The 53,718-nt window shown below is 62.6% G+C and carries 62 protein-coding genes and 3 tRNA genes (2 of these 65 only partly in view); 31 read left to right on the top strand and 34 right to left on the bottom strand.

The features are described 5' to 3' along the window. The 10 genes from IAE33_RS04160 to IAE33_RS04115 form a co-directional block, all read right to left on the bottom strand. Positions 1-79: the beginning of a FecR domain-containing protein gene (locus tag IAE33_RS04160; RefSeq protein ID WP_201162378.1), read on the bottom strand. 851 nt of this gene lie to the left of the window's left edge; only the first 79 of its 930 coding nucleotides appear in the window; the start codon lies at positions 77-79; its stop codon lies beyond the left edge, outside the window. Positions 80-82: 3 nt separating this feature from the next. Then, the gene (locus IAE33_RS04155) at positions 83-586 is read right to left on the bottom strand and encodes a sigma-70 family RNA polymerase sigma factor (protein WP_201162376.1); all 504 of its coding nucleotides are present in this window, start codon (positions 584-586) and stop codon (positions 83-85) included. Positions 587-644: 58 nt separating this feature from the next. After that, a complete protein-coding gene (locus IAE33_RS04150) occupies positions 645-1,580 on the bottom strand; it encodes a LysR family transcriptional regulator (RefSeq protein WP_201162374.1) in 936 nt (311 codons plus the stop codon). A gap of 8 nt (positions 1,581-1,588) precedes the next feature. Next, entirely contained in the window at positions 1,589-2,629 is a 1,041-nt protein-coding gene (locus IAE33_RS04145) for a methionine synthase (protein ID WP_201162372.1), read from the bottom strand. Between the two features lie 27 nt (positions 2,630-2,656). Next, complete coding sequence (locus IAE33_RS04140; protein WP_201162370.1) at positions 2,657-3,643, bottom strand: DUF1852 domain-containing protein; 987 nt, start codon at positions 3,641-3,643, stop codon at positions 2,657-2,659. Between the two features lie 131 nt (positions 3,644-3,774). After that, positions 3,775-5,013, bottom strand: a complete 1,239-nt coding sequence (gene hcnC / locus IAE33_RS04135) for a cyanide-forming glycine dehydrogenase subunit HcnC (RefSeq protein ID WP_201162368.1) — start codon at positions 5,011-5,013, stop codon at positions 3,775-3,777. A 1-nt stretch (position 5,014) separates the two neighbouring features. Beyond that, entirely contained in the window at positions 5,015-6,409 is a 1,395-nt protein-coding gene (gene hcnB, locus IAE33_RS04130; RefSeq protein WP_201162367.1) for a cyanide-forming glycine dehydrogenase subunit HcnB, read from the bottom strand. Then, positions 6,406-6,711, bottom strand: coding sequence for a (2Fe-2S)-binding protein (locus IAE33_RS04125; protein WP_201162366.1), 306 nt, complete (start codon positions 6,709-6,711; stop codon positions 6,406-6,408). Before IAE33_RS04125 ends, hcnB begins: the two co-directional genes overlap by 4 nt. Before the next feature lie 149 nt (positions 6,712-6,860). Further along, entirely contained in the window at positions 6,861-7,097 is a 237-nt protein-coding gene (locus IAE33_RS04120) for a hypothetical protein (protein WP_201162365.1), read from the bottom strand. A gap of 25 nt (positions 7,098-7,122) precedes the next feature. Beyond that, entirely contained in the window at positions 7,123-7,353 is a 231-nt protein-coding gene (locus IAE33_RS04115; protein WP_033728001.1) for a hypothetical protein, read from the bottom strand. Positions 7,354-7,555: 202 nt separating this feature from the next. On the opposite strand from IAE33_RS04115, the gene IAE33_RS04110 reads away from it, so the two are divergent. Further along, positions 7,556-8,332, top strand: coding sequence for an alpha/beta fold hydrolase (locus IAE33_RS04110; RefSeq protein ID WP_201162364.1), 777 nt, complete (start codon positions 7,556-7,558; stop codon positions 8,330-8,332). Continuing rightward, entirely contained in the window at positions 8,332-9,129 is a 798-nt protein-coding gene (locus IAE33_RS04105; RefSeq protein WP_201162363.1) for an SDR family NAD(P)-dependent oxidoreductase, read from the top strand. Before IAE33_RS04110 ends, IAE33_RS04105 begins: the two co-directional genes overlap by 1 nt. A 62-nt stretch (positions 9,130-9,191) precedes the next feature. Here the strand turns inward: IAE33_RS04105 and IAE33_RS04100 are convergent, their stop codons facing one another. Then, positions 9,192-9,872, bottom strand: coding sequence for an SOS response-associated peptidase family protein (locus IAE33_RS04100; RefSeq protein WP_201162362.1), 681 nt, complete (start codon positions 9,870-9,872; stop codon positions 9,192-9,194). A gap of 346 nt (positions 9,873-10,218) precedes the next feature. On the opposite strand from IAE33_RS04100, the gene IAE33_RS04095 reads away from it, so the two are divergent. Beyond that, on the top strand, positions 10,219-10,437 hold the full coding sequence (locus IAE33_RS04095) for a hypothetical protein (protein WP_201162360.1): 219 nt from the start codon (positions 10,219-10,221) through the stop codon (positions 10,435-10,437). A gap of 28 nt (positions 10,438-10,465) precedes the next feature. Here IAE33_RS04095 and adhP read toward each other — a convergent pair whose 3' ends face one another. Next, positions 10,466-11,476 carry an alcohol dehydrogenase AdhP gene (gene adhP, locus IAE33_RS04090; protein WP_201162358.1) on the bottom strand — a complete coding sequence of 337 codons (1,011 nt, stop codon included), beginning with the start codon at positions 11,474-11,476 and terminating at the stop codon, positions 10,466-10,468. A gap of 431 nt (positions 11,477-11,907) precedes the next feature. Here adhP and IAE33_RS04085 point away from each other — a divergent pair, with 431 nt between their 5' ends. Beyond that, complete coding sequence (locus IAE33_RS04085; RefSeq protein WP_028633402.1) at positions 11,908-12,099, top strand: hypothetical protein; 192 nt, start codon at positions 11,908-11,910, stop codon at positions 12,097-12,099. 1 nt (position 12,100) lies between these two features. On the opposite strand, the gene IAE33_RS04080 is transcribed toward IAE33_RS04085, so the two are convergent. Beyond that, on the bottom strand, positions 12,101-12,514 hold the full coding sequence (locus IAE33_RS04080) for a DoxX family protein (protein ID WP_028633401.1): 414 nt from the start codon (positions 12,512-12,514) through the stop codon (positions 12,101-12,103). Between the two features lie 104 nt (positions 12,515-12,618). Further along, a tRNA-Leu gene (locus IAE33_RS04075) sits at positions 12,619-12,703 on the bottom strand. A 294-nt stretch (positions 12,704-12,997) separates the two neighbouring features. Between IAE33_RS04075 and IAE33_RS04070 the strand changes: the two genes are divergently transcribed. From IAE33_RS04070 to IAE33_RS04060, 3 genes are read left to right on the top strand one after another with little or no spacing between them, the layout of a single operon-like run. Continuing rightward, positions 12,998-14,158 carry a two-component system sensor histidine kinase NtrB gene (locus IAE33_RS04070; RefSeq protein WP_201162356.1) on the top strand — a complete coding sequence of 387 codons (1,161 nt, stop codon included), beginning with the start codon at positions 12,998-13,000 and terminating at the stop codon, positions 14,156-14,158. Between the two features lie 5 nt (positions 14,159-14,163). Further along, positions 14,164-15,609 carry an ATPase domain-containing protein gene (locus IAE33_RS04065; RefSeq protein ID WP_201162354.1) on the top strand — a complete coding sequence of 482 codons (1,446 nt, stop codon included), beginning with the start codon at positions 14,164-14,166 and terminating at the stop codon, positions 15,607-15,609. A gap of 10 nt (positions 15,610-15,619) precedes the next feature. After that, positions 15,620-15,973: a response regulator gene (locus IAE33_RS04060; RefSeq protein ID WP_028633399.1), complete on the top strand. Its 354-nt coding sequence runs from the start codon at positions 15,620-15,622 to the stop codon at positions 15,971-15,973. Positions 15,974-16,018: 45 nt separating this feature from the next. Here the strand turns inward: IAE33_RS04060 and csrA are convergent, their stop codons facing one another. From csrA to IAE33_RS04020, 8 genes are all read right to left on the bottom strand, one after another. Continuing rightward, the gene (gene csrA / locus IAE33_RS04055; RefSeq protein WP_028633398.1) at positions 16,019-16,210 is read right to left on the bottom strand and encodes a carbon storage regulator CsrA; all 192 of its coding nucleotides are present in this window, start codon (positions 16,208-16,210) and stop codon (positions 16,019-16,021) included. Positions 16,211-16,549: 339 nt separating this feature from the next. Beyond that, a complete protein-coding gene (locus IAE33_RS04050) occupies positions 16,550-17,572 on the bottom strand; it encodes a DNA topoisomerase IB (RefSeq protein ID WP_201162352.1) in 1,023 nt (340 codons plus the stop codon). 70 nt (positions 17,573-17,642) lie between these two features. Beyond that, entirely contained in the window at positions 17,643-18,734 is a 1,092-nt protein-coding gene (modC, locus tag IAE33_RS04045; RefSeq protein ID WP_201162350.1) for a molybdenum ABC transporter ATP-binding protein, read from the bottom strand. Between the two features lies 1 nt (position 18,735). After that, the gene (gene modB / locus IAE33_RS04040) at positions 18,736-19,416 is read right to left on the bottom strand and encodes a molybdate ABC transporter permease subunit (protein WP_028633395.1); all 681 of its coding nucleotides are present in this window, start codon (positions 19,414-19,416) and stop codon (positions 18,736-18,738) included. Beyond that, on the bottom strand, positions 19,416-20,171 hold the full coding sequence (gene modA / locus IAE33_RS04035; RefSeq protein ID WP_201162348.1) for a molybdate ABC transporter substrate-binding protein: 756 nt from the start codon (positions 20,169-20,171) through the stop codon (positions 19,416-19,418). The genes modB and modA overlap by 1 nt, the downstream gene beginning before the upstream one ends. Positions 20,172-20,256: 85 nt before the next feature. After that, positions 20,257-21,333, bottom strand: coding sequence for an NAD(P)H-dependent flavin oxidoreductase (locus IAE33_RS04030; RefSeq protein WP_201162346.1), 1,077 nt, complete (start codon positions 21,331-21,333; stop codon positions 20,257-20,259). A 45-nt stretch (positions 21,334-21,378) separates the two neighbouring features. Then, the gene (locus IAE33_RS04025) at positions 21,379-21,549 is read right to left on the bottom strand and encodes a hypothetical protein (protein WP_169338813.1); all 171 of its coding nucleotides are present in this window, start codon (positions 21,547-21,549) and stop codon (positions 21,379-21,381) included. Between the two features lie 7 nt (positions 21,550-21,556). Beyond that, positions 21,557-21,859 (bottom strand): DUF1883 domain-containing protein, encoded by a 303-nt coding sequence (locus IAE33_RS04020; RefSeq protein WP_028633392.1) that lies wholly within the window; start codon positions 21,857-21,859, stop codon positions 21,557-21,559. A gap of 159 nt (positions 21,860-22,018) precedes the next feature. Between IAE33_RS04020 and IAE33_RS04015 the strand changes: the two genes are divergently transcribed. The 8 genes from IAE33_RS04015 to IAE33_RS03980 all read left to right on the top strand — a co-directional run bounded on the left by IAE33_RS04015 (position 22,019) and on the right by IAE33_RS03980 (position 29,287). After that, the gene (locus IAE33_RS04015) at positions 22,019-22,384 is read left to right on the top strand and encodes a hypothetical protein (protein WP_201162344.1); all 366 of its coding nucleotides are present in this window, start codon (positions 22,019-22,021) and stop codon (positions 22,382-22,384) included. Positions 22,385-22,461: 77 nt separating this feature from the next. After that, positions 22,462-23,112, top strand: coding sequence for a c-type cytochrome (locus tag IAE33_RS04010; RefSeq protein WP_201162342.1), 651 nt, complete (start codon positions 22,462-22,464; stop codon positions 23,110-23,112). Beyond that, positions 23,109-24,023, top strand: coding sequence for a c-type cytochrome (locus tag IAE33_RS04005; RefSeq protein ID WP_028633389.1), 915 nt, complete (start codon positions 23,109-23,111; stop codon positions 24,021-24,023). The genes IAE33_RS04010 and IAE33_RS04005 overlap by 4 nt, the downstream gene beginning before the upstream one ends. A gap of 220 nt (positions 24,024-24,243) precedes the next feature. Further along, positions 24,244-25,083: a UTP--glucose-1-phosphate uridylyltransferase GalU gene (gene galU / locus IAE33_RS04000; RefSeq protein WP_028633388.1), complete on the top strand. Its 840-nt coding sequence runs from the start codon at positions 24,244-24,246 to the stop codon at positions 25,081-25,083. 93 nt (positions 25,084-25,176) lie between these two features. After that, complete coding sequence (gene gorA / locus IAE33_RS03995) at positions 25,177-26,532, top strand: glutathione-disulfide reductase (RefSeq protein ID WP_201162340.1); 1,356 nt, start codon at positions 25,177-25,179, stop codon at positions 26,530-26,532. Between the two features lie 214 nt (positions 26,533-26,746). After that, the gene (ahpC, locus tag IAE33_RS03990) at positions 26,747-27,310 is read left to right on the top strand and encodes an alkyl hydroperoxide reductase subunit C (protein WP_004375926.1); all 564 of its coding nucleotides are present in this window, start codon (positions 26,747-26,749) and stop codon (positions 27,308-27,310) included. 124 nt (positions 27,311-27,434) lie between these two features. Further along, entirely contained in the window at positions 27,435-28,997 is a 1,563-nt protein-coding gene (ahpF, locus tag IAE33_RS03985) for an alkyl hydroperoxide reductase subunit F (RefSeq protein ID WP_201162338.1), read from the top strand. A 101-nt stretch (positions 28,998-29,098) separates the two neighbouring features. After that, on the top strand, positions 29,099-29,287 hold the full coding sequence (locus IAE33_RS03980) for a hypothetical protein (RefSeq protein WP_201162336.1): 189 nt from the start codon (positions 29,099-29,101) through the stop codon (positions 29,285-29,287). A 5-nt stretch (positions 29,288-29,292) separates the two neighbouring features. On the opposite strand, the gene IAE33_RS03975 is transcribed toward IAE33_RS03980, so the two are convergent. From IAE33_RS03975 to nhaR, 3 genes are all read right to left on the bottom strand, one after another. After that, the gene (locus tag IAE33_RS03975) at positions 29,293-29,940 is read right to left on the bottom strand and encodes a YceH family protein (RefSeq protein WP_201162334.1); all 648 of its coding nucleotides are present in this window, start codon (positions 29,938-29,940) and stop codon (positions 29,293-29,295) included. Positions 29,941-30,014: 74 nt separating this feature from the next. Further along, positions 30,015-31,226, bottom strand: a complete 1,212-nt coding sequence (gene sstT, locus IAE33_RS03970; protein WP_060483198.1) for a serine/threonine transporter SstT — start codon at positions 31,224-31,226, stop codon at positions 30,015-30,017. A 71-nt stretch (positions 31,227-31,297) separates the two neighbouring features. Continuing rightward, complete coding sequence (nhaR, locus tag IAE33_RS03965; RefSeq protein WP_028633382.1) at positions 31,298-32,191, bottom strand: transcriptional activator NhaR; 894 nt, start codon at positions 32,189-32,191, stop codon at positions 31,298-31,300. A gap of 135 nt (positions 32,192-32,326) precedes the next feature. Between nhaR and IAE33_RS03960 the strand changes: the two genes are divergently transcribed. Together IAE33_RS03960 and IAE33_RS03955 are read left to right on the top strand one after the other, a co-directional pair. Then, the gene (locus IAE33_RS03960) at positions 32,327-32,566 is read left to right on the top strand and encodes a hypothetical protein (RefSeq protein WP_201162332.1); all 240 of its coding nucleotides are present in this window, start codon (positions 32,327-32,329) and stop codon (positions 32,564-32,566) included. Positions 32,567-32,594: 28 nt separating this feature from the next. Next, positions 32,595-33,347, top strand: coding sequence for a TerC family protein (locus IAE33_RS03955; protein WP_028633380.1), 753 nt, complete (start codon positions 32,595-32,597; stop codon positions 33,345-33,347). Positions 33,348-33,410: 63 nt separating this feature from the next. Here the strand turns inward: IAE33_RS03955 and IAE33_RS03950 are convergent, their stop codons facing one another. Then, positions 33,411-33,587 carry a hypothetical protein gene (locus IAE33_RS03950; protein ID WP_201162330.1) on the bottom strand — a complete coding sequence of 59 codons (177 nt, stop codon included), beginning with the start codon at positions 33,585-33,587 and terminating at the stop codon, positions 33,411-33,413. Between the two features lie 224 nt (positions 33,588-33,811). On the opposite strand from IAE33_RS03950, the gene IAE33_RS03945 reads away from it, so the two are divergent. Continuing rightward, complete coding sequence (locus IAE33_RS03945; protein ID WP_201162328.1) at positions 33,812-34,495, top strand: peptidase C39 family protein; 684 nt, start codon at positions 33,812-33,814, stop codon at positions 34,493-34,495. Between the two features lie 55 nt (positions 34,496-34,550). On the opposite strand, the gene IAE33_RS03940 is transcribed toward IAE33_RS03945, so the two are convergent. After that, positions 34,551-35,834, bottom strand: a complete 1,284-nt coding sequence (locus IAE33_RS03940; RefSeq protein WP_201162326.1) for an NAD(P)/FAD-dependent oxidoreductase — start codon at positions 35,832-35,834, stop codon at positions 34,551-34,553. Positions 35,835-36,035: 201 nt separating this feature from the next. Between IAE33_RS03940 and IAE33_RS03935 the strand changes: the two genes are divergently transcribed. The 3 genes from IAE33_RS03935 (at position 36,036) to IAE33_RS03925 (ending at position 37,057) form a co-directional block, all read left to right on the top strand. Beyond that, positions 36,036-36,112: transfer RNA gene (locus IAE33_RS03935), tRNA-Val, on the top strand. A 166-nt stretch (positions 36,113-36,278) separates the two neighbouring features. Further along, positions 36,279-36,355 (top strand) — tRNA-Val (locus tag IAE33_RS03930). A gap of 132 nt (positions 36,356-36,487) precedes the next feature. After that, on the top strand, positions 36,488-37,057 hold the full coding sequence (locus tag IAE33_RS03925; RefSeq protein ID WP_201162324.1) for an SPOR domain-containing protein: 570 nt from the start codon (positions 36,488-36,490) through the stop codon (positions 37,055-37,057). Positions 37,058-37,072: 15 nt separating this feature from the next. Here the strand turns inward: IAE33_RS03925 and IAE33_RS03920 are convergent, their stop codons facing one another. Continuing rightward, complete coding sequence (locus IAE33_RS03920) at positions 37,073-37,789, bottom strand: endonuclease (RefSeq protein WP_201162322.1); 717 nt, start codon at positions 37,787-37,789, stop codon at positions 37,073-37,075. Between the two features lie 6 nt (positions 37,790-37,795). Further along, positions 37,796-38,038: a DUF1654 domain-containing protein gene (locus tag IAE33_RS03915; protein WP_201162320.1), complete on the bottom strand. Its 243-nt coding sequence runs from the start codon at positions 38,036-38,038 to the stop codon at positions 37,796-37,798. A gap of 161 nt (positions 38,039-38,199) precedes the next feature. Here IAE33_RS03915 and IAE33_RS03910 point away from each other — a divergent pair, with 161 nt between their 5' ends. After that, positions 38,200-40,308, top strand: coding sequence for a TonB-dependent receptor (locus IAE33_RS03910; protein WP_201162469.1), 2,109 nt, complete (start codon positions 38,200-38,202; stop codon positions 40,306-40,308). 9 nt (positions 40,309-40,317) lie between these two features. Here the strand turns inward: IAE33_RS03910 and IAE33_RS03905 are convergent, their stop codons facing one another. Both IAE33_RS03905 and IAE33_RS03900 read right to left on the bottom strand, forming a co-directional pair. Continuing rightward, the gene (locus tag IAE33_RS03905; RefSeq protein ID WP_201162318.1) at positions 40,318-41,628 is read right to left on the bottom strand and encodes a hypothetical protein; all 1,311 of its coding nucleotides are present in this window, start codon (positions 41,626-41,628) and stop codon (positions 40,318-40,320) included. Positions 41,629-41,836: 208 nt separating this feature from the next. Continuing rightward, positions 41,837-42,925 (bottom strand): asparaginase, encoded by a 1,089-nt coding sequence (locus IAE33_RS03900; protein ID WP_201162316.1) that lies wholly within the window; start codon positions 42,923-42,925, stop codon positions 41,837-41,839. A gap of 349 nt (positions 42,926-43,274) precedes the next feature. Between IAE33_RS03900 and IAE33_RS03895 the strand changes: the two genes are divergently transcribed. Genes IAE33_RS03895 through IAE33_RS03865 form a run of 7 tightly spaced genes read left to right on the top strand, consistent with a single transcriptional unit; the run spans position 43,275 to position 50,183 of the window. Further along, positions 43,275-44,231, top strand: a complete 957-nt coding sequence (locus IAE33_RS03895) for a sugar ABC transporter substrate-binding protein (RefSeq protein WP_201162314.1) — start codon at positions 43,275-43,277, stop codon at positions 44,229-44,231. Positions 44,232-44,251: 20 nt separating this feature from the next. Continuing rightward, entirely contained in the window at positions 44,252-45,805 is a 1,554-nt protein-coding gene (locus IAE33_RS03890; RefSeq protein WP_201162312.1) for a sugar ABC transporter ATP-binding protein, read from the top strand. Then, positions 45,802-46,797: an ABC transporter permease gene (locus tag IAE33_RS03885; RefSeq protein WP_060483210.1), complete on the top strand. Its 996-nt coding sequence runs from the start codon at positions 45,802-45,804 to the stop codon at positions 46,795-46,797. Before IAE33_RS03890 ends, IAE33_RS03885 begins: the two co-directional genes overlap by 4 nt. Positions 46,798-46,801: 4 nt before the next feature. Then, entirely contained in the window at positions 46,802-47,824 is a 1,023-nt protein-coding gene (locus tag IAE33_RS03880) for a LacI family DNA-binding transcriptional regulator (protein ID WP_201162310.1), read from the top strand. Positions 47,825-47,833: 9 nt separating this feature from the next. Further along, positions 47,834-48,742, top strand: a complete 909-nt coding sequence (rbsK, locus tag IAE33_RS03875; RefSeq protein WP_201162308.1) for a ribokinase — start codon at positions 47,834-47,836, stop codon at positions 48,740-48,742. After that, positions 48,739-49,137 (top strand): D-ribose pyranase, encoded by a 399-nt coding sequence (gene rbsD / locus IAE33_RS03870; protein ID WP_201162306.1) that lies wholly within the window; start codon positions 48,739-48,741, stop codon positions 49,135-49,137. The genes rbsK and rbsD overlap by 4 nt, the downstream gene beginning before the upstream one ends. 44 nt (positions 49,138-49,181) lie before the next feature. Further along, a complete protein-coding gene (locus IAE33_RS03865) occupies positions 49,182-50,183 on the top strand; it encodes a nucleoside hydrolase (protein WP_201162304.1) in 1,002 nt (333 codons plus the stop codon). Here IAE33_RS03865 and IAE33_RS03860 read toward each other — a convergent pair. Beyond that, positions 50,176-50,367, bottom strand: coding sequence for a hypothetical protein (locus IAE33_RS03860; protein WP_201162302.1), 192 nt, complete (start codon positions 50,365-50,367; stop codon positions 50,176-50,178). The genes IAE33_RS03865 and IAE33_RS03860 overlap by 8 nt on opposite strands. A gap of 257 nt (positions 50,368-50,624) precedes the next feature. Between IAE33_RS03860 and IAE33_RS03855 the strand changes: the two genes are divergently transcribed. After that, entirely contained in the window at positions 50,625-50,945 is a 321-nt protein-coding gene (locus tag IAE33_RS03855; RefSeq protein WP_201162300.1) for an I78 family peptidase inhibitor, read from the top strand. A gap of 92 nt (positions 50,946-51,037) precedes the next feature. Here the strand turns inward: IAE33_RS03855 and IAE33_RS03850 are convergent, their stop codons facing one another. After that, positions 51,038-51,250 (bottom strand): cold-shock protein, encoded by a 213-nt coding sequence (locus tag IAE33_RS03850; protein WP_028633362.1) that lies wholly within the window; start codon positions 51,248-51,250, stop codon positions 51,038-51,040. A 158-nt stretch (positions 51,251-51,408) separates the two neighbouring features. Beyond that, positions 51,409-51,711: a hypothetical protein gene (locus tag IAE33_RS03845; protein ID WP_201162298.1), complete on the bottom strand. Its 303-nt coding sequence runs from the start codon at positions 51,709-51,711 to the stop codon at positions 51,409-51,411. A gap of 331 nt (positions 51,712-52,042) precedes the next feature. Here IAE33_RS03845 and thrS point away from each other — a divergent pair, with 331 nt between their 5' ends. Beyond that, positions 52,043-53,718, top strand: the 5' portion of a protein-coding gene (thrS, locus tag IAE33_RS03840) for a threonine--tRNA ligase (protein ID WP_201162296.1). The gene runs 247 nt beyond the window's last position; only the first 1,676 of its 1,923 coding nucleotides appear in the window; its start codon is at positions 52,043-52,045; its stop codon lies off the right edge, out of view.

Raw genomic sequence — 53,718 nt, 5'->3', positions numbered from 1 at the left:
CCTGTTCATCGCCCTGGTTGAGGGCAACGTACCAGGTGGCAGCTGCCTCCAGCGTTTTGATGTCCAGCGTATCGTTCAAGGCTCAGTCATCCATCAGCAGCAGGCAATGGGTCATGGCCCGTACGAAATGCTTGCTCACGGTATTGGTCGACAACCCCAGCTGGCGTGCGATTTCCACGTGCTTCAACCCGTCGAGCTGTGCCAGCAAAAACACCTCGCGGGTGCGTGTACCCAGGCCGTCCAACAGTTTGTCGATCTGCACAAGGGCTTGCATGATCATCTCGCGCTGCTCGGCGCAGATCGAAACAGGCGTGGGCGCAGCTGCCAGGCTGTCCAGATAGGCTTGCTCCAGTAGCCGACGCCGGTACTGGTCGATCATCAGGCTGCGGGCGATGCGGCTCAGGTAGCCGCGAGGGAAGCTCAGGCGAACCTGCTGGCGCTGCGCGAGCAGGCGCACGAATGTGTCCTGTGCGATGTCGGCAGCCTGTTCACGGCACCCCAACTTGCGTCTTAGCCAGTGGCGCAGCCATTCGCTGTGTTCAGCATACAGGGCGTGAAACGATTGAGGTTCGGAGGTGTGGGACATCAACAGCAAACCCGTAGGCAGTTTTACTGATAATGTATCTCATTAGTATATTGCCTGCCTACAGGGTGCCCGCCGCCCCTCCCACCGCATTCACGCCCTCCAGGGTGGTAAACGAAATATCTTTGGCGGTGAGCAGAAAGTCGCTCATGTAAGCCATCTCCAGCATGTCGCTTCGTACCCCGGCGTACAACGTTGCCTGCACGCCTTCAGCGCCCAGGCGCCTGGCGAGCACGTAGCCACGGGTGGTGTATTCATGCACCGCCCAGTTTGGCAGGCAGCAGACACCCCGGCCGCTGGCCACCAGTTGCATCATCATGATGGTCATTTCTGCCGTGCGTACCTGTGCGGGTTCAAGGTCGGCCGGGTCCAGGAAGCGGGTGAAGATGTCCAGCCGGTCGCGCTCGATGGGGTAGGTGATCAAGGTTTGCCCGGTGAGGTCGGCAGGTTCCACGTAGGCTTTTGCACGCAGCGCATGGTGTTTGTCGATGGCCAGCACGGCCTCGTACCCGAACAGCGGCACGTAGGTGATGCCGGGCAGAGGAATGGGGTCGGAGGTGACCACCAGGTCCAGGTCGCCGCGTGCCAAGGCCGGCAGTGGCGCAAACGACAGCCCCGACGCGAGGTCCAGTTCCACCTCTGGCCAGGCGCTGCGAAACTCGTCCAGCGAGGGCATCAGCCACTGGTAGCAACTGTGGCATTCGATAGCGATGTGCAACCGGTCCGCCGCACCGCCTGCCAGTTTGGCCAGGTTACGCTCGGTGCTGCGGATAAGCGGCAGCACCTGGTCCGCCAACTGCAACAGCTTCAAGCCTGCAGTGGTGAAACGCACCGGTTTGGACTTGCGCACGAACACCGGCATGCCCACCCGGCTTTCCAGCTCGCGAAACTGATGCGACAGCGCCGACTGGGTCAGGTGCAGGCGTTCGGCAGCGTCGGGCAGGCTATCGGCCTCGCGCAGGGCACGCAGGGTGCGCAGGTGTCTGAGGTCGATCACGGGCAGCGCTAAGGCAGTTGCTGCGCAGCGAGCTCACGGCGCACGATGTCGGCACCTGCACTCAGCGCCCGCAACTTGCCATTGGCCACCTGGCGGGGCAGAGGTGCCATGCCGCAGTTGGTGCACGGGTACAGCTTGTCGGCATCGACAAACGCCAGTGCCTTGCGCAGCGTATTGGCCACTTCCTCGGGCGTTTCGACGGCGTGGGTTGCCACGTCGATGGCACCTACCATCACCTTCTTGCCACGGATCAGTTCGATGAGGTCCATGGGCACGCGCGAGTTGTGGCACTCCAGCGAAACGATGTCGATGCTGGACTGCTGCAGTTTCGGGAACGCTTCCTCGTACTGGCGCCACTCCGAACCCAGTGTCTTTTTCCAGTCGGTGTTGGCCTTGATGCCGTAGCCGTAACAGATATGCACGGCGGTTTCGCATTTCAGGCCTTCGATAGCCCGCTCTAACGTTGCCACACCCCAGTCGTTCACCTCGTCGAAGAACACATTGAACGCGGGTTCGTCGAACTGGATGATGTCCACGCCAGCCGCTTCCAGCTCGCGGGCTTCCTGGTTGAGAATCTTGGCGAATTCCCAGGCCAGCTTTTCGCGGCTCTTGTAGTGGCTGTCGTAGAGCGTGTCGATCATGGTCATCGGGCCAGGCAATGCCCACTTGATAGGCTGGCGGGTTTGCTGGCGCAGGAACCGCGCATCCTCTACGAACACCGGCTTGAGGCGGGCTACCTCGCCGACCACCGTGGGCACGCTGGCATCGTAGCGGTCACGGATTCGGACGGTTTCGCGCTTTTCGAAATCAACGCCGCTGAGGTGTTCGATGAACGTGGTAACGAAGTGCTGACGGGTCTGTTCGCCGTCGCTGACAATATCGATGCCGGCGTGCTGTTGTTCTTGGAGCGCCAGGCGCAATGCATCCTGCTTGCCTTCGCGCAGGCCTGCGTCTTGCAGCTTCCACGGTGACCACAGGGTTTCAGGCTCTGCGAGCCAGGAGGGTTTCGGCAAGCTGCCGGCGGTGGAAGTGGGCAATAACGTTTTCATGGACAGTAGCCTTGCATGCAGGGGCGGTCAGGCCGCGTAGTTCGCGGACCATTGCTCGAGAATCGTGTGGTAGGGCGTGATGAAGTGCGCTTCGGCAAATCGCCCTTGTTCAATGGCCAGCCGGCTGCGCTCTTCGCGGTCGTACACGATGCGCGTCAGCGAGTAATCACCGTGCTCGAGGCTGGGCTGGTAAGTGGCGCCTGCCACGGCATTGGCATTGTAGATTTCAGGCCGGTAGATCTTCTGGAAGGTGTCCATCGTGCTGACAATGCTGATCAGTTCCAGGGCGGTGTAATCGTTAAGCAGGTCCCCGGCGAAATAGAAGGCCAGCGGCGCGACACTGTTGGGCGGCATGAAGTAGCGAACGCGCAACCCCATCTTTGCAAAATAGTCATCGGTCAGGGAGTACGCGTCCTGCTGGTACTCGTAACCCAATACCGGGTGCTGGTTCTCGGTACGACGGTAGGTGCGGCTGCTGGAGACACTCAGGCAAATAACCGGCTGTTTTTCAAAGTGCGCCCGGTAGGCGTCCGATTGCAGGAAATGTTTGAACAGCTTGCCATGCAACTCGCCGAAGTGCGCAGGGGTGCTGAATGCCTTGCGGTCGCGGTTGTGCTCCAGCAGCACGACACTGAAATCATAATCGCGCACGTAGGACGAAAAGTTATTACCGACGACGCCTGGCAGGCGGGCCCCTGTTTGCTGGTCGACAACGGTGGTTTTAAGAATTTCGATCAGGGGCAGGGCGGTGCCGCTGCGCCCGCTGCCGATCGCCATTTCGACAGAAATGATATCCAGTTCTACGCGGTAACGGTCGGCGTTTGGGTTGTCCCAATGGGCCAGGGCATTGAAGCGGTTATTGATCATGCCCAAGGTATTGCGCAGGTTTTCCTGGCGCTGCTCACCCCTCGCCAAGTTGGCAAAGTTGGTGGTGATGCGGGTGTTTTCGCAGGGGCGATAATGTTCGTCAAAACTGACGCTTTTAAGGCTGAATGTAAACGGGGAAGTTGTCATGATCGCGAGGTCCACTCAGATGCCAAGGCCTTCAAATTGAGGGGCATCTTAAAGTGGCGCATTGGCCAGGCGGAACTGAAACGATTTCAGCCCGCCTTCAATCCTGTTCATGACGTGACCGGCGCACTGTTTCAGGCCGGGGTGGCTACCTTGTGGAACCGCCGCGCCAGAAACGGCGTGATATCCAGCGGCAGGGCCTCGTCGTGGATCACTTTGTCCAGCATGACCCCTGTGATGGCCGAGGTCAGGATGCCGGTGCGGAAATGCCCGCAGGCATTGAAGTACCCCGGCATGTCGTCCACGGGGCCCAGAATCGGCAGTTCATCTGGCGAGCCTGGCCGCAGGCCGGCCCAGGTGCGCTTCAGGTTGACGTCGGCCAGTGCCGGCACGCAACGGGTTGCACCCTGCACCAGGCTGCTGATCTCCGGGAATGTGGTGGTGACGTCATAGCCCTTTTCCTCGGTGGTACTGCCTATCAGGATTTCGCCGTTATCCTTCTGTGCCATGTAGCAATCGCTGGTGGTGATGCAGCCGTTCAGCAGCTTGGGCAGGCGCTCGGTCAATACGATCTGGCCTTTCACCGGCTTCACCGGAATGGACAGCCCCGTGGCCCATTCACTCAGCTCAGCGGCCCAGGCACCGGCTGCGTTGATCAGGGTGTTGCAATGGAAATCCCCCGCCTGCGCCGTGCGCACGCCCTTGACCCGCCCACCTTGGTGCAACACGCCTGTGACCGGGGTGTTGAGGTACAGGTCGACACCGTTCTGCCGCGCCGCTTCCATATACGCATCGCCCAGGCGATAAGGGCTCACCTGGTGGTCGCAGAGAAACTCCAGGGCGCCATTGGCCTGGTCGGTGACGGCGGGCTCCGTTTCGCGCAAGGCCTTGCGGTCCAGCCAGCGCACCTGCGCCTGCAGGTGCGGGATGTGCCGCACGATGTGCTCGGCGTACAGCTGGTCCTCGTCGTCTTGGATCACGTACTTGAGGCCAGTGCGCTCGAACTTGAAGTCCATGCCATGGCGTTCGATCAGTTCCTGGTGTAGCTGGGGGTACAGCGCATTGGACTGTAAGGCCAGGTCGAAAAAACACTGGGGCAGGATGTGCGGTGTACTCGAATCCACCGCCACTGCCGCGCCATGGGCCTGGCGCTTGGCCTGGGACGAGAGCATGCGAAAGAAGATTACCCCGCAGCCCAGGCCCACCGATTCGCCGATGGCCCACAGCCCCCCGGCCGAGGCGCGGGTGGCGTTGCCAGGGCGCTTGTCGTCGATCAGCGCGATGCGCAGGTTACCGCGCTTTGACAGCTGGTACGCACACGAAGCGCCAATTACCCCGGCGCCGGCGATTACGATGTCGTAGGTCTTGTTCATGTCAGGCCTCCGTGCCCAGGTGCTTGAATGCGGAGAACGGGACGGGGTCCACCGGGAACCTCGGTCTTAACCAGCCCACGTCGGAGCGGCCGGTGGCGGCGCGCAGCCGGTCGCTGCAATAGCCCACGCACATGCGCCCCTGGCAGTCGCCCATGCTGACCCGGGTGCGCATTTTCAGCCCGGCCATGTCCTGCACGCCCTGCTGCAGGGCGAGGTCGATGGCATCCCGGGTGACCTGTTCGCAGCGGCAGATCACCGTGTCGGCCTGTGGCAGTTCCACTTGCGCGGGGCCCCGTGCGGTGTAGCGCTCCACCCCGGAGCGAAAGCGGCCAATGCCCGCCAGTTGCCCCAGGTAACGCTCGCGCCGCTCGATGGCCTGCTCGGTGTTGAGCACGCCGCGCTGGTGCAGAATAGACACCGCCGCTATACGCCCGGTCAGCATCGCTGCCTCACCCCCGCGGATGCCGGCCATGTCCCCGGCCAGGTGTATGTGCGGCAGGTTGCTCTGCTGCCACGCGTTGTATTCAGCACGCAGGTAACCGTCTGCGCTATAGCCATGGGCCAGCCCCAACTGCTGGCTTAGCTGTGTGCGTGGAATGAAGCCATAACCCACCGCCAGGGTTTGCACCGACTCGCGCTGCACCCGTTTCAGGTCGGCCTGCCAGGCCTGGTCGTAGGGCGCAACGCTGACCTCGCTCAACTCCCCCTCGCCACGCGCCGCCACCACGCCCCAGCCGTAGTGCATGGGGATGCCATGCAATTTGAGATAGCCCAGCATGCTCAGGCCATCGAGAAACAGCTGCGGCTTGTTCATCAGCGCCAGGGTCTCCCGGGCAATGCGGGAGAAGGCACAGGCCTCATATACACCTGCTACTTTGGCGCCGGCCGCATGCAGTTGGCAGGCAACCAGTGGCAGCAACGGGCCGGTACCGGCAATCAAGGTACGGCCCAGCGGCTTCACCACGTTGCTCTTGATCTGCAACTGCAACCCGCCCAGCAGCATCACCCCGGGCAAGGTCCAGCCCGGAAATGGCACATTGCGTTCGTGGCAGCCTGCCGCCAGTACCAGTTGTTCATAGCCCACCGGCTGCAGCTGCTCCAGCTCGTCGAGCACCATCAGGTTCTGGTTGTCGGCACCTACTACGCGGCTGTTGAGGCGCAGGTCGATGTGCCTGGCGCAGGTGGCGAAGTCTGCATGCAGCTTGCCCAGCGCCTTGCTGTAGCGGGCGCCCAGGTAACCCACGTCTACACCGCTTCTCAGTGGCCCGCGAAACACCACGCCGCCGGGGCGCGACGCTTCGTCGATGAGCACACTGCCCACCCCTTCATTGGCCAGCTCGATGGCGGCAGCCATGCCGGCCGAGCCACCGCCGACAATTACTGGGCGCATGCTCATGCCGACACCCCGCTGCAGATCGGGTTGACCAGCGTTTCGACACGCATGCCCGGGCGTACCACGGTCTGGCAGGCGCGACGCTTGGCGCGCCCGTCGATGGCCACCAGGCAGCAATGGCACACCCCCATGCCGCAGAACGCGCCACTGACCTGGCCGTGGTCGTTGCGCGCCAGCTGGCGCAAGCCCACAGCGTTGAGCACGCTGAGCACCGTTTCGCCCGGGGCTGCGTTGACGGGAGATCCATTGATATGGAGGGTGATGGGGTCAGCCGCAAGCGGCTGGATATCGAGGGTTCGTTCCATGAAGTATTCCTGCAATCCGTGTGCATGGGGTGGCACAGAGTACGGAAGATAGTTGCAGGAAAAATTGACCTGGAGCGGTGAATTAGGTGGATTTTGTTGTAGGTAAAAACATGAGATGACAGCCGGTCAAGCCGCATGCGAGGTCAGCATCAGCCTTCGGGAAGGCCGATGCCACAAACGAACTCATCAGAACCTAACCGGTGTGATCCGTACTCCACAACGTAATCTGCACCGCGTCGGCGGGCTTCCACGGTTGCGGTAGCGTGGTCGGCATACACATCCACCAAATGCCACGGATGGCGATCACGCAATACACCCCACCCAAACACCCAGCCTTCTTTGAAAGGGTCTTTGGGCAGGTTTTTCGCAAGGCTGCGAATGGTCATGCAAGGCTCCTGATAACACCCGAACTCAGGGCAGGTACAGGATGGTGTAGGACGCGTCACACTTGGGGCCGAGCACTACAGGTTTCTCGAACAGCGTAGTACCGGTCAGCCCGACGCCGTAATGTGCACCGCTGGCTTTTTCCAGGCGAGCCCACAAACCCAGGTCATGGATCTCGATGCGCGTCGCCACGCGGGCATGGTGGCCGAGTTCGTACTCGATGCGCTCTACAACATCTTTGGCTTCTTCTTCTGTCATGCTGTGTGCTCCTCGCCAAACCAAGTACCGCCCACACCCAGGTGGATACCTGGCATGAGCCCTCACAATTAATTAGAGCCCAAGACAGTCGGGTTGGTTCTTTTACCCGACGGACGTGAGGTGCGCGTGCCACCCACCTGAATTTCTGAACTCTTCAAACTAGCGCCGCCTCAATTGAGAAATATCTTGAGGCAATATTTCGATGCTCCCACACAGCCAGCAAGGTCAAGGCCCCATCACGTTTGTGTTGATGCATTTTCTGGGTGGATCCCACCGCACGTGGGGCCCCACGTTGCCGTTTCTTGACCGCGAACACACCTGTGTGGCGCTGAATACGCCGGGCTACGGCGATGCTCGTGACGTTACGGGTTATACGGTCGAGCAGATGGCAGACCATGTAGACCTCAGCATTCGTGAGCTCGGGCTGCAGCGTTGCATTCTTGTGGGCCATTCCATGACCGGCAAGGTAGCCGTGGTGCTGGCTTCGCGCCGGCCGGCCTACCTGCAAGGGCTGGTGCTGGTAGCGCCATCGCCACCCGGCCCACAACCGATGAGCGACAGCGACCGTGATAGGCAGCGTGCCTACGGCGCTTCCAGGGAAGAGGCGGAGGCGTTTGTTGATGAATCCAGTTGCCACCGTTTGCCCGAAGCCCTGCGCGAAGTCGCGATTGCCGATGCCCAGTCGGTAAACCTGGAAGCCTGGCGCGCCTGGGTTGATCACGGCAGCCGCGAGGACTGGGAATACCGCATCGGCACCTTGCCTTACCCTGCGCTGCTGATATGCGGCAGTGATGACGTACAGGTCCCCGGCCCAGATGAGCAGCAGCGCACCACCTTGTCCCATTTCCCGGACCACCTGCTGCTGACGCTCCCCGGTGCAGGTCACCTGATGCCCTTGCAAACCCCGCAGGCGTTGGCCCACCCCATGCTCAAATTTGCTGAACGTATCGCTGCATCTACCCCTGAAGGAGAACGTTGATGGACTTAGGCTTGAGTAACCGTGTAGCTCTCATCAGCGGCGCCGCTGGCGGGATAGGCCTGGCAACCGCACACCTGTTGGCGGGTGAGGGTGTAAAGCTGGTATTGACGGACATGGACCCGGACAAGCTGAAAAAGGCTACAGCTGACCTGCAGGGCGAGCCCCTGTTGATTGCCGCAGACATGACTGACCAAGGGGAAGTCGATGGGCTTGTGCGCCAAGCAGAAGCCCACTTTGGCCAGGTGGATATCGTCGTGCACACCGCAGGGGTCACCGGTGCCAAGGGCGACCCGCTCGAGCTGGCGGATGCCGACTACCAGGAGGCCTGGGACACTGACTTCTTCAGCGCTGTGCGCATTGCCCGGGCGGCCATCCCGGCCATGCGCAAACGGGGTTGGGGCCGCCTGGTGTGCATCACCTCGGAAAACGCGGTGCAGCCGTATTGGGAAGAGGCCGTGTACAACGTGGCCAAGGCCGCGCTGGCAGCTTTCATCAAGAACCTGTCATACAAGGAAGCAGCCCACGGTGTGCTGTGCAACACCGTATCCCCGGCCTTTATCGAAACAGGCATGACCGACGGCATGATGAAAAAGCGTGCCGAGGAAAAGGGCGTCAGTTTCGACGAGGCGGTGAAGAGCTTCCTGGAAGAAGAGCGCCCGGGCATCGTGCAACAGCGGCGTGGCCAGCCAGAAGAGGTGGCGGCAGCCATCGCCTTGCTGGTATCCGAGCGGGCGTCCTTCATCAATGGCAGCAACCTGCGGGTTGACGGCGGGTCGGTGCAGAGCGTTCAGAACTGACCGGTGCCATGCAGCGGGCTGCAATGCGGCCCGCTGCGCCGCCATGGCACAGTTTCAAGGCCTCAGCCGGAAACAGGCTCGATTAAATGGGCGCCTTCGCAGCGCACGTTACCCACACTGGCATCCACCTTGTGCCAGGTAAAGGCTGAGGCTGGGCGGCCGCCGCTGTACACGATGGCCTCTGCCCGTTGCACCGTCGTGCGCGGATCCAGCCATTCCCTAGCCAGGGCTGGTGTAAGCACCAGCGGCTTGCGGGCGTGAATAGCCGCAAGTTTTCCATCCGCAGCCGTAGTAAGCACCACGAAACCACCACCCTGTTCAGGCCTTGCATCTGCCAGGGCGGCGAAGAACAGCGCCTCCCCGTTGGCCGCCTGTATATGGTAAGGCTGCTTGCCTTTTAGCGCGCCAGGGTCGCTGATCCACTCGAACCAACCATTTGCCGGCGCCAAGGCGCGCCCACCGGGCCACAGCGCTTTGAAGAAAGGCGATTGCGTGACCGTTTCGGCCCGTGCATTGATGGGCACCGGGCCCTTGCCAGTGGCCCAGGGTGGCGCCCAACCCCACGGCACCTTGCCCACGCTCAAGCCACCTGGCGCTTCACGTATAAGCGCCGCCTGGCTACGCGGCGCTACGTTGTAGCGGTTGATCGGCGCTTCGTCATAGCCGCTGATGACCACCAGGTCCAGGCCCAGCTGGCGCAGGTAGAAGTCCATGCTCTCGTAGAGCGAATAGCGCCCGCACATGGTTTACCTCCCGTCGCTGCTGCTGGCTCGCCAGCACTGCAGGGTATTTGATCTGTATGTTTATACAGTTTGTTCTGCCTGCGCAGTAAAGGCCAGCGGCCGTGCAGCGATACCGACGGGCGGGTTTGCGCAACGTAGCAGAGAAGGGGGTTTGCCGTGTGCGCCTACCCTGGGTGACTGCTAGGCTGATACTACCTGTCGGTGTTTTTGGCTGAACCTCGCGCAGCAGAGCGGGTCATTATTGAAAGGGTTCGCCAGTTGTCGTGTTTTGCGTTGCCAGTTTCTGAAGGTTGGCTCGCTCAGGTCAGGCTCTTCAGGTGAATCACTGCGGCAATGGAGGCAGGCTATGGATTATTCCAGCATGGTTGAATCGTTGAACAAGATGCTCAAGGCAACAGCGGATGCGCGTGAGCGTCGCGGTGAGAGTGTCGAGGTAAAGGTTGTTGCCGAGGAACAGGCTGATAGCTGTGAAACGGAGCAACTGGAACAACTGTCATGGAAAGCCGACAGTCGCCCCAGAATGAACCGCTTGGTAGTCGCTCGCGACGGCCGTTGTACGCCGTGAGCGCTCTGCCGCACCGGCGTTCTATCAGTTACTCATTGAACTGGATGACCATGCGGCCTTTTATCTTCCCTCCGATCATTTCTTCGAAAATCTGATTGATGTCTTCTACCGGTCGCAAGGTGACCTTCGGTACGACCTTGCCTTCTGCAGCAAACTGGAAGGCTTCTTCCAAGTCCTGACGCGTACCGACCAGCGAACCGATTACCTGGATGCCGTCCAGTACCAAGCGTGGAATATTCAGGTTCATGGACTCTGTAGGCAAGCCCACCGCCACCAACCGCCCGCCTGCGCGCAGGGCGTCCACTGCTGAGTTGAATGCAGCCTTGGCTACAGCGGTTACAACCGCAGCGTGAGCCCCACCGGTTTTGGCCTGGATGACCTTGGCGGCGTCCTCTTCAAGCGGGTTGATCACCAGGTCTGCGCCCATTTCGCTGGCGAAGCGCAGTTGCTCCGGGTTCACGTCGATGGCGATCACCTTGGCGTTGAATACGTTCTTCGCGTACTGCAGGGCCAGGTTGCCCAGCCCACCGAGGCCATAGATGGCGATCCATTGGCCGGGGCGGATGTTGGAGGTTTTCACGGCTTTGTAGGTGGTAACGCCGGCGCAGGTAATGCTGCTGGCAGCGCCAGAATCCAGCCCGTCTGGCACCTTGACCGAGTAGTCGGCCTGCACGATGCAGGCTTCAGCCATGCCGCCGTCCACGGTGTAGCCAGCGTTCTTCACATCGCGGCACAGGGTTTCATTACCGCTGGTGCAGTACTCGCAGTGGCCACAGCCTTGGTAGAACCAGGCCACACTGGCGCGGTCACCCGGTTTGAGCGAGGTCACGCCCGGGCCCACTTCCTGAACCACGCCGATGCCTTCGTGACCCAGCACTACGCCGGTCTTGTCACCGAAGTCGCCATTTTTCACGTGCAGGTCGGTGTGGCACACGCCACAGCACTGCATTTTCAGCAACGCTTCGCCGTGCTCGAGCGGGCGCAGTTTTTTTTCCACTACTTCCACGCGACGGCCTGGTGCAACAACAGCAGCTTTCATATGAACCTCCGTGTTTATCCGGTTTGGCTTGCATAACAGCCGGCTAAGCATAGCCCCTGTGTGCGGCGGTAAAACTGCTACAGGTCATGGAAGCGTATGAGGGCGGCTGGTAAATCGCGCGCAAAGAAAAGCCCGCGGCAAGTAGGCGGCGGGCTGCAAGAACGTACGGAGCAGGGTCAGAATGCCAATGCAGATGTCAGTATTTCGTGAACGGCAGGTGATGGGAGCGTTCAGGCCAGCACTTGATTTGGGCGTGTGCGCCAGCAGGGTCGCACGTATAAAAAGAGCCCGCCACAGTGGGCGGGCAAGATGCGCTTGAAGGGAACACGCACAGGTTGCAAGTGGCGGGTTAAGCCTGCATTAAGCGCGGTATATTTGACCCGTCAGCAGCATCAGCCTATATAGGCGTGCCCATCTACCCAGGAGCCCCCATGCGCGACGACGATGACCTGCACGAACCTGAGCACGATCACTTACTCGACCACGAGTTTCTCTATGAGGGCTATGAGCCGGAGGCCGATGCCCAAGGTGCTGAGGATGAACTGGATGCGCAAGCTGCGGATGACCTGGACGCTGACGAGCGCGATCACCCGGCCTGGTTTGATGATTGTGACGACGACTGACTCAACGCCCGTCTACGGAGAACCGCCCAGGGCCGCTGACAGCCAGCGATAACAGGCCGCCCATGATGGCGAGGTTTTTCAGGAACTGGGTCATGTTGGCGCTGCGTGCCGGCTCGATCATCGTCCAGAACGGGTGGCCCAGCAGTGCAGTGCCCAGTACGAACAGCGCGAACAGCAACGCCAGCGGGCGGGTATAGAAGCCCAGGATCAACAGGATGCCAACCGCAAACTCCATGCAGACGGCAATGCCTGCTGCCAGGGTAGGGGCCGGGGCCCCCAGCGAAGCCATGTAGCTGACTGTGCCGTCAAAACCGGTCAGTTTGGCCCAGCCGGAAAACACGAAAAGAGTCATGAGCAAAACGCGGGCGAGCAGCAGGACGAGGTCGCGTTGACCTTCAAGCATCGAATAGCGCATGGCGAGCTTCCAGTGGGCAGGGACAAAAACCACTGTAGCAGGTGCGCGAAACATTGCTGCGCCCAGCAAAAAGGCGCCCGTTGGGGCGCCTTTTTAATAGTGAGTGGTGCGAGTGGCGGGACTCGAACCCGCAAGGCTCACGCCGACAGATTTTAAGTCTGCTGTGTATACCAATTCCACCACACTCGCACGCTTGAAAGGGTCGCAGTGACCAGCTCGCTTCCTGGCAGAAGGGCTTCGCAATCAAGCGCGCTTTATAACCCATCGTTATAGTTGAGTCAACTCTAGCACCTATGCTCAACACAGGAGCGTTCGGTCAAATGGAGAATTGACAGGCTGTTGTCGATGGCCCACTGTAGCCCGATCACTGGATCCAAACAGTAGGGCCAGGTGTTGCGGGGCCAGGCTTCAGCGCTTGGTATGTCGTCCAGGGCGACGCCCGATTTTTCATTTTGTCCCTCCCGCTGTGCCAGTGGAGTTCTCATGGTTTCAGCCGATTGCCCGGTTACCCCGGTGATACCCGCCTCGCGATATGAACAGTTGGTTCAGTCGGTGGTGGATTACGCCATCTATATGCTCGACCCTGCTGGCCATGTGGTGTCGTGGAACGCCGGCGCCGAGCGCATCAAGGGCTACACCGCCGACGAGGTGGTTGGGCGGCATTTTTCGATCTTCTTCCCCCCGCAGGATTGCGCTGACGGCCGGCCCGAGCAGCTATTGCGCCAGGCGCTGGAAAGCGGACGGGCGCAGGATGAGGGCTGGCGGGTGCGCAAGGACGGTACGCAGTTCTGGGCGCTGGCGGCCCTGGATGTGATCAGGGACGACGAAGGGCAGGTTGTGGGCCTGGCCAAGGTCACCCGGGATGTAACAGACCGTCGCGAGGCTGCGCTGCAGCTCGATAACGTTCGGGCGCAATTGTTCGAGGCGCAGAAGCTCGAAGCGCTCGGCCAGCTGACGGGTGGCCTGGCCCACGACTTCAACAACCTGCTGACCATCATCATCAGCTCTGCGCGCATGGCGCTGACTTCGGACGACCCGGAGCGCCCCAGGCGCATGTTGCAGAACATCCTGGAGGCCGGGCAGCGTGGTACCGACCTGACCCGCCAGTTGCTCAGCTTTGCTCGCCATCGCAAACTCGATGTGGCCAGTATCGACCCCAGCAGCTTGCTGGATGCTACCCGCGGCCTGCTGGAGCATGCGCTGCCTGATGCCATTCGGCTTGAGGTGCAGGTACAACCCGACCTGCCGCTCATTGAGGTGGATGCCGGGCAGTTGCAGATGGTGCTGCTCAACCTGCTGTTCAATGCGCGGGACGCCATCGCAGGGCCGGGGCGCATCGGCTTGACGGTTGGGGTGGTGGGCCTGTCGGGGGAAGTGGAGGGCCTGCACGGCCGCTTTGTCTGCTTCCAGGTTCAGGACAGCGGTGAGGGTATCGCGGCGGACGTACTGCCGCGCATCTTCGAGCCGTTTTTCACCACCAAGGCGTTCGGCAAAGGTACTGGGTTGGGCCTTAGCCAGGTGTACGGCTTCGCCAGGCAGAGCGGCGGGGCCATCAGCGTGCACAGCGTGGCCGGGGAGGGCACGTGCATGCAGCTTTATCTGCCAACCTCTCATGGCCATACACACAGCCTTGCGCACAGGTAGCGAGCATGACACACGAACTCAAGCGGCTGGTGACGGGGATAGAAGGGCTTGATGCACTGCTCAGGGGCGGGCTGGTGGCCGGCGCAGCCTACATCGTTCAGGGGCCACCGGGCGCGGGCAAAACCATACTGGCCAACCAGCTAGCCTGCGGCCATGTGCGCAGCGGCGGGCGGGTGTTGGTAGCCACCTTGCTCAGCGAGTCTCACGAACGGCTGTTTCAGTATTTGGGCACGCTGGATTTCTTCGACCCGGCGCTGGTAGGTGACCAGATGCAGTTCGTCAGTGCGTTCGATACCCTGGAGCAAGAAGGGCTGGACGCGGTAGTGCGGCTGCTGCGTCAGGAGATTGCCCGGCAGAAGGCCACGCTATTGGTTGTGGACGGGGTGCTCAACGCCCGCGCACGTGCCGAAAATGCACTCGACACCAAGAAGTTCGTGTCCGCCCTCCAGGGCCATGCCGCTTTCGCAGGCTGTACGGTACTTTTGCTGACCAGCGCGCGGATGGAAGAGGGCAGCCCGGAGCACACCATGGTCGACGGCGTGATCGAACTGGGCGAGCAACTGGTGGGTAGCCGCGCCGTGCGCAGCATTCAACTGCGCAAGACGCGCGGCAGTGCTGCATTGTCCGGGCGCCATGAGTGTCTGATCGATGGCACTGGCATGCGGGTATTCCCACGGCTTGAGTCGTTGTTCAGCCACCCCAGCCAGCACGGCAGTTGTGCCCCAGGGCGGGTCAGCAGTGGTGTGCCCAGCCTGGATGACATGCTTGATGGCGGCTTGGCAGCAGCCTCTGTGACCCTGCTGATGGGCCCATCCGGCATTGGCAAGACTTCGCTGGGCCTGGCATTTCTCAGTGCCAGCACGAAGCAGGTGCCAGGGTTGCATTTCGGTTTCTACGAACCGCCCGAACGCCTGCGCAACAAGGCGGCCTCGTTAGGCTTCGATTTTCGTTCGATGGAGCAGGAGGGTAGCCTGCGTTTGTGCTGGCAGCCTACTACTGAAGGCCTGCTGGACCAATTGGGCGCACACCTGATCGAGCAGGTGGATGCCATGGGCGCCAAGCGGGTGGTGATCGACAGCCTGGGTGCTTTCAGCCGGCTGGCCATGGAGCCCACCCGCCTCAACGCGTTTTTCCGGGCATTGACCGGCGAGCTCAGGGCGCGCGATGTGAGTGTGATGCTCACGTGGGAGATGCGCGATATTTTCGGGGCAGAAATCAGCGCCCCGGCGCCCGACCTTTCCAGCATTGTCGACAACCTCATGCTGATGCGCTTCGTTGAGCTCGACTCAACCCTGCGGCGCATGCTCTCCATACTCAAGGTACGCGATGGGCAGCACCATACGTCCCCACACGAGCTGATGATAGGCACGCGGGGCATAAGCCTGCACAAGGCCTTCGAAGGGGCCAGCGGCATGCTTTCGGGCACGGCTGTGGCGAACCCCAGCGGATGATGGCCAGCCCATGAAAACCATCCTCATCGTCGATGACGAGTACCTGATCGCCGAGATTCTGGGCTATGCCCTGGAGGATGAAGGGTTTCAGGTGAGAAAGGCCAGCAACGGGGTCAAGGCGCTTGCAGCGTTGAAGGATGCACCGGTGCAGCTGATCATTACCGATTACATGATGCCGCTGCTCAATGGTGAGGAACTGGCCCGTGCTCTGCGCAAGGACCCGGCGTGGCGCACGCTGCCGATCATTCTCATGAGCGGTGCCCAGGCCAACCAGGGTTGCCCTGACTTGTTCGCAGCCGTGTTTGACAAGCCTTTCGACATGGACCGCATGATCGCGACGGTTCGCGACCTGCTGGGCAACTGATCGGCAAGCAGGCGCTTCCATGCTGCCTGGCGTGTGCCTTGGACGTTAGTCTTCGTGCTTTTCCGGGGCTGGGCTGCCGGCCTGAATGCGCTTGAAGATCTCTTCGCGGTGAACCTGGACATCTTTGGGGGCATCGATGCCTATCCTCACCTGCATCCCCTTCACGCCCAAAATGGTGACTTTGATGTCATCGTTGATGACGATGCTCTCGCCAACCTTGCGGGTGAGTATCAGCATGTAGTTCTCCTTGGTGATAAAAAAGTCCGCTGAGCCAGTGCCCTGGCGGTGGGAGCGTGTCCCTCTTCCTTCTCATTAAAGACGCTTTCGGCGGCTAGTAATTCCCCTGGGGAGACAAAAACTGTCGCTTGTTCAGGAGGCAGGCGCCGAGGCAAACCCCTGCGGGTCTGTCGGCCAAGGTGCTCGGTGGCAAGAATAGGGGGGTTGCTGGCCAATGGGAAATTTCTTTGCATGATGGTGGGGATAGACGGGGTTAATGCTAAACCCCGAGTACCACCGGACACCTGTAGGAGCGAGCAGAGCTCGCGATGCGCTGCGCAAGCGGCGCCCAACACAGCCTCACCCCGCCTGCTGTTCCTCCAACGCCTGCAAAAACAGCAGCAGGGCAACCTCTTCCGGGTCCAGCCCCTTGCGCACCCGGTTTTTGGGCAGCGCAGCCAGGCGGCCGAGTGCGTAATGTTCAAGCACAGCCGGGTGGATATAACAGCGCCGGCAAACGGCCGGTGTATTGCCCAGGCGCGCGGCCACCTCGCGCACGATCGACGCCACCTGGCGCTTGGCCTCGGTTTCCGGCTCCCAGGCAAGCGGTTTGAGCAGGTCAAGGGCCAGGCTGCTGCCTGCCCAGGTGCGGTAGTCCTTGGCCGTAAAGTCGGCGCCGGTGAGCGTTTGCAGAAACTGGTTAACGTCGCTTGAGCCAATGCTGTGCCGTTGGCCCTCTTCATCGAGGTACTGGAACAACGCCTGGCCCGGCAGCTCCATGCAGCGTTTGAGCAGGCTGGCCAAGCGCCGGTCGCGCAGGGTGACGTCGTGTTCCACACCGCGCTTGCCGCGGAACTGAAAACGAATGGTGCTGCCTTTCACCTCCACGTGGCGGTTGCGCAGGGTGGTCAGGCCGTAGGAGCGGTTGTCGCGCATGTAGCGCTGGTTGCCGATACGGATCAAGGTGTGGTCCAACAGGCTCACGACCAACGCCATCACCTTTTCCCGGTCCAGCCCCGGGCGGGCCAGGTGGGTTTCCAGTTGTGCCCGCAGTTTTGGCAGCACCTGGGCAAAAGCGAGCATACGCCCGTACTTGTGCTGGTCCCGGGTTTCGCGCCACTGCGCATGGTAGCGGTACTGCTTGCGGCCACGGGCGTCGCGGCCAGTGGCTTGCAGGTGGCCCTGCGGGTCGGCGCATATCCACACATCGGTGTACGCAGGCGGTATGACCAGTGCCGCGATGCGCGCGAGTACCTCAGGGTCGCGCACGCGCTCGCCGTCAGCGTCCTGGTAGATGAAGCGGTCCCGCCAGCGGCGGCGGGTCAGGCCAGGCTGGCTGTCGTCTACATAATGCAGGGATGCGGGAAGCGGGCAGTCAAGCATGGGCGGCAGGCCTCGATCAGGTCACTGATCAATGGACATCAGCCGCTTGACCGTTGCTCCATTCAAATGCTCAGCCCAGCAGCGCCACCGACTTGATCTGCGCGAACAGCAGCTGGCCGGGGTGCAGGCCGAGCTGGTGCGCCGAGTAACGGGTAACGCGAGCCAGCAGGGCATTGCCTCCGGCGTCCAGGCTGACCAGCACATGCGCCGGGTTGTCGGCAGGGCGGGTTTCGCACACCCGTACCGGCACGCGGTTGAGGATGCTGGACGCACTGTCGGCATCCAGCGCCAGGCTGACGTCCCGGGCCTGCACTTTCACCCTCAGGGTGCTACCCATCACGTGGGCCGGGTGGGCGAAGCGCAGCAATGGGCCGCTGCTGCCAGGCAGGCGCAGGTCGAGCAGGTCGTACTGCGGGTCATGGCCAACCACCAGCCCTTCGAACACCACGCCTGCGTCTTCGCTCTGGGCCAGCGACAGGTCAAGGCGGGCGAGGGTTTCGCCGATGGGGCCACTGGCAACCGCCTGGCCTTGTTCCAGCAGCACCAGGTGGTCTGCCAGGCGCGCCACTTCGTCCTGGGCATGGCTGACATACACCAACGGGATGTCCAGTTCGTCGTGCAGGCGCTCCAGGTACGGCAGGATCTCGCGCTTGCGTGGCCCGTCGAGCGCGGCCAGCGGCTCGTCCATCAGCAGCAGCCTTGGGCTGCTGAGCAGGGCGCGGGCGATACCTACCCGCTGCGCTTCGCCGCCGGACAGGGTCGCCGGGCGGCGCGCCAGCAGGTGGCCTATGCCCAGCAGCGCGCTGGCCTGTTCAAGGCTGACCTTGCGCTGCGCGGGTGCGACGCGGCGCCAGCCAAACTCCAGGTTGCCGCGTACGCTAAGGTGTGGGAACAGGCTGGCTTCCTGGAACACATAGCCCACTGGCCGCAGGTGCGGTGCCACGAAGTGGCCCCGGGCGCTGTCCTCCCAGACTTCGCCATTCACCTCCACGTACGCGCTGGTAGCGCGTTCAAGGCCGGCAAGGCAGCGCAAGCAACTGGTCTTGCCCGAGCCGGAGTGGCCGAACAACGCGCTGATACCGCGCCCGGGCAGTTGCAGGTTTACGTCCAGGGTAAAGTCGTCACGTGCCAGTTTCAGGCGCGCCACAATCGCTTGGGTCATGTCAGCTCCAGCCAGCCTTGCCGCGTCGCCCGGCATACAGCAGGAGCAGCACCAGGAAAGAGAACACCAGCATGGCGCCAGCCAGCCAGTGGGCTTGTGCGTAGGCCATGCCTTCGACGTGATCGAAGATCTGCACCGAGACCACGCGCGTCTTGTCGGGGATGTTGCCGCCAATCATCAGCACCACGCCAAACTCCCCCACGGTATGGGCAAAGCCCAGGATGCTGGCCGTGACGAAGCCTGGGCGCGCCAGTGGCAGTACCACATGCACGAATGTGTCCCATGGGCTGGCCCGCAGTGTGGCGGCCACTTCCAGCGGGCGCTGGCCAATGGCGCCGAAGGCGTTCTGCAGGGGCTGCACCACGAACGGCATGGAATAGATCACCGAGCCGATGACCAGGCCGCTAAAGCTGAACACCACGCTGCCCAGGCCCAGTGCCGCCGTGGCCTGGCCGAGCCAGCCGTGGGGGCCCAGGGCAATTAGCAGGTAGAAGCCGATGACCGTAGGGGGCAGCACCAGTGGCAACGCCACCACCGCGCCCACGGGCCCGCGCAGCCATGACCGCGTGCGGGCCAGCCACCAGGCGATCGGCGTGCCAACCACCAGCAGAATCAGGGTGGTCAGGCTGGCCAGTTTCAAGGTCAGCCAGATTGCACCCAGGTCACTGGCGTCCAGTGGCATCAGATTTCATAACCGTAAGACTTGATCACCGCCGCGGCCTTGGGGCCTTTGAGGTAATCCACCAGCGCTTTGGCGGCCGGGTTGTCCTTGCCCTTTTCCAGAATCACCGCGTCTTGGCGGATAGGGTCGTGCATCGACGCCGGAACGATCCAGGCCGAGCCGCTTTGTACCTTGCCGTCCTTGTAGATTTGCGACAGGGCCACGAAGCCCAGTTCGGCATTACCGGTAGAGACAAACTGGAACGCCTGGGTGATGTTCTGACCTTCCACCAGTTTAGGCTTGGTGGCCTCGGTCAGGTTCAGCTTCGCCAATACCTGAGTGGCGGCGAGGCCGTAGGGGGCGGTTTTCGGGTTGGCAATGGACAGGTGCTTGAACTGGTTTTTTTGTAGCACCTCGCCTTTTGCGTCGACGTACCCAGATTGCGCAGACCACAGGGCCAGGGTGCCGATCGCATAGGTGAAGCGCGACCCTGGCACGATGGCTTTTTCTTCTTCGAGCTTGGCCGGGGTGCTGTCGTCAGCCGACAGGAAGACTTCGAACGGCGCGCCGTTCTTGATTTGTGCGTAGAACTGCCCGGTGGCGCCGTAGGCGGCTACCAGCTTGTGGCCGGTGTCTTTTTCGAAGTCCTGGGCAATGGCCTGAATGGGGGCGGTGAAGTTGGCTGCAACTGCAACCTGGACTTCGTCTGCCCAGGCAGCATTGAGGGCGAACAGGCCGGCCAGTGCAGTGACCAGGTGAGACGGGCGAATAGGCATCGATACAGCTCCTTGGGGTTATCGTTATAACCTCAACTATATAGCGATAGGCCATGAAGCGGGAAGAGGGTAGATAAAGCGCTGTTTAAACGCCCACCACCGCCAAGGCGCGTTCGGCGATTTCACGCGTCAGCACAGCGGCCGCTTCGTGCCGGCCCAGCCGCAATGCCTGGCCGGCCCAGAGGTTGCTGAAAGCGCTGTCGCCCTGCGGGTCGGTGATTGCCCGCAAGGGCATCAATGCGCCGCCGGCCAACGGGAAGCGGGGTGCCAATGCGCTCATGGGCCCCAGCTCGCGCATGATGCGGTTGTTGATGCCGCGCGCCGGGCGGCCCGTGAACAGGTTGGTCATTGCCGTGTCGCTGGCCGGGGCGGTGTCCAGCGCCTGGCGATGCGCTGGCGACACCTTGGCTTCGGGGCTGAACAGGTAGGCAGTGCCGATTTGTACCGCACACGCACCCAACGCCAGCGCCGCCACCAGGCCGCGGTGGTCGGCAATGCCACCTGCGGCGATCACCGGCAGGTCGACCGCATCAACCACCTGCGGCACCAGCGCGAAGGTACCGATCTGGGTGGTGATGTCCTCGCTGAGGAACATGCCCCGGTGGCCACCCGCTTCGGCGCCCATGGCAATGATGGCATCGCAACCGTGGCCCTGCAGCCACACGGCCTCTTCAACGGTGGTTGCGCTGGACAGCACCTTGGCACCCGTGGCCTTCACCCTCTGCAGGTGGGCGGCAGAGGGCAGGCCGAAGTGGAAGCTGACCACCTCTGGGCGCACCTGCTCCACCAGCTGGCAGCTCTGCTCGTCAAACGGTGCACGGTTGGACACCGGCGTTGGCGCATCGAAGTCAGCGCCCAGCTCACGGTAGTAAGGTTCGAGCGCCTGCTTCCAGCGTTGACCTGCCGCGGCATCCGGGGCGGGCGGGGTGTGGCAGAAGAAGTTGAGGTTCAACGGGCGGCCCGGGCAGGCTTGGCGAAAAGTGGACACTTCTTGCCGTACCTGCTCGCCAGTGAGCATTGCACACGGCAAAGCCCCCAGCCCGCCTGCCTCAGCCACGGCGATCGCCATGGCCGAACCTGTCGCCCCCGCCATCGGCGCCTGCAAGATGGGCACTTCGATGCCCAGCAAATCGAGGATACGGCGATCGGGCCAACGGCTCATGCAATGCTCCTTGTGGGGCGGGGGGCAGGGGGGCGGCAGCGGTTGTTAGAGGGCCTTGCTGACCTGGATGTCGCTGATCTTGTCGGCGTCCTCGCCATGGATCTTGCGCAAGGCGTCCAGGGCCTGAGCCTGCGAGTCATCCTGCATCAATGCGAAATCCCAGCGGCGCTGGCCGTCGAGTTTGTATTTGATCACGTACTTGATGGTCTGGGTCATGGTGGCCTTAGCTGAGTTTCGACGATGAACGGCGGATGATCTTGATCTTGTGGGTCAGGCTGGGCTTGCGCGTGACCGAGATCGGGCGCGTGGTCACCGTGTCGAGGGTGATGTTCCAGAAGCCGGTGCTGGGCACGGTGATCTTGGCTGGAAACTTGTCGAAATGCCCGCCGTGGTAAGTGTGACGGCCGCCGTTCTTGAAACTGCGGAAGTTGGCGTCGTTCATCAGGCGGATATTGCAGCGCTGGGAACACTCGACGACGACGATGTCGTCCTCGTTGAGGTGCTCGCGCTGGTGTACGAATTTCATGTGGGGCTCCGCAAAGTCTGGTTCTGCAAATGCGCAAGATACCACGATGTGCACGCACGCCGCCGCCCCGCGCAACGGGCGCGGATAAATCTGCCAAAGCAGGGAGCAAATGCGCCCGGGCACGGTCGAACAGGGCTGGTAATGGTTGAGGTGCAACAGATGAAGTGGATGGTGGCAGCGCTGACCCTGGCGTTGGCAGGTTGTGCCAGCGTGTCGGACATTGAACAGTCGCACGAGACGATGGACGTTATCTCGGGCAAGACACCCCGCGAATTCGCCGATTGCGTGAAGGCCGGGCTTGCGGATTCTCGCGGGCCGCTGGTGGAAGAAAAACGGGGTGATGGCCTGCGGCTGATCGTGCCGCAAAAATTCTCGCCAGGCGCTGGCCCGGCCGCGGTGCTGGATATCGCTGAGCGGGGCAGTGGCAATGGCAGCAGCGTGAAGCTGCACGAGCGCCTGAGCAACTTCCCGTTGCGCCCAGGTGATGTGCGCAAGGCAACCACCCAGTGCATTTCAGGAAGTTGATCTAGCGCAACGGGTCGCGCTCCTTTTGCTTATATGTTTTAGGTCTAAGCATATAACAATAGAAAAGGAGATTCGCGATGACACCCTTCAAACGCGCGGTGCTCGGCAGCCTGCTGGCGCTGAGTTGGCCGGCCGCCCAGGCGGCGGATGGCCAGAAGGTATTTACCCAGGGCGGTGCCGACCCTGCCGCACTGGCGTGCATCGCCTGCCATGGTGCAGACGGCGGTGGCGTGGCGGCAGCCGGCTTCCCGCGCTTGGCGGGGTTGCCGGCCGCATACCTGAGCAAGCAATTGCGCGACTGGCGCACCGGTAGCCGCCGTCAGGCGGTGATGGAGCCAGTGGCCAAGGCCTTGACCGAGGATGAAATCAAGGCAGTCAGCACCTACCTGGCCAGCCTTCCTCAAGCACCAGCCGGCCACCTGCGGCGCCAGCAAATTGCCAATGACCCAACCGAACGGCTGGCCCTGTACGGCGACTGGAGCCGCCAGATCCCGGGGTGTGTGCAATGCCACGGGCCGGGTGGCGCAGGGCTCGGCGAGCACTTCCCGCCACTGACCGGCCAGCCTGCCAGTTACCTGGTGGCGCAACTGGACGCCTGGCGCGACGGCAGCCGCAGCAATGACCCCAACCAACTGATGGTAGGCGTGGCCAAGGCCATGACCGCTGACGAGATCAAGGCCGTGGCCGAGTTCTTCGCCCGTTCTGCCAGCCAGGAGGTCAACCCATGAAGCTGCTGATACCCGCCACGCTCCTGCTTGCCGCCGCTACCAGCCAGGCCAGCCCCGTCACCATGGAAGACCAGACCCAGCTCAACGTGCCCGATGCCCAGCGCGCGCCGCAGTTCGTACCGCCCGCCGAGGGCGAGCTGCCCGACAATGCTTTCGGCAAGATGGTGCGCGACGGGCATGCCCTGTTCGTCGACACCCGCCGCCTGATGCCCGATGCGGTGGGTAATGGCATGAACTGCAGCAACTGCCATCTGGACCAGGGGCGCATGCCCCATTCGGCGCCGCTGTGGGGTGCCTACCCGATGTACCCGGCCTATCGCAAGAAAAACAACAAGGTGAACACCTATGCCGAGCGCATACAGGGCTGCTTCCAGTTCAGCATGAACGGCAGGCCGCCCGCGGCCGACAGCCCGCAGATGACCGCTTTGGCGGTGTACTCGTACTGGCTGTCGACCCAGGCGCCCACGGGGGTGGAACTGGCCGGGCGCGGTTACCCTGAGGTGCCACAACCCACGGGTGGCTACGACTTCGCCCGTGGCCAGCAGGTGTACCAGGCGCAGTGCGCGATTTGCCACGGTGACCAGGGCGAAGGGCAAAAAGTGGCTGGCGAGTACGTGATGCCGCCGCTGTGGGGCAAGGACTCCTACAACTGGGGCGCCGGCATGCACCGCATCAACACCGCAGCGTCGTTCATCAAGTACAACATGCCACTGGGCAAGCCCGGCAGCCTCACCGACCAGCAGGCCTGGGACGTGGCGGCATGGATCAACCGCCATGAACGGCCTCAGGACCCGCGCCTGGTGCAAGGCTCCATCGAGAAGACCCGTGTGAAGTTCCATGCCAATGACGGGGTCAACCTGTACGGCCAGAAGGTGGACGGTGTACTGATCGGGCAGGGCACCGGAGGGTAACTGATTGAGCAACCGGCCTTGCCGCCGTTAAGGGGCGGGGCCGGTTGTTTCATCGCCAATGGGCGCTGCCGGGCACATGAAAGTTGGGGCCCCCTTTGAACTATCCCGCCCGCGTTCCCTCTATTTTCCCAATGTGTGGCCGCGGGTGGGGCATTGTAAGGTGACCGCCGCCTGATTAGACTGCGCCAATCCACAGGCCCTAGCCTTTTTAAGGACGTTTATGATCAAGAAATGCTTGTTCCCGGCAGCTGGCTACGGCACCCGCTTCCTGCCTGCTACCAAAGCCATGCCCAAGGAAATGCTGCCGGTGGTCAACAAGCCACTGATCCAGTATGGCGTCGAAGAAGCGTTGGATGCAGGGCTTAGCGAAATCTCCATCGTCACCGGCCGTGGCAAGCGCGCCCTGGAAGACCACTTCGACATCAGCTACGAGCTGGAAAACCAGATCAAGGGCACTGACAAGGAGAAGTACCTGGTAGGCATCCGTCGCCTGCTGAACGAGTGCTCGTTCTCCTACACCCGTCAGACCGAAATGAAAGGCCTGGGCCACGCCATCCTCACCGGCCGCCCGCTGATCGGTGACGAGCCGTTCGCCGTGGTACTGGCCGATGACCTGTGCGTGAACCCGGAAGGTGACGGCGTACTGACCCAGATGGTCAAGCTGTACAACCAGTTCCGCTGCTCGATCGTTGCCATCCAGGAAGTCGACCCGCAGGAAACCAACAAGTATGGTGTGATCGCCGGCGACATGATCCGTGACGATATCTTCCGCGTCACCAACATGGTCGAGAAGCCAAGCCCGGAGGACGCCCCGTCCAACCTGGCCATCATTGGCCGTTACATCCTGACCCCGGACATCTTCGACATCATTGCCAACACCGAACCTGGCAAAGGTGGCGAAATCCAGATCACTGACGCGCTGCTGCACCAGGCACGCAACGGTTGTGTGATCGCCTATAAGTTCAAGGGCCAGCGTTTCGACTGCGGCGGCGCCGAAGGCTACATCGACGCCACTAACTTCTGCTTCGAAAACTACTACAAAACCGGCAAGGCCTACTAAGCGGCAAGCTGCAAGCTGCAAGCTACAAGCCGAGCTGCTTTTTCTTGCAGCTTGAGGCTTGAAGCTTGCAGCTTTTTTCTTGGGGGGTGTGACGTGGCTTACGATTTTGATCTGTTCGTGATTGGTGCGGGTTCGGGCGGGGTGCGTGCCGCGCGCTTTGCCGCAGGCTTCGGCGCCAAGGTGGCCGTGGCCGAGAGCCGCTACCTGGGCGGCACCTGCGTCAACGTAGGGTGTGTGCCCAAGAAGCTGCTGGTGTACGGCGCGCACGTGGCCGATGAGCTGGAACAGGCAGCCGGTTACGGCTGGTCGCTGGAAGCAGGGCACTTCGACTGGGGCACCCTGATTGCCAACAAGAACCGCGAAATCGAACGCCTCAACGGCATCTACCGCAACCTGCTGGTCAACAGCGGCGTCACCTTGCTGCAGGGCCATGCGCGCATCACCGGCGCCCACGAACTGGAAGTGGAGGGCCAGCGTTATACCGCCGAGCATATCCTCATCGCCACCGGTGGCTGGCCGCAAGTGCCGGATATCCCAGGCAAGGACCTGGCGATCACCTCCAACGAAGCCTTTTACCTCAAAGACCTGCCCCGACGCGTGCTGGTGGTGGGCGGTGGCTACATCGCCGTTGAGTTCGCCGGTATTTTCCAGGGCCTTGGCGCCGCCACCACGCTGCTGTATCGCGGCGACCTGTTCCTGCGTGGCTTCGATGGTTCGGTACGTACCCACCTCAAGGAAGAACTGGAAAAGCGCGGCCTGGACCTGCAGTTCAACGCCGACATCCAGCGCATCGACAAGCTGGAAGACGGCAGCCTGAAAGCCACGCTCAAGGATGGCCGCGAGCTGGTGGCCGACTGCGTGTTCTATGCCACCGGCCGGCGCCCCATGCTGGACAACCTGGGCCTGGAAAACACCGGCGTCGAGCTGGATGAGCGCGGCTATGTGCGCGTGGACGACCAGTACCAGACCACCGCACCGTCGATCCTGGCCATTGGTGATGTGATCGGGCGCGTACAGCTCACCCCTGTGGCCCTGGCCGAGGGCATGGCCGTGGCGCGGCGCCTGTTCAAACCCGAGCAGTACCGGCCGGTGGATTACCAGAACATCCCCACTGCGGTCTTCAGCCAGCCCCCGATCGGGACGGTCGGGTTGACCGAGGAGCAGGCGCTGGAAGCCGGGCACAAGGTCAACATCTATGAAAGCCGCTTCCGCGCCATGAAGCTGACCCTCACCGATATCCAGGAAAAGACCCTGATGAAGCTGGTGGTGGATGCCCAGACCGACAAGGTGCTGGGTTGCCACATGGTAGGCCCGGACGCGGGCGAGATCATCCAGGGCCTGGGCGTGGCGTTGAAAGCCGGCGCCACCAAGCAGCAGTTCGACGAAACCATCGGTGTGCACCCAACCGCCGCCGAAGAGTTCGTCACCCTGCGCACCATCACCCGCTAACCAAACCCCCCACAGAACCCGTAGGAGCGAGCAAAGCTCGCGATTGGGGCCGCCCAACGGCCCCAACCCCCCTTAACTTCACCAATCGATCTAACCCCCACCCCCTTCATAGCCAAAACCAATCATCAACATCATGTTTGCCAATGAGCCTTTATCGGGACCAGCGGTTAGGATTCTCTCCGTCAACTGATTCCAACCCATGAAGGAGCTACTCATGCCTATCATCAACAGCCAGGTCAAACCGTTCAACGCTACTGCCTACCACAAGGGCGAATTCGTCCAGGTCAGCGAAGCCGACCTGAAAGGCAAGTGGTCCGTGGTGTTCTTCTACCCGGCCGACTTCACCTTCGTCTGCCCGACCGAACTGGGTGACCTTGCTGACAACTACGCCGAGTTCCAGAAGCTGGGCGTGGAGATCTACGGTGTGTCCACCGACACCCACTTCACCCACAAAGCCTGGCACGACACCTCGGACACCATCGGCAAGATCCAGTACCCGCTGATCGGTGACCCGACCCACGTCATCTCCCGCAACTTCGACGTGCTGATCGAAGAAGCCGGCCTGGCAGACCGCGGTACCTTCGTGATCAACCCAGAAGGCCAGATCAAGATCGTCGAGCTGAACGACGGTGGTGTTGGCCGTGATGCCGCTGAGCTGCTGCGCAAGGTCAAGGCTGCACAATACGTAGCTGCCCACCCAGGCGAAGTGTGCCCAGCCAAGTGGAAAGAAGGCGAAGCCACCCTGGCACCGTCGCTGGACCTGGTCGGCAAGATCTAAGGCCATGTGGCAACCGCGGGCGGTGTGCAGCCGCCAGAGCTGAATGCAGCACCGCCCCGTCAAACGCCCGGGCGACCTCGCCTGGGCGTTTTTGTATCCGAGTTTTGTAAAAGGAATCGCCCGTATGTTGGACGCCACGCTTAAATCGCAACTGAAAACCTACCTGGAGCGGGTCACCCAGCCGATCGAGATTGTTGCCTCCCTCGACGACGGCGCGAAGTCCCGCGAATTGCATGACCTGCTGGTGGAAATCGCCAGCCTGTCCAACCTGATTACCTTGCGCGCCGACGGCGACGACGTGCGCCGGCCTTCGTTCTCGCTGAACCGCCCCAACGGCGAGATCAGCCTGCGCTTTGCCGGCATCCCCATGGGCCACGAATTCACCTCGCTGGTGCTGGCGTTGCTGCAAGTGGGTGGCCACCCGTCCAAGGCCAGTGCTGAGGTGATCGAACAGATCCAGGCACTGGAAGGCGAGTTCACCTTCGAAACCTACTTCTCGCTGTCCTGCCAGAACTGCCCGGACGTGGTCCAGGCGCTGAACCTGATGGCCGTGCTCAACCCCAACGTGCGGCATGTGGCCATCGACGGTGCGCTGTTCCAGGCCGAAGTGGATGCACGCCAGATCATGGCGGTGCCCAGCGTTTACCTCAACGGTGAAGTGTTCGGCCAGGGCCGTATGGGCCTGGAGGAAATCCTCGGCAAGATCGACACCGGTGCAGGTGCCCGCCAGGCCGAGAAGATCAACGCCAAGCAAGCGTTCGATGTACTGGTGGTGGGCGGTGGCCCGGCCGGCGCCTCGGCCGCTATCTACGCCGCACGCAAAGGTATTCGTACCGGTGTGGCTGCCGAGCGTTTCGGTGGCCAAGTGCTCGACACCCTGGCGATCGAGAACTTTGTTTCGGTGCAGGAAACCGAAGGCCCGAAACTGGCCACTGCGCTGGAAGAGCACGTCAAGCAATACGACGTCGACATCATGAACCTGCAACGGGGCGAAGCGCTGATCCCCGCTACCGACGGCGGCCTGCACGAAGTGCGGCTGGCAGGGGGAGCATCGCTGAAGGCCAAGACCGTGATCCTGGCCACCGGTGCCCGCTGGCGCGAAATGAACGTGCCGGGCGAGCAGCAATACCGCGCCCGTGGCGTGGCCTACTGCCCGCACTGCGATGGCCCGCTGTTCAAGGGCAAGCGGGTGGCGGTGATTGGCGGCGGCAACTCGGGGGTGGAGGCAGCCATCGACCTGGCCGGTATCGTGGCCCAGGTAACGCTGATCGAATTCGACAGCCAGCTGCGTGCCGATGCCGTGCTGCAGCGCAAACTGCACAGCCTGCCTAACGTGAAGGTGATTACCAGCGCGCTGACCACCGAGGTGCTGGGCGATGGTGAGAAAGTAACCGGCCTGCGCTACAAGGACCGCGTCACCGATGCGCAGCACGAACTGGCACTGGAAGGCATCTTCGTGCAGATCGGCCTGCTGCCCAACACCGACTGGCTCAAGGGTACCGTCGAGCTGTCGCCCCGCGGCGAGATCATCGTCGATGCCAAAGGGCAGACCAGCATCCCTGGCGTGTTTGCCGCCGGTGACGTGACCACCGTGCCGTACAAGCAGATCGTGATCGCCGTGGGCGAGGGCGCCAAGGCCTCGCTGGCCGCCTTCGACCACCTGATCCGCACCTCCGCGCCGGCTTGACCCAGGCCCGCCCCCGCAAGCGGGGGCGGGTTTGCCGGTTTGGGGCCTTAAAACCTGAGGGTGTCTATGCTTAGCAGCAAACACCCTCAGGACACCGCACCATGACCCTGATCAGCCGCGAACCGTGGTGGCTCGTGCCGCCCAAGCCCGGGCAGCAAGAGCAGGACCTGCACTGGGGCTACCTGGAAATCTACGTCGACGGCCGCACCGTGTTCGTCGACCAGCGCCCCAGTGATCGCGAACTGGCCGAGCGCAAAAGCTGCCGCAACTTCCCCGAACCTGAACAGTGAATGGCTTAGCCTTCCAGCTCGGCCAGCCGTGCCTCCAGTGCTGCAATGCGCGCTTCCAGGGCGTCGATTCGCTCCTCCGAGGCACTGGCGCCGCTGCTGCGCGTGCCGCCTTCCTGCTGACGTGCTGCCAGAATTGCATCGGTTTCTGCCGGGTCACCCAGCGCGTGTGTGTAGCGGTCCTCACGTTGGCCCGCCTGACGCGGCAGGTGCAGGGCCAGGCCACGGGACACCAGGCGCTCAAGCTGGTGCTGCACCTGTTCGGTGTCGTCGAATTCGTGCAGGCGGTTGCTGCGGCTCAGCAGTTCGCTCAAGGTTTGCGGCCCACGCAGGAACATCAGGCCCAACAGCACCCGTTGCGCGGGCACCAGCTCCAGCGCCTTGTCTACGCGCTGCTCCCAACGGTCCGCACGGCTGCCCATCTGCAGGCGCGCCATGTCCTGCCCCTCCAGGCTGCGCAGGGCCTGGCCGACCTGGCCTTGGGTCAGGTTCATCACCGGTTCACGGCTGGTCTTCTGGTTGCAGGCCAGCAGCAGCGCGTTGAGCGTGAGCGGGTAGCTTTCGGGGCTGGTGGCCTGTTTTTCGATCAGCGCGCCCAGCACCCGGATCTCGATGCTGTTGAAGCGGCCTTCGCCTGCGCTTTCGTGGTCGGACATGGCCGTGCCTCATCTGTAGGAAAAGGCCACTAGCGTAGGTAAAGCGCGCATGGGCCGCAAGGCGGCCCGGTGTTTCAGGCGCTGCGCCGTGCTTCGCCCTGGCACGCGGCGGCGGTGAACAGCACGTCGGTTGAGGAGTTGAGCGCGGTTTCGGCCGAATCCTGCAGTACGCCGATGATGAAGCCAACGGCCACCACCTGCATGGCGATTTCGCTGGGGATGCCGAACAGGCTGCAGGCCAGCGGGATCAGCAGCAGCGAGCCACCGGCCACGCCTGAAGCGCCACAGGCGCAGACGGCGGCCACCACGCTCAGCAGTATGGCCGTGGGCACGTCCAGGGCAATGCCCAGCGTATGCACGGCCGCCAGGGTGAGCACGGTGATGGTGATTGCGGCGCCAGCCATGTTGATGGTCGCCCCCAGCGGGATGGAAACCGAGTAGGTGTCTTCATGCAGGCCCAGCCGCTCGGCCAGGGCCAGGTTGACCGGGATGTTGGCTGCCGAACTGCGGGTGAAGAACGCCGTGATACCGCTTTCACGCAGGCACAGCAGGGTGAGCGGGTACGGGTTGCTGCGGGTTTTCCAGAACACGATCAGCGGGTTCATCACCAGGGCCACAAACAGCATGCAGCCGATCAGCACGGCCAGCAGGTGCAGGTAACCGAGCAGGGCGTCGAGGCCCGACTGGGCCAGGGTGGAAGTGACCAGCCCGAAAATGCCCAGTGGCGCGAAGCGGATGACCATGCGCACGATCAAGGTCACGCCGTTGGACAGGTCATCCACCACGGTGCGGGTGGTGTCGCTGGCATGGCGCAAGGCAATGCCCAGGCCGATGGCCCAGGTAAGCACGCCGATGAAGTTGGCGTTCACCAAGGCACTGACGGGGTTGTCGACGGCACTGAGCAGCAGGTTTTGCAGCACCTCGGTGATGCCGCCAGGGGCGCTCAGCGTGGCCTCGCTGGTGTTCAGCACCAGATGCGACGGGAACACCATGCTGGCCAGCACGGCCACCACGGCTGCGCCGAAGGTACTGAGCAAGTACAGCCACAAAATCGGGCGAATATGGGTTTGCTGGCCGTGCCGGTGGTTGGCGATAGATGCCATCACCAGCACGAACACCAGCACCGGTGCCACCGCCTTGAGCGCGGTGACGAACACCTTGCCCAGAAATGCCAGGTCGCGCGCGACGTTGGGCGCCAGCAGGGCCAGCGCGATGCCGGCCAGCAGGCCGATGACGATCTGCGTCACCAGGCTGGTGCGGTTGATAAGGCGAACAAACGGCGTCATGTGCAGCAAAGTCCTGATACGTCAAAAAGGCGGGACTGTACCACACACGCCCACTGGCAGCGCCGTGCTGGCTACCAGTTGAACAGCTCCCGCCGCGCCCCCTCGGTAATCGCCACGATGCCCGGGTGCTTGACCTTGCGCTCCACCGAAATGGCGTAGAAGGATTCGTTCACCGCCTCGGTCTGGCCGATCAGTTGCACGCCGTATTGGCGGCACACCTCGTCGGTGATCACACTGGGTGCCACGAAGATGCCGCTGCCTGATTGGCCAAACGCCTGCATCAAGGCGCTATCGTCGAACTCGCCGACGATGCGCGGCTGGATTTGCTGTTCGCCCAACCAGCGCAGCAGGCGGCTGCGCACCACGGTTTCCTGCCCAGGTATCAGCAGCGGCGCATCCTGCAGGCAGGCAGGGAAGGGGCCGGCATGCCGCTGGGCCAGCGCCGGCGTGGCGAAGAAGCTCAGGCCGCATTCGCCCAGCTTCTGGCTATAGCCTTTGATGTCCAGGTGGTTGGGCATGGGGCTGTCGCTGATGACCAGGTCCAGGCGCTGGATGGCCAGGTCCGCCAGCAGCCGCTCCAGTTTGTCTTCACGGCAGTTGATGCGCAGCACGCCGTCCAGCTCCATAGTCGGGGCCAGCAGGCGGTAGACGATGGGCTTGGGCACCACGTCGGCCACGCCTACCCGGAACAGAATCTGCTCCTGCGGCCCTGCGCGCAGCATCGCTTCCAGCTCGCTGCCCAGCTGGAACATCTGCTCTGCGTAGGCCAGGGCCTGGCGCCCGGTTTCGGTCAGTTCCAACTGCCGGCCCACGCGCTGGAACAACTCCAGGCCGTAGGCCTGCTCGAACAGACTGATCTGGCCGCTGATGGTTTGCGGGGTGAGGTTCAACTGCTCGCTGGCGCGCACGATGCTGCCGGTCTTTGCAACCACCCAAAAATAGTGCAGCTGGCGATAGTTGAGCATCAGCAACCTCCCGATTCGTTAAAGCCGAAGTATACCCTGCAAAAATACGAATTTTACTGATGTATTGGCTTGTCTAGAATTCCGAGCTATCAGGCGCCCTGTGCGCCTTGGCGGTTATACACACGCGAGGCCCCTATGCTCTATCTGAAATCCATCGGTACACCGCTGGTCATGGCCCTGGCCCTGCTGAGCCTGGCCGGTTGTGACCAGGCCGAAAAGTCTGCCCAGCAGATGCTGGACCAGGCTGCCCAATCGGCCAAGCAGGCCATTGAAGACACCAACCAGGCCGCACAGCAGGCGCTGAGCGAGGCACTGGGCACCGAAGGCCGCAAGCCCGAGGCCCCGGAGCCAAAACCCGAAACCCAGGACATTTGACCCCTAACCCCGCAGCAGGATGTGAACAATGGAATATTTGCTGGAACTTGCCGCTAGCCCCACAGCCTGGGTGGCCCTCGCCACGCTGGTGGCCATGGAAGTGGTACTGGGTATCGACAACCTGATCTTCATCTCCATCCTTACCAACAAGCTGCCCGTGGCCTACCGCTCCAAGGCGCGACGCATTGGTATCAGCATGGCGCTGATAATGCGCCTGGCGCTGCTCAGCACCGTCGCCTGGATCGTGCAGCTCACCGACCCGGTGTTTGAGGTGTTCGGCAACGCGTTCTCGTGGAAGGACGTGATTCTGATTGCCGGTGGCTTGTTCCTGCTGTGGAAAGCCACCCGGGAGATTCACGAAAACGTCGACCCGCGCGGTGCCAAGCAGGAATCCAAGGTGGGTTCAACGGTGACCCTGGGCTTTGCGGCGGCGATCTTCCAGATCCTGCTGCTGGACATCGTGTTCTCGGTCGACAGCATCATCACTGCGGTGGGCATGACCGAACACCTGCCGATCATGATCATTGCCGTGATCACTGCCGTTATCGTGATGATGGTGGCGGCCGACCCGCTGGCCAACTTCATCAATGACAACCCCACGGTGGTGATGTTGGCCCTGGGCTTCCTGATCATGATTGGCATGACGCTGATCGCCGAGGGTTTCGGCGCTCATGTGCCGAAGGGCTACGTGTATGCCGCCATGGCGTTCTCGACGGTGATCGAGATGCTGAACATCTTCGCAAGGCGGGCGCGGATGAAACGCGAAGCGTCCGAAGGCTAACCCGCGCAGGCAGGGCGCCCCAAACGCCGGTGTTCCGGCGCTTGGGGCCTTGGTGTTAACCAGTCAGTGAGCGCCGGCAGGGCGCCGGGCGGGTACCACAGGCCGGGGCTTGGCAGCGGCCTTAGGTTGCACGTGAGGGTGGGCGTGGCGACGGGCGATGCGCAGTACACCCCACAGCATGGCAGCTGCCACGCTCAGCCACATGCACACCAACATGATGATTGCCATGGTCATGCTCATATCTGTGCCTCCATCTCTACGGCGAGCGCTTCGAACGCCAGCGTTTGCCTTCCAGACACTTGTTTAGTCTAGCCCGGCCTGTGTGACGTTCCATCGAATAACGCCCGATGGCTGCGTGAGATTATTTTCATGTGCCTGTCGGGCTGTACCGCCGCCGCTGTCCGACCTATGATCGCCAGCAGAGCCGGGCGCTGTCTGCCCGACGTTGGTACAAGCGAGTGTCCATGCCACACCTTTCTTCCAAGCCACTCATTGCCGCTTCACGCGGGCTGTTGTTGGCCTGCGTGGTGACCGCCACCCTGGCAGGCTGTGCCAGCGCCCCCTCTGAAAGCCTCAAGGCCCTACCGCAGCGCGTGGAAATCAGCAGCGTGCCGTTCTACCGCGGTAACGCCAACCACAGCGGGGCCATGGCCCTGGCCGCCATGCTGTCGCAACAGGGTGCCCCGATCACCCCGGGGCTGCTGGATGCGCCGCTCAACCTGCCCGAGGGCGCCGATGCGCTGGGCACGGGCATACCGCGTGTGGCGCGGGACTATGGCATGGTGGTCTACCCCTTGGACAAACGGCTGGATGCCCTGCTGGCCCAGGTGGCCGCGGGCTACCCGGTGCTGGTGCGTTACCAGGACGGTTCGGCGTGGTGGAGCGAGCCGCGCTACGCGGTGTTGATCGGCTACGACCGCTACAAGCAGCGGGTGCTGCTGCGCTCAGGCATGCAGCGGCGCCAGCTGATGGCGTTCGATGACTTTGCTGCGGCGTGGGCAAAGGAGGGCAGCTGGGCCCTGCTGGTGCAGCCGCCCAGGCAACTGCCTGCGCAGGTAGACCGCCAGCGCTGGTTGCAGGCAGCGGATGAGCTGGCCAAAGCAGGCCAGGAACTGGCGGCCAGGCAGGCCGTGGATACCTTGAAGTAGCTTGCGTGTGCGGGTCGAAGGGCTGCTTAGGCAGCCCTTGACCACGAAGAAGCTGTCAGAAGCCCAGGCGGTCGCGCAGGCTGTAGTACCAGGCGCCCATGGCGCTGAACGGCACCCGCAGTAGCTGGCCACCCGGGAACGGGTAGTGCGGCAGGCCGGCAAAGGCGTCAAAACGCTCAGCCTGGCCGCGCATGGCCTCGGCCAGCACCTTGCCTGCCAGGTGCGTGTAGGTCACGCCGTGGCCCGAGCAACCTTGCGAATAGTAGATGTTGTCGCCGATGCGGCCGACCTGTGGCAAGCGCGACAGGGTCAGCAGGAAGTTGCCGGTCCAGGCGTAGTCGATTTTCACGTTCTTCAGTTGCGGGAACGCCTTGAGCATTTTCGGGCGAATGATCGCTTCGATGTTCGCCGGGTCACGGGCACCGTACACCACGCCGCCGCCGAAAATCAGGCGCTTGTCGCCGGTCAGGCGGTAGTAGTCCAGCAGGTAGTTGCAGTCTTCGACGCAGTAATCCTGCGGCAACAGGGTGCATGCCAGCTCGTCGCCCAGGGGCTCGGTGGTGATCACCTGGGTGCCGCAGGGCATGGACTTGCTGGCCAGCTCCGGCACCAGGTTGCCCAGGTAGGCGTTGCCGGCCACGATGATGAACTTGGCGCGCACCTTGCCCTGAGGCGTGTGCACCACCGGGTTGGCACCCCGCTCGATGCGCACGGCCGGGGTCTGCTCGTAGATCACCCCGCCCAGGGATTCAACGGCTGCCGCTTCGCCCAACGCCAGGTTCAGCGGGTGAATGTGGCCGCCGCTCATGTCCAGCATGCCGCCTACATAACTGTCACAGGCAACCACTTCGCGAATGCGCTTCTGGTCCATCAGTTCCAGTTGGGTGTGGCCGTAGCGTTCCCACAGGCGCTTTTGCGATTCCAGGTGGCCCATCTGCTTGCTGGTGAGGGCCGCGAAGACGCCGCCGTCCTTCAGGTCGCACTGGATGTTGTACTTGGCCACGCGCTCGCGGATGATGCGGCCGCCTTCAAAGGCCATCTGGCCCAGCAGCTGAGCTTCGCGGGCGCCCACGGTGCGTTCGATGACGTCGATGTCGCGGCTGTAGCTGTTGACGATCTGGCCGCCGTTGCGGCCCGATGCGCCGAAGCCCACCTTGGCGGCTTCGACGATGCTCACCTTGAAGCCGTTTTCCAGCAGGAACAGGGCGCTGGACAGGCCGGTGTAGCCGGCACCGATGATGCATACATCGGTTTCCACCTCACCCTGCAGCGCCGGACGTGGCGGCACCGGGTTGGCCGAGGCGGCGTAGTAGGACTGGGGGTAGGGGGTGTTAGCCATGCTGCGAAACCTCGTGTTTTATATTTTTAACGAATGTACCGATGCTATCAATAATAATAAACACCCGCTAGTCATCCGTTGAAAATCACAACCCCCCGGAATTACCCGTCACAGGGAATAAAGGGTTTGCAATTCAGTAAGTTAGCGCGAAAAAAAATGTTGACAGGGGTTTTGAAATGAGTAAAATGCGCACCACACGACAGGCACATAGCTCAGTTGGTTAGAGCACCACCTTGACATGGTGGGGGTCGTTGGTTCGAGTCCAATTGTGCCTACCAAATCGAAGAAGGGGTGATCCGAAAGGGTCATCCCTTTTTTCATGGCCGGCAGAAAGCCAGGACGGGCCAGCGGCAGGGCGGCGTTGTGCACGCCAAAGGTTTTGATTTTTCTGCAAAAAAAGCTTTACAGCAGTGCCGCGCATCACTAAGATGCGCACCACACGACAGGCACATAGCTCAGTTGGTTAGAGCACCACCTTGACATGGTGGGGGTCGTTGGTTCGAGTCCAATTGTGCCTACCAAATCCGAAAAGGGCGATCAGCAATGATCGCCCTTTTTGCATGTGCGCCTGACGCAGCGTGTAACGTTTGGTCGCGCTTCGGCCCCGTGCCGGGCATGGTAGACTCCGCCCCTTCGAATCTGGAGGTACACGCGTGCGCAAACTGGCTGTGGTAATGGCGGTGCTCGCCCTGGCGGGCTGTGACAACGAGGTCGAGGGCGTGCACAAGCAGGTGGCAGAACACCTGCAAAACCCCAAAACGGCCAAGTTCGGCAACGTGCGTATCGACACCCAGGGCACTATCTGCGGCCAGGTGCGCGGTAAGGACGATGCCGGGCAATACCAGGCCTACCGCAGCTATGTGGCCATCAAGCGAGACGGGCAATACGACATCATCGTCGATGATACCGGCAGCAACCTGCGCATTCGCGAACTGTGTGGCGGTGCCGACCTGCAGCGCCGCGCCGAGGCGCTGGCCGACCAGCCTGCCCCAGAGGGGTGGGATGTAGAGGTGATTCAGGGGGCCAACATGGGTGCGCTCAGCGACATGACCGCCCGCCTGATCGAGAAGGGTATCCCGTCATCCGTGGAGTACCGCAATGGTAAGCCTGTGGTGCTGATGGGGCCGTTCCCCAGCCGTGAAGAAGCTCAGGCCCGGCGTGATGAGGTAATGGCCAAGCTGGGTACCGACTCCATCGTCATCCAGCACGGCGCCTCCCGCTGAGGGCAGCGCCAGCCACTATCGGCTGGCGCTGTACGGCCCTTCGGTGCAGGCCTTGAGGTCAACCGGCCCGACAAAATCGTTACCGCGCCCCATCAGGCACGCTACCCGCTGGTTGCGCTGGTATTCCCAGGGCTGCGGCGGGTAGGTCTTGTTCCACGCCTCGAACAGCTGCCTGTCCTGCCGCGACAGGCGCAGGTTGTACTGCTTGCTCATATAGAAGTAGGTGCGCGCGATCATGCCGCGGATCGACGGCCGTGGCATGACCTTTTTTGCCTTGAAGTCCACCTGGGTCAGGCACCGGCCATATTGCCCGCTTTGCTCGGGCAGCCAGCCGAAGCTGAAGTTGCTACGGTCGCCGTTCACCTCGCCAATGCTCGGCACCAGGTTGTGCAGGTCGGCTTCAGCCCGCTTGTAGGCGTCGTCATGCTGCGAGCAGGCCTTGCGCCCACCCGTTTGCCAGCACTGGCGCTGATGGCCGATCTGCCACGCCGGCACAATGTGTTCCCATTCAATGCGTGATGCGCGCTGGGCATTTTTGCGCGGGGTGTACCCGCACGAGGCCATGTTTACCTGGTTGCCTTTGTACTTGCACCCGCAGTAGAACTCGGTGGACTGCGGGGCGTACAGCGTCCATGCCACTTTCTTGGCTTCCTGGAAGGTGCGTGGCGCGTCCGCTTGAGCCAGCGGCGCGAGGGCTGCCAGGTAGCTGGCAGCGATAAGCAAGGCTCTCATGCGCGGTCAGTCTTCCTTGGGCACGGTCCAGAAAATTTGCACGCCGCCATCGTCGCGGTAGGCGAGGGTGACGTTGTCGTTCTCGGCAATTTCCGCCAGCAAGGTGTCCCAGTCCTCCGGGGTTTCCTGTTCCAGCCGAAAGATCAACGCGGCCCGGCTGCGTTGAGCCAGGGGGTTGTTGATGATCTTCTGGATACGCATACCCAATTGTTGGTAGCTGGTCGGGGTGGCAGAGGCGGTGCTGGACACAGGCATTTCCTTGTTTTGCTGTATGCACATACAGTATTTGAGTGTAAGGAATTTCGCAACACCTTGAAGGGCGAGTTCCACACACCGCGGCCACAGTGTTCGCGCTTGCTGCCAGGGTCTGCTGTAATGGCGGCACTCTCTGGAAATGACTCATGTATCGAATGGTTCTACGTTTCAAATCGCCCACACGTCTGGCACTGGTCTTGTTCGGTGGCTTCGGCACCTGTGCCGAAGCGCTGGCCGACGCGCCCGGCGCCATCGTCATCGACCCCATGGTGGTGACCGGGGCCTACACGCCCACCAGCACGTTCGACCTGCCGTTTTCCGTCGACACGGTGGACCTGTCCAACGGCACGGATGGCCAGTTGGGTGTGAACCTGTCAGAAGTGCTGACCAAGGTGCCAGGGCTGGTGGTGCAGAACCGTCAGAACTACGCCCAGGACCTGCAGGTATCCTCCCGTGGTTATGGCGCCCGTTCCGCGTTCGGGGTAAGGGGCATCAAGCTGCTGAGCGATGGCATCCCCGCCAGCACGCCGGACGGCCAGGGCCAGGCGGCCACCCTGAACCTGGACGTGGCCGACCGCATCGAAGTGCTGCGTGGCCCGGCCGCCACCCTGTACGGCAGCAATGCCGGTGGCGTGATTCAGATGTTCAGCCGGGATGGTCAGGGGCCAGCCCGCGTGGGGGCGCAAACGACGGTTGGCAGCGATGGGTTCGGCAAGCATCACCTGTCTGCAGAAGGCGGCAACGCTACCGGTGGCTTTGTGCTGGATGCCTCGCGCATGGACACCGATGGCTACCGCGGCCACAGTGCTGCGCGCCGTGACCAGACCTTTGCCAAGGTGCACGTGAAGCCGGACGAAGATTCACGGCTGGCATTCATCTACAGCAGCCTGGAGCAGAACAACACCCAGGACCCGCTGGGCCAGGTGTGGTCGGCCTACAAACATGACCCCCGTTCCACGGCAGCGGCGGCCGAGACCTACAACACTCGCAAAAGCATCGACCACCAGCAACTGGGCATGAACTACGAGCGCTACTTCGGTGAGGCCACGCTGCAGTTCAACCTGTATGCCGGCAGGCGCAGCGTGGTGCAGTACCTGTCCATACCAAGGCAGGTGGCGTCCAACAGCCAGCGCGGTGGCGGGGTGGTGGACTTCGACCGCGAGTTCCACGGCGGCACCCTGCGCTGGGTACAGCCGGTGGCAAGCGTGCCGGGCAATTTCACCTTCACCGTAGGCGCCGACTACGACCAGAGCACCGACGACCGCCGTGGCTTCCAGAACTTCCGTGGCAGCCAGCTGGGCGTCAAAGGCGAATTGCGCCGCGACGAAAAGGACACGGCCACCAGCCTGGACCCCTATGCCCAGGCGCACTGGGAAATCGGCAACTGGACCAGCGAGCTGGGCGTGCGCTACAGCACCATGAAGATGCAGGTGGACGACCACTACCTGGCCAACGGCGATGCCAGCGGCGCCAAGCGCTACCAGAAAGCCAACCCGTCGTTGTCGGTAATGTACGCCTTCACGCCCGACCTGCGCGGCTACGTGAGTGTCGGCAAGGGCTTCGAAACCCCCACCCAGGCAGAAATGGCCTACGCGCCAGGCACCCAGGAACGCTTCAATTTTGGCCTGAGCCCGGCTACCAGCACCCAGTACGAAGTAGGCGCCAAGTACCGCATGGGCGAGCGCACCCGGCTGAATGTGGCGGCGTACGAGATACACACCGACGATGAAATCATCGTCGCCGAAGCCACCGACGGCCGCACCAGCTACCGCAATGCCGGCCGCACCCTGCGCCGTGGCATCGAAGCCAGCCTGCACAGCGACCTGAGTGACCACTGGCAGACCACCTGGGTGTACACCCGCACCGATGCCCGGTATGCCGATGACTTCAGCCAGGGTGGCAAGGTGATCGACAGCGGCAACCGCCTGCCGGGCGTGCCTCGGGACAACCTGTACGCCGAACTGGTGTGGAAGCCCGCACAGTGGGTGAGCATGGGCGTTGAAGGCCAGTACCGTAGCCAGGTGTACGTGGAAGACAGCAATACCGCCAAGGCAGCCCCCGCCTATGCGGTGTTCAACTGGCGCACCCGCTTCGAGCAGCACGCCGGGCCCTGGACATTCCACCAGCTGGTGCGCCTGGACAACCTGTTCGACCGCCAGTACGTGGGCTCCGTGATCGTGGGCGACAGCAACAGCCGCTACTACGAAGCCGCGCCCGGGCGCGCGTGGTATGCCGGCGCCGGGCTGGAGTATCAGTTCAGGTAGCGAGTGGCCTCAGAACGGCACGGCAACTGTCAGCTGGCTGTACACGTTGGTGCCGTTGCCCCCAACCTGGTTGCCACCATTGCTTTCATCCTTGCGCGGCTGGTACAGGCCCACCAGCGGGCTGATGATCAGGTGCTGGTTCACGGCCCATTCCACGTACAGGTCCAGCTCACGGGCGTCGAGGTTCAGGCGGTTGCGCGTGCTGACAGTGTTGAAGTCGAAGTACAGCGCACCGACCGTGACGTTTTCCAGCGGGGTGGCCTTCAGCCCCACGTGGTGGATGCCGGTGTTGCTGTTGAACGGCCCGGCGTAGTTGGCAGCAACCTCACCCTGGAACCAGGTGCCGTAACCGCTCGACAGGCCGCTGAACAGCGAGTCCCAGCCTGCCGAATAGCGTGTGTAGCGGTAGGTGAGCTGCGGCGCCCAAGGCGCGTCGGCAAAGGTGTAGGCGGCCTGCAGGTACCAGGCTTTTTCCGGGCCGTTGTCTTTGTCCTGCCAGGCGTATTCGAAGCCGAAACTGGCGTTTTCGATGCCGGCGCTGCCTTCGCCGCGCACGCTGTAGACGTTCATACCTTCGCGGGCTTTTTGGAACTCGCTGGCCCACTGGTCGGCCACATCGATGCCGTGAATCCAGGTGAGCCCCACGGTGCCCAGTTCGTTGGTGTAGTCCAGGGTGCCGGCGCCCAGTTCGGTTTCGGCCTGGGCACGGTTATCGGACTTCAGCCACACCACGCTGCCATGCAGGCCGTCCTTGCCGCCCAGGCGCAGCACGGCGGTGCGGTCAAAGGCGTGGCGTGCGGCCAGGTAAAAGGCGCCGCCACGGTTCAGGGCGCCATCGGCTGGGCCCTTGCCCAGGTTGGGGCCGTCGTCGTTGATCAGAAAACCGCTGCCCAGGCGCACCACCTGGCGGCCGGCGGAAACGTCCACGCCGTCCTTGCCCAGCACCGGGAACAGGTCGCCGGAGCGCCAGCCCAGGTAGGCTTCTTCGGTTTTGGTGGTGCGTTCGGTGCCTAGGGTGTTGCCGGCCGCATCACCGTCGCCCCAGGTACCCGAGCTCACCCAGTTCAACGCGCCGTACAAGGTGCCATTGCCTGCCAGGCCCTGGTCGCCGCTGATGCCGTACTTGATGAAACCTTCGCGCCAGGTAGAGCCGCCGGTGGTGCCGTCATAGTTCTTGCGGCTGTTGAACATGCCCCACACGGCCAGCATGTCGGCGTTGAGGTGGGTGTCGTCATCGGCGTACAGCACGTAGGCGGGTGCCGCCTGGCTGGCCAGCAAGCCTGCCAAGGCCAGGCTGCACAGCGATTGCGGTTTGACCATTTGCACATCCCTCTTTTGTTTTTGGCTGCCTGTACGGCGCGCTTGTTATACGGGAACCGCTCGCATCTGGCGAGCGGCCATCGCAGTTGGCAGCGATGGCTTATTAGGGCGTGTTTGGGGGAGGGGTGTCTTGTGTGAGGCTGCCAGGGTGTTTGTATACGCTGGCCATTGGCGGAGGAAGTTGGGGCCGCCTTGCGGCCCCGGTACATTAATACTCCCAGAAGATGCGCTGCAATTCCTTGCTGTCCTGGGTCTTGGTCATGGCCACCATCGCCAGAATGCGCGCCTTTTGCGGGTTCAGGTCATGCGCCACCACCCAGTCGTTCTTGTCATCCGGCTGCTCGGCATTGCGCAGCACGAAACCGCCCTGGTTGACGTGGGACGAACGAATGATCTGCACACCGTTCTTGCGCAGCTCCTGCAGCGCCGGCACCACCCGCGACGACACCGAACCGTTGCCAGTGCCTGCATGGATCAGCGCCTTGGCACCGTTTTGCGCCAGCGCCTTGTACGCCGTGTCGGTCACGTTGCCGTAGCCATAGGCGATGTCCACCTGGGGCAGGCTGCTGATCTGCTTGATGTCGAACTCCGAATCCAGGGTGTGGCGTTTGGCCGGCAGGCGGAACCAGTAGGACTTGCCTTCCACCACCATGCCCATCGGGCCCCACGCGCTCTTGAAGGCTTCGGTCTTGATGTTCACTGCCTTGCTCACGTCCCGGCCCGACTGGATCTCGTCGTTGAGGGTAACCAGTACGCCCTTGCCGCGGGACTGCTTGTCACTGGCCACGGCCACGGCGTTGTACAGGTTGAGCATGCCGTCAGCCGACATGGCGGTACCGGGGCGCATCGAGCCCACCACCACGATGGGTTTGTCGGTTTTTTCCACCAGGTTCAGGAAGTAGGCGGTTTCTTCCAGAGTGTCGGTGCCGTGGGTGATGACGATGCCATCCACGTCCTTGCTGTCGGCCAGTTCCGCCACGCGCTTGCCCAGTTTCAGCAGGTCTTCGTTGGAAATGCTTTCCGAGGCAATCTGCATCACCTGTTCGCCGCGCACGTTGGCGACATCAGCCAGTTCCGGTACGCCGGCGATCAGTTTGTCGATGCCCAGCTTGGCGGCCTGGTAGGTGGCGCTGTTGGCAGCGCTGGCGCCGGCCCCGGCAATGGTGCCGCCGGTGGCGAGGATGACCACGTTGGCCAGTTTCTGTTGGGCTTCGGCTTCCTTGGCTGAAGCGGTGGCGGGCAGGATCAGCAGCAGGGCGAGTGCGCTGGGGGCGAAGGTTTTCAATGCGGCATTCATCGTTCTTGTTCTCTCTTCCTATTGAGATGGTCGTTATGAGTCGCGCAGAGCTTCAGGCATGTTTCGTACCAGCCGTGTCTGCGCTGCGTGCGCAGGGCCTGCCCGGGTCGCGATTGGCGCGCTGTACGCGTAATCCCACCCCGTTGCCAGCCCTGTGATGTACGAGTATTCCATTCGCAATCCCGAACACGCGTAGGAAAAGGTGTTCGGCTTTTCGGAAAAAGTCTGGATAATCGGCCATGCAGGGTTACCACCAAACGCAATTGACAAAACCAGGTCTTGTTCTCATAGTTAGCCAACGCAAACGTTTGCTTTCCGATAAAAAACACAAGATTCGGAGTCATCGTCCATGAAACTGCCATTCCCCGGCCGCTTGCTGGCCATTGCCGCTGTAACCTCCCTGTCCATGGCCCTGCCGTTGTCTGCCGCCCACGCAGAAGAAAAGCCCAAGGTCGCCCTGGTGATGAAGTCCCTGGCCAACGAGTTCTTCCGCACCATGGAGGACGGCGCCAAGGACTACCAGAAAGCCCACGCTGGCGAATTCGAGCTGGTTGCCAACGGCATCAAGAACGAAACCGACACCGGCGAACAGATCCGCATCGTTGAACAAATGGTCAACGCCGGCGCCAAGGCACTGGTAATTGCCCCTGCCGATTCCAAGGCACTGGTGTCGGCGGTGAAAAAAGCCATGGACCAGGGCGTGGTGGTGATCAACATCGACAACCGCCTGGACCCTGAGCTGCTCAAGAGCAAAGGCATCAGCGTGCCGTTCGTAGGCCCCGACAACCGCAAGGGCGCCCGTATGGTGGGCGACTACCTGGCCAAACAGCTCAAGGCCGGCGACCAGGTGGGCATCATCGAAGGCGTGTCTACCACCACCAACGCCCAGCAGCGCACGGCCGGCTTCAAGGATGCGATGGACGCTGCACAGATGAAGATCGTATCGGTGCAAAGCGGCAACTGGGAAATCGACAAGGGCAATGCGGTCGCGGCCTCCATGCTCAACGAATACCCCGACCTGAAAGCCTTGCTGGCCGGCAACGACAGCATGGCCCTGGGCGCCGTGTCTGCCGTGCGCGCTGCCGGCAAGGCTGGCCAAGTGAAAGTGGTGGGCTATGACAACATCAACGCCATCAAGCCCATGATCGCCGATGGCCGCGTACTGGCCACCCTGGACCAGGCGGCCAGCCAGCAGGCGGTGTTCGGGATTCAGGCGGCGCTGAAAATGGTCAAGGGCGAGAAGCCCGATGTGGATGCCGACAACGTCATCCAGACCCCGGTCGAACTGATCACCAAACAGCCCTGATGCTGCCAGGAGAGACGGCCATGTCTGCATCGGCCCAACACGTGGTGCTGACCGCCAGCGGCCTTGGCAAAACCTACGCCCAGCCGGTGCTGGGCGAGGTCAGCCTGACCCTGCGCGCTGGCGAGGTGCTGGCCCTGACGGGTGAGAACGGCGCCGGCAAAAGCACCTTGTCCAAGCTCATCAGTGGCCTGGAAACCCCCACCACCGGGCACATGCAGTACCGTGGCCAGCCCTATGCGCCGGCCAGCCGCAGCGACGCCGAGCGCCTGGGCGTGCGCATGGTGATGCAGGAGCTGAACCTGCTGCCCACGCTGACCGTGGCCGAAAACCTGTTTCTGGACAACCTGCCCAGCCGCTTTGGCTGGGTCAACCACAAACGCCTGCGCCAACTGGCCAGTGCCGCCATGGCCCAGGTGGGCCTGGATGCCATCGACCCGGACACGCCGGTTGGCGAGTTGGGCATTGGCCACCAGCAGATGGTCGAGATCGCCCGCAACCTGATCGGCGACTGCCACGTACTGATTCTGGACGAGCCCACCGCCATGCTAACGGCGCGCGAGGTGGAGCTGCTGTTCACCCAGATCGAGCGCCTGCGCCAGCGTGGTGTGGCCATCGTCTACATCTCCCACCGGCTCGAAGAACTGCAACAGGTGGCCCAGCGCATCGTGGTACTGCGCGACGGCAAGCTGGTGTGCGATGAGCCCATTCAGCGCTACACCAGCGACCAGTTGGTCAACCTGATGGTGGGGCGTGAGCTGGGCGAGCACATCGACCTGGGCCAGCGGCAGCTGGGGGCGCCGCTGCTGCAGGTGAACAACCTGAGCCGTGGCGACAAGGTGCGCGATGTGTCGTTCGAGGTGCGGGCAGGGGAGATATTTGGTATCTCCGGCCTGATCGGCGCCGGGCGTACCGAACTGCTGCGCCTGATCTACGGCGCAGACGCGGCCGACAGTGGCAGCGTTGCCCTGGGCCAGCCGCCGCAGCGGGTGAGCATCGATTCACCCAAGGCTGCAGTCAAGGCCGGCATCGCCTTGATCACCGAAGACCGCAAGGGCGAGGGCCTGCTGCTGACCCAGTCGATCAGCGCGAACATTGCCCTGGGCAACCTGGGCGCGGTTTCCACCGCCGGCGTGCTGAACGCGGATGCCGAGCGCGCCTTGGCCGAGCGGCAGATCCAGGCCATGCGTATTCGCAGTGCCGGCCCGCATCAGGTGGTGGGCGAGTTGTCGGGCGGTAACCAGCAGAAGGTGGTGATAGGCCGCTGGCTGGAGCGCGACTGCCAGGTGCTGCTGTTCGACGAGCCCACCCGCGGCATCGATGTGGGGGCCAAGTTCGACATCTATGGCCTGCTGGCAGCGCTGGCCCGCCAGGGCAAGGCGCTGGTGGTGGTGTCCAGCGACCTGCGCGAGCTGATGCTGATTTGTGACCGCATCGCCGTGTTATCGGCCGGGCGCCTCATAGACACCTTCGTGCGCGAGCGCTGGAGCCAGGACCAACTGCTGGCCGCGGCCTTTGCCGGTTATCAGAAACGTGACGCAATGCTGCACAACGCAGCTCCCAGGATGGATGCATGAAAACCACCCCGCTCGACAACCAAGGCGCTGCCCCGGCGCGCCGCAGCGGTACTTATCTGGGCCTGGGTACCTACCTGGGCCTCGCCGGCGCCCTGCTGGCGATGATCGTGCTGTTCTCGTTCCTGAGCAGCCATTTCTGGTCGTATAACACCTTCAGCACCCTGGCCAACCAGATCCCCGACCTGATGGTGCTGGCGGTGGGCATGACCTTCGTGCTGATCATCGGCGGTATCGACCTGTCGGTGGGCTCAGTGCTGGCCCTGGCGGCGTCCACGGTCAGCGTGGCCATTCTGGGGTGGGGCTGGGGCATGGTGCCCGCCGCGCTGCTGGGCATGGCGGTAGCTGCCCTGGCCGGCAGCGTGACCGGTGCCGTGACCGTGGCGTGGCGCATTCCCTCGTTCATCGTTTCGCTGGGCGTGCTGGAGATGGCCCGAGGGCTGGCCTACCAGCTCACCGATTCGCGCACCGCGTACATCGGCGACACCTATGCCTGGTTTTCCAACCCTGTGGCCTTTGGCATCTCGCCTTCCTTCATCATCGCCTTGCTGGTGATCGTGCTGGCCCAGCTGGTACTGACCCGTACGGTGTTCGGCCGCTACCTGATCGGCATCGGCACCAACGAAGAAGCCGTGCGCCTGGCCGGTATCGACCCGCGCCCCTATAAAGTGCTGGTGTTCGCCCTGATGGGTTTGCTGGCCGGCCTGGCGGCGCTGTTCCAGGTGTCGCGCCTGGAGGCGGCCGACCCCAACGCAGGCTCCGGCCTGGAGCTGCAGGTGATCGCCGCCGTGGTGATTGGTGGTACCAGCCTGATGGGCGGGCGCGGCTCGGTCATCAGTACGTTCTTCGGGGTGCTGATCATTTCGGTGCTGGCCGCAGGCCTGGCACAAATTGGCGCCAGTGAGCCGACCAAGCGCATCATCACCGGGGCAGTCATCGTCATCGCCGTGGTGCTCGACACTTACCGCAGCCGGCGTGCAGCCCGGCGGACCTGACAACATGGCAACCATCAAAGATGTCGCAGCGCTGGCCGGTATTTCCTACACCACCGTGTCCCATGTGCTGAACAAGACCCGGCCCGTCAGCGAGCCGGTGCGGCAGAAGGTCGAAGACGCGATCCGCCAGCTGGACTACGTGCCCAGCGCCGTGGCGCGCTCGCTGAAAGCGCGCAGCACCGCCACCATCGGCCTGCTGGTGCCCAACAGCGTCAACCCGTACTTTGCCGAGCTGGCCCGGGGCATCGAGGATGCCTGCGAGCGCAACGGCTACTGCGTGATTTTGTGCAACTCCGACGACAACCCGCAAAAGCAGCGCAACTACCTGCGCGTGCTGCTGGAAAAACGCATCGACGGGCTGGTAGTCGGCTCGGTAGGCCAGGACGACGACCTGCTGCAGAGCCTGGCCGGCGTGCGCACGCCGATGGTGATCGTCGACCGCGAGCTTGAAGGCGTGGATGCCGACCTGGTGCGCATCGACCACGAACAGGGCGCCTACCTGGCCACCCGGCACCTGCTGGAGCTGGGCCACCGCGATATCGCCTACATCGGCGGCCCGGCGCACACCGGGGTGACCCAGCTGCGCCTGGGCGGCTTCCATCGTGCCATGGGCGAGGCCGGGGTGCCGGTAATACCCGGCCGTGTGCAGCACTGCGACTTTACCAGCCCGGGTGGCCATGCCGCCGCCGCGGCCCTGCTCGAAGGCAAGCGGCCCACGGCCATCTTCGCCGGTAACGACATGATCGGGTTTGGCGTATTGCGCGCGGCGGCTGAACGCAATATCAGCGTACCTGCCGAGCTGTCGGTGATCGGTTTTGACGATATCGAACTCAGCCGCTACGTGTATCCACCCTTGACCACGGTCGGCCAGTCCATCCGCGAACTGGGCGAGAGCGCCGCGTCGCTGCTGCTGGCGCGTATCGTTGCGCCGCGTGTTGGCCAGGCGGAGCAACGCATCGTGGCCCCGCGCATTGTGCTGCGCGAATCCACCGGGCCGCGCCCGGATTTGTTCAACGATCACCGCTAAGGAAATGTCATGAGTGCGAAGGTGGTGGTAGTCGGCAGTTTGAACATGGACCTGGTGGCGCGCGCCCAGCGCCTGCCCCGGCCTGGTGAGACGCTGGCCGGCGACCGTTTTTTTACCGCCCCGGGCGGCAAGGGTGCCAACCAGGCCGTCGCGGTGGCGCGGCTGGGCGGCAGCGTGGCCATGGTCGGCAGTGTGGGCGATGACGGCTACGGCCAGCAACTGCGGGACGGCCTGGCGGCCGAGGGTATCGATTGCCAGGGCGTGATCACCTGCCCGGGCGTGTCCAGTGGCGTGGCGCTGATTACCGTGGATGCGGCCAGCCAGAACTGCATCGTCATCATCCCGGGCGGCAACGGCTTGCTGACACCGCAGGCGGTTCAGCGCTTCGACGCGCTGCTGCAAGCTGCCGAAGTGGTGATCTGCCAGCTGGAAGTGCCGCTGGAGACGGTCGCCTGGACCCTGGCCAGGGCATATGAGCTGGGCAAGCAGGTCATCCTCAACCCGGCGCCTGCCAGTGGCCCGCTGCCGGCACCGTGGTACCCGCACATCAACTACCTCACGCCCAACGAAAGCGAGGCCGAGGCGCTGACCGGCATACCGGTCAACGACCAGGCCAGCGCGCTACAGGCAGGTGAGCGGCTGCTGGCGCTGGGCGCTGGCAAGGTGATCATCACCCTTGGCGCACAGGGCGCGCTGCGTGTAAGCGCCGACGGGCACCAGCACTACCCGGCGCCGGTGGTGCAGCCGCTGGACACCACGGCTGCCGGTGATACTTTCATTGGCGGCTTCGCGGCGGGCCTGGTGCGCGGGCTGGAGGAGGGCGATGCCATCGCGTTCGGCCAGCGCGCCGCGGCGTTGTCGGTGACCCGCGCCGGGGCCCAACCTTCCATTCCCCATCTGGCCGAGGTCGCGCCATGAAGAAGACGCCACTGCTGAACATCGCCCTGTCCCGCACCATTGCGGGCATGGGGCATGGCGATATCCTGGTGATCGGCGATGCCGGCCTGCCGGTGCCACCCGGGGTGGAGCTGATTGACCTGGCAGTCACGCCCGGCCTGCCTGACTTTGCCAGCGTTTTGCGGGTGGTGTTGAGCGAATTGCAGGTGGAGCGCCACGTGCTGGCCGAGGAAATGCAGACGGTGGTACCCCCGGCGCTGGTGGAAATCGAGCGCCTGAAAGGCAAACTGGGCAAGCGTGAATGGCTGGACCACGAGGCCTTCAAGGTGCTGTCGCGCAGTGCCCGCGCCATCGTGCGCACCGGTGAATGCCAGCCCTACAGCAATATTGCACTGATCTCCGGGGTCACGTTCTGAGCCCTGGCTAGCCACAACCCATTGGCAACAGGAGTGCCATCATCATGCTGAAACCCCTGCTACAAGGTATCGCCTTCATGGCCGCAGCGTCGAGCGTTCAAGCCGCCCCCATCGACCTGATCATCGACACAGACCCCGGTGCGGACGATGTGGTGGCGCTGTTCCTGGCCATGGCGTCGCCGGATGAACTCAAGGTCCGCGCCATCACCACGGTGGCGGGCAACGTGCGGCTGGAGAAAACCTCGCGCAATGCCCGGCTGGCCCGTGAGTGGGCGGGCCGCGAGGATATCCCGGTGTATGCCGGTGCTGGCCGGCCCCTGGTGCGCGCGCCCATCTACGCTGCCGAAGTGCACGGGGAGGAGGGCATCACCGGCGTGCAGGTGCACGAGCCGGCCAAGCCCCTGGCGGCGGGCAACGCGGTGCAGTACCTGGTAGATACCCTGGGCGCTGCCAAGCCCCACAGCATCACGGTGGCGATGCTCGGCCCGCAGACCAACCTGGCACTGGCGCTGATCCAGCGGCCAGAGATTGCCCAGGGCATCAAGGAGGTGGTGGTGATGGGCGGTGCTCATTTCAACGGCGGTAACATCACGCCGGTTGCCGAATTCAACTTGTACGCAGACCCCCATGCCGCTCAAGTGGTGCTGGCCAGCGGCGTGCAGCTGACGTACCTGCCGCTGGATGTGACCCACAAGCTATTGACCAGCGAAGCGCGCCTCAAGCAACTGGCGGCCGTGAACACCCAGGCCAGCAAGCGCGTAGTAGACATACTCAATGCCTACATTACCCATGACATGCAGCTGTATGGCATGCCGGGCGGCCCGGTGCATGATGCCAGCGTGATCGCCTACCTGCTGAAGCCACAGATGTTCAGCGGCCGGCGCATTCACATGAGTGTCGACAGCCGCGAAGGGCCCACCTTCGGCCAGACGGTTGCCGACTGGTACGGCGTGCTCAAGCAACCTGCCAATGTGATGTGGGTGGAAGAGGGTGACGCCCAGGGCCTGTTCGACCTGCTGGCCGAGCGCCTGGCACGCCTCAACTAGCGGGGCGGGGCGCGTAGCGTTCGACCACCTGGTCGATGAAGCTGCGCGCCGCTTCGCCGCCGCGGTCACGCACCAGCAGGTCGACGGCGATCAGCAGCAGTTCTTCCGGGGTGCCGGGGCTGTACGCGCTCTGGCCCTCCGCCCATTTGACCTTGATGTCGGCATCGATGCTGTGGCTGCTCATGGAAGGCTCTCGCTTGCGGCCTGGACGAAAAAACGAACACCCTACCCTGGTATTCGCAGGAGGCACTATGCCTTCACTTCTTAAAGTAAATCATGACTTTGCAGGGCAAACCAAGGGGCCTTTGGTTGTAGCGGTAAAATTCGGTCACGATTATGCCGCGCCTGGCTCGGGGCGTTCAGGCAGACTTGGGCGGTTTTGCAACGAATTCCTGGTGCGATGGTCGGATCAGGCAGTTCCCATTCGATCTAGGAGGCTTCATGTTCCGTACCCGTGCTTTGTTGGCAACCCTGGCGGTGGCTGGTGTGCTGGCGGGTTGCAGCACTGGCGGTGATGCTGGTGGCACCCAGGCGCCGGCGGCAGCGGCTGGCAACGACGGCCGCTGCGAGGCCAGCGGTGCCGATTTTGCCGTTGGCAAGCAAGGCAGCCCCGAGCTGCTGGAGCAAGCGCGCAAGGCCAGTGGCTCGCAAATGGCCCGTATCCTGAAACCGCATGACGTGGTTACGCTGGAATACCGCTCCGAGCGCTTGAACCTGAACGTGGACGAGCAGGGCCGTGTTACCCGCGTGAACTGCGGTTAACCCTTAACACCTGGCTGCCTGGCTCTCAAGGCAGCCAGCAGCAGGCCAAAAAAAACCCGCCACAAGGGCGGGTTTTTTTACAGCTATCCGAATTACTCCGGACGAACCTGTGCAGCCTGCATGCCCTTCTGGCCGCGCTCGGCGACGAAGGAAACAGTCTGGCCTTCTTTCAGGCTCTTGAAGCCGTCAGATTCGATGGCCTTGAAGTGAACGAACAGGTCGTCGCCGCCGCCTGCTGGGGTGATGAAGCCGAAGCCTTTCTCATCATTGAACCATTTGACGGTGCCGGTTTGGCGATTGGACATGGGTGAATCTCCAGAACATTTAGTATTTTCGGTGGTGCAATGCGGCCGAGGCTACGGAGCACGATGTACATCATAGTCTAATTCTGCGCATCTAGCGCCTTTTACCTGAGCCGGATGTTGATCCAGCGCAATCAACGGGTCGATTACCGCTGTGCGCGCTACTGGTTTTGCTTCGCGCAGGCGGCAAACACGCCGTCGGCGCGTGTCTTCAGTTTCGCATCAACCCCATTCTTGCTGTCGAGCGCTTCAAGTTCAGCCTTGGTGAAATTTTTCTCCAAGCCATTGGCAGTGCACGAGCAGTGGCTTTTCGCCTTGGCTGCATCAGTGCCTTGCGCCGTGGCCTGCTGAACGCAGCTTTTCATGAATTCGCTGTTTTCACCGACCGACGTAGCGGCCTGTGCTGCCATAGGCAGCAAAAGAGCTCCTGATACCACCAAGGCCAGCAGAGACTGTAGTCGCATATCCAAACACTCCTTCAATTACGGTCCGATCTTGAATGGGATAATTCCCAAGGTCTGATAGGAAACTAGCTGCGTTAGTTCAGCCTTGCCGTCTAATTTTCAAATATTTCCGCCTGGCGCAAGACGTGCGTGCTAGCATGCTCGGCTTGCAGCTAACAGCATGCAGCCTGTAGCTGTTTTTTCCAGTCATCTGGTTCGTCCCTCGCAAGCCGAAAGGCTTCTGCCACTGTGAGGCAGGCTTCCCGTCAACGGAAGGCAGGTCGGATCTTGTACTGGCTCATCCCAACCCACGTGACCTTTGGTAGGGGTCACCACTAGGAGAGGAGGCGCCATGCCCACCATTACTCTTCCCGATGGCAGTCAACGTTCGTTCGATCATGCCGTGTCCGTAGCTGAAGTTGCCGCTTCCATCGGCGCCGGCCTGGCCAAGGCCACCGTGGCCGGCAAGGTCGACGGCAAGCTGGTCGATGCCTGCGACCTCATTCAGAACGATGCCAAGCTGCAGATCATCACCCCTAAAGATGAAGAGGGACTGGAGATCATCCGTCACTCGTGCGCCCACCTGGTCGGCCACGCAGTGAAACAGCTGTACCCGACCGCCAAGATGGTGATCGGCCCGGTGATCGACGAAGGCTTCTATTACGACATCGCCTTCGAGCGCCCCTTTACCCCTGATGACTTGGCCGCCATCGAAAAGCGCATGCAGCAGCTGATCGAGAAGGACTACGACGTCATCAAGAAGATGACCCCGCGTGCCGAAGTCATCGAGGTGTTCACCGCCCGTGGCGAAGACTACAAGCTGCGCCTGGTCGAAGACATGCCAGATGAGCAGGCCATGGGCCTGTACTATCACGAAGAATACGTCGACATGTGCCGTGGCCCGCACGTGCCGAACACGCGCTTCCTCAAGGCGTTCAAGCTGACCAAGCTGTCCGGTGCCTACTGGCGTGGCGATGCCAAGAACGAGCAGCTGCAACGTGTGTACGGCACCGCCTGGGCTGACAAGAAGCAGCTGGCGGCCTACATCCAGCGCATCGAAGAAGCCGAAAAACGCGACCACCGCAAGATCGGCAAGCAGCTCGACCTGTTCCACCTGCAGGAAGAAGCCCCGGGCATGGTGTTCTGGCACGCCAACGGCTGGACCGTGTACCAGGTGCTGGAACAGTACATGCGCGCCGTGCAGCGCGAAAACGGCTACCAGGAAATCAAGACCCCGCAAGTGGTCGACCGTATTCTGTGGGAACGCTCGGGCCACTGGTCCAACTACGCCGAGAACATGTTCACCACCTCGTCGGAAAGCCGCGACTACGCGGTAAAACCGATGAACTGCCCGTGCCACGTGCAGGTGTTCAACCAGGGCCTGAAAAGCTACCGCGACCTGCCGCTGCGCCTGGCCGAGTTCGGTGCCTGCCACCGTAACGAGCCCTCCGGTGCCTTGCACGGCATCATGCGCGTACGTGGCTTTGTGCAGGACGACGCGCACATCTTCTGCACCGAAGAACAGGTGAAGAAAGAAGCCGCCGACTTCATCAAGCTGACCCTGGACGTGTACAAGGACTTCGGCTTCACCGACGTCGCCATGAAACTGTCCACCCGCCCGGCCAAACGTGTGGGCTCCGAAGAGCTGTGGGACCGTGCCGAAGGTGCACTGGCCGACGCCCTGAACGAATCGGGCCTTGAGTGGGAATACCAGCCGGGCGAGGGCGCCTTCTACGGGCCCAAGATCGAGTTCACCCTGCGCGACTGCCTGGGCCGTAACTGGCAGTGTGGTACCCTGCAGTACGACCCGAACCTGCCCGAGCGCCTGGACGCCAGCTACATTGCCGAAGACAACGCCCGCAAGCGCCCGGTGATGCTGCACCGCGCCATCCTCGGTTCGTTCGAGCGCTTCATCGGCATGCTCATCGAGCACTACGCGGGCGTGTTCCCGGCGTGGCTGGCACCTACCCAGGCCGTGATCATGAACATCACCGACAAACAGGCCGATTTCGCCCTTGAAGTGGAGAA

Origin of the sequence: Pseudomonas sp. S60, assembly GCF_016647865.1 — a bacterium.
In the GTDB taxonomy this organism is placed as follows: Bacteria; Pseudomonadota; Gammaproteobacteria; order Pseudomonadales; family Pseudomonadaceae; genus Aquipseudomonas; species Aquipseudomonas parafulva.
Note: the sequence above shows the minus strand (reverse complement) of the source record. Positions and strands in the feature narration are given on the sequence as shown.

Excerpts from the sequence above, each read along its gene's own strand:
- IAE33_RS04155 (WP_201162376.1), bottom strand. The coding sequence starts at position 586 with ATGTCCCACACCTCCGAACCTCAATCGTTTCACGCCCTGTATGCTGAA.
- IAE33_RS04145 (WP_201162372.1), bottom strand. The coding sequence starts at position 2,629 with ATGAAAACGTTATTGCCCACTTCCACCGCCGGCAGCTTGCCGAAACCC.
- IAE33_RS04140 (WP_201162370.1), bottom strand. The coding sequence starts at position 3,643 with ATGACAACTTCCCCGTTTACATTCAGCCTTAAAAGCGTCAGTTTTGAC.
- hcnC (WP_201162368.1), bottom strand. The coding sequence starts at position 5,013 with ATGAACAAGACCTACGACATCGTAATCGCCGGCGCCGGGGTAATTGGC.
- hcnB (WP_201162367.1), bottom strand. The coding sequence starts at position 6,409 with ATGAGCATGCGCCCAGTAATTGTCGGCGGTGGCTCGGCCGGCATGGCT.
- IAE33_RS04125 (WP_201162366.1), bottom strand. The coding sequence starts at position 6,711 with ATGGAACGAACCCTCGATATCCAGCCGCTTGCGGCTGACCCCATCACC.
- IAE33_RS04120 (WP_201162365.1), bottom strand. The coding sequence starts at position 7,097 with ATGACCATTCGCAGCCTTGCGAAAAACCTGCCCAAAGACCCTTTCAAA.
- IAE33_RS04115 (WP_033728001.1), bottom strand. The coding sequence starts at position 7,353 with ATGACAGAAGAAGAAGCCAAAGATGTTGTAGAGCGCATCGAGTACGAA.
- IAE33_RS04110 (WP_201162364.1), top strand. The coding sequence starts at position 7,556 with ATGCTCCCACACAGCCAGCAAGGTCAAGGCCCCATCACGTTTGTGTTG.
- IAE33_RS04105 (WP_201162363.1), top strand. The coding sequence starts at position 8,332 with ATGGACTTAGGCTTGAGTAACCGTGTAGCTCTCATCAGCGGCGCCGCT.
- IAE33_RS04100 (WP_201162362.1), bottom strand. The coding sequence starts at position 9,872 with ATGTGCGGGCGCTATTCGCTCTACGAGAGCATGGACTTCTACCTGCGC.
- IAE33_RS04095 (WP_201162360.1), top strand. The coding sequence starts at position 10,219 with ATGGATTATTCCAGCATGGTTGAATCGTTGAACAAGATGCTCAAGGCA.
- adhP (WP_201162358.1), bottom strand. The coding sequence starts at position 11,476 with ATGAAAGCTGCTGTTGTTGCACCAGGCCGTCGCGTGGAAGTAGTGGAA.
- IAE33_RS04085 (WP_028633402.1), top strand. The coding sequence starts at position 11,908 with ATGCGCGACGACGATGACCTGCACGAACCTGAGCACGATCACTTACTC.
- IAE33_RS04080 (WP_028633401.1), bottom strand. The coding sequence starts at position 12,514 with ATGCGCTATTCGATGCTTGAAGGTCAACGCGACCTCGTCCTGCTGCTC.
- IAE33_RS04070 (WP_201162356.1), top strand. The coding sequence starts at position 12,998 with ATGGTTTCAGCCGATTGCCCGGTTACCCCGGTGATACCCGCCTCGCGA.
- IAE33_RS04065 (WP_201162354.1), top strand. The coding sequence starts at position 14,164 with ATGACACACGAACTCAAGCGGCTGGTGACGGGGATAGAAGGGCTTGAT.
- IAE33_RS04060 (WP_028633399.1), top strand. The coding sequence starts at position 15,620 with ATGAAAACCATCCTCATCGTCGATGACGAGTACCTGATCGCCGAGATT.
- csrA (WP_028633398.1), bottom strand. The coding sequence starts at position 16,210 with ATGCTGATACTCACCCGCAAGGTTGGCGAGAGCATCGTCATCAACGAT.
- IAE33_RS04050 (WP_201162352.1), bottom strand. The coding sequence starts at position 17,572 with ATGCTTGACTGCCCGCTTCCCGCATCCCTGCATTATGTAGACGACAGC.
- modC (WP_201162350.1), bottom strand. The coding sequence starts at position 18,734 with ATGACCCAAGCGATTGTGGCGCGCCTGAAACTGGCACGTGACGACTTT.
- modB (WP_028633395.1), bottom strand. The coding sequence starts at position 19,416 with ATGCCACTGGACGCCAGTGACCTGGGTGCAATCTGGCTGACCTTGAAA.
- modA (WP_201162348.1), bottom strand. The coding sequence starts at position 20,171 with ATGCCTATTCGCCCGTCTCACCTGGTCACTGCACTGGCCGGCCTGTTC.
- IAE33_RS04030 (WP_201162346.1), bottom strand. The coding sequence starts at position 21,333 with ATGAGCCGTTGGCCCGATCGCCGTATCCTCGATTTGCTGGGCATCGAA.
- IAE33_RS04025 (WP_169338813.1), bottom strand. The coding sequence starts at position 21,549 with ATGACCCAGACCATCAAGTACGTGATCAAATACAAACTCGACGGCCAG.
- IAE33_RS04020 (WP_028633392.1), bottom strand. The coding sequence starts at position 21,859 with ATGAAATTCGTACACCAGCGCGAGCACCTCAACGAGGACGACATCGTC.
- IAE33_RS04015 (WP_201162344.1), top strand. The coding sequence starts at position 22,019 with ATGAAGTGGATGGTGGCAGCGCTGACCCTGGCGTTGGCAGGTTGTGCC.
- IAE33_RS04010 (WP_201162342.1), top strand. The coding sequence starts at position 22,462 with ATGACACCCTTCAAACGCGCGGTGCTCGGCAGCCTGCTGGCGCTGAGT.
- IAE33_RS04005 (WP_028633389.1), top strand. The coding sequence starts at position 23,109 with ATGAAGCTGCTGATACCCGCCACGCTCCTGCTTGCCGCCGCTACCAGC.
- galU (WP_028633388.1), top strand. The coding sequence starts at position 24,244 with ATGATCAAGAAATGCTTGTTCCCGGCAGCTGGCTACGGCACCCGCTTC.
- ahpC (WP_004375926.1), top strand. The coding sequence starts at position 26,747 with ATGCCTATCATCAACAGCCAGGTCAAACCGTTCAACGCTACTGCCTAC.
- ahpF (WP_201162338.1), top strand. The coding sequence starts at position 27,435 with ATGTTGGACGCCACGCTTAAATCGCAACTGAAAACCTACCTGGAGCGG.
- IAE33_RS03980 (WP_201162336.1), top strand. The coding sequence starts at position 29,099 with ATGACCCTGATCAGCCGCGAACCGTGGTGGCTCGTGCCGCCCAAGCCC.
- IAE33_RS03975 (WP_201162334.1), bottom strand. The coding sequence starts at position 29,940 with ATGTCCGACCACGAAAGCGCAGGCGAAGGCCGCTTCAACAGCATCGAG.
- sstT (WP_060483198.1), bottom strand. The coding sequence starts at position 31,226 with ATGACGCCGTTTGTTCGCCTTATCAACCGCACCAGCCTGGTGACGCAG.
- nhaR (WP_028633382.1), bottom strand. The coding sequence starts at position 32,191 with ATGCTCAACTATCGCCAGCTGCACTATTTTTGGGTGGTTGCAAAGACC.
- IAE33_RS03960 (WP_201162332.1), top strand. The coding sequence starts at position 32,327 with ATGCTCTATCTGAAATCCATCGGTACACCGCTGGTCATGGCCCTGGCC.
- IAE33_RS03955 (WP_028633380.1), top strand. The coding sequence starts at position 32,595 with ATGGAATATTTGCTGGAACTTGCCGCTAGCCCCACAGCCTGGGTGGCC.
- IAE33_RS03950 (WP_201162330.1), bottom strand. The coding sequence starts at position 33,587 with ATGAGCATGACCATGGCAATCATCATGTTGGTGTGCATGTGGCTGAGC.
- IAE33_RS03945 (WP_201162328.1), top strand. The coding sequence starts at position 33,812 with ATGCCACACCTTTCTTCCAAGCCACTCATTGCCGCTTCACGCGGGCTG.
- IAE33_RS03940 (WP_201162326.1), bottom strand. The coding sequence starts at position 35,834 with ATGGCTAACACCCCCTACCCCCAGTCCTACTACGCCGCCTCGGCCAAC.
- IAE33_RS03920 (WP_201162322.1), bottom strand. The coding sequence starts at position 37,789 with ATGAGAGCCTTGCTTATCGCTGCCAGCTACCTGGCAGCCCTCGCGCCG.
- IAE33_RS03910 (WP_201162469.1), top strand. The coding sequence starts at position 38,200 with ATGGTTCTACGTTTCAAATCGCCCACACGTCTGGCACTGGTCTTGTTC.
- IAE33_RS03905 (WP_201162318.1), bottom strand. The coding sequence starts at position 41,628 with ATGGTCAAACCGCAATCGCTGTGCAGCCTGGCCTTGGCAGGCTTGCTG.
- IAE33_RS03900 (WP_201162316.1), bottom strand. The coding sequence starts at position 42,925 with ATGAATGCCGCATTGAAAACCTTCGCCCCCAGCGCACTCGCCCTGCTG.
- IAE33_RS03895 (WP_201162314.1), top strand. The coding sequence starts at position 43,275 with ATGAAACTGCCATTCCCCGGCCGCTTGCTGGCCATTGCCGCTGTAACC.
- IAE33_RS03890 (WP_201162312.1), top strand. The coding sequence starts at position 44,252 with ATGTCTGCATCGGCCCAACACGTGGTGCTGACCGCCAGCGGCCTTGGC.
- IAE33_RS03885 (WP_060483210.1), top strand. The coding sequence starts at position 45,802 with ATGAAAACCACCCCGCTCGACAACCAAGGCGCTGCCCCGGCGCGCCGC.
- IAE33_RS03880 (WP_201162310.1), top strand. The coding sequence starts at position 46,802 with ATGGCAACCATCAAAGATGTCGCAGCGCTGGCCGGTATTTCCTACACC.
- rbsK (WP_201162308.1), top strand. The coding sequence starts at position 47,834 with ATGAGTGCGAAGGTGGTGGTAGTCGGCAGTTTGAACATGGACCTGGTG.
- rbsD (WP_201162306.1), top strand. The coding sequence starts at position 48,739 with ATGAAGAAGACGCCACTGCTGAACATCGCCCTGTCCCGCACCATTGCG.
- IAE33_RS03865 (WP_201162304.1), top strand. The coding sequence starts at position 49,182 with ATGCTGAAACCCCTGCTACAAGGTATCGCCTTCATGGCCGCAGCGTCG.
- IAE33_RS03860 (WP_201162302.1), bottom strand. The coding sequence starts at position 50,367 with ATGAGCAGCCACAGCATCGATGCCGACATCAAGGTCAAATGGGCGGAG.
- IAE33_RS03855 (WP_201162300.1), top strand. The coding sequence starts at position 50,625 with ATGTTCCGTACCCGTGCTTTGTTGGCAACCCTGGCGGTGGCTGGTGTG.
- IAE33_RS03850 (WP_028633362.1), bottom strand. The coding sequence starts at position 51,250 with ATGTCCAATCGCCAAACCGGCACCGTCAAATGGTTCAATGATGAGAAA.
- IAE33_RS03845 (WP_201162298.1), bottom strand. The coding sequence starts at position 51,711 with ATGCGACTACAGTCTCTGCTGGCCTTGGTGGTATCAGGAGCTCTTTTG.